General features: G+C 67.2%; 54 protein-coding genes (2 of these 54 only partly in view). 14 read left to right on the forward strand and 40 right to left on the reverse strand.

Annotated elements, in window-relative coordinates; all coding sequences use genetic code 11:
- From AC0Z6F_RS14670 to AC0Z6F_RS14770, 21 genes are all read right to left on the reverse strand, one after another.
- Positions 1-120 carry the beginning of a DUF3261 domain-containing protein gene (locus AC0Z6F_RS14670; RefSeq protein WP_012512464.1) on the reverse strand. It extends 438 nt beyond the left edge of the window, so the window shows 120 of its 558 coding nt (coding positions 1-120); its start codon is at positions 118-120; its stop codon lies off the left edge, out of view.
- Positions 108-1358: an NAD(P)/FAD-dependent oxidoreductase gene (locus tag AC0Z6F_RS14675; RefSeq protein ID WP_012512465.1), complete on the reverse strand. Its 1251-nt coding sequence runs from the start codon at positions 1356-1358 to the stop codon at positions 108-110. The genes AC0Z6F_RS14670 and AC0Z6F_RS14675 overlap by 13 nt, the downstream gene beginning before the upstream one ends.
- Positions 1359-1411: 53 nt before the next feature.
- Positions 1412-3787 (reverse strand): MMPL family transporter, encoded by a 2376-nt coding sequence (locus AC0Z6F_RS14680; protein ID WP_050767043.1) that lies wholly within the window; start codon positions 3785-3787, stop codon positions 1412-1414.
- Entirely contained in the window at positions 3759-4388 is a 630-nt protein-coding gene (locus tag AC0Z6F_RS14685; RefSeq protein WP_197582010.1) for an outer membrane lipoprotein carrier protein LolA, read from the reverse strand. Before AC0Z6F_RS14685 ends, AC0Z6F_RS14680 begins: the two co-directional genes overlap by 29 nt.
- On the reverse strand, positions 4385-4816 hold the full coding sequence (locus AC0Z6F_RS14690) for an acyl-CoA thioesterase (RefSeq protein ID WP_100469926.1): 432 nt from the start codon (positions 4814-4816) through the stop codon (positions 4385-4387). Before AC0Z6F_RS14690 ends, AC0Z6F_RS14685 begins: the two co-directional genes overlap by 4 nt.
- A complete protein-coding gene (locus AC0Z6F_RS14695; RefSeq protein WP_012512469.1) occupies positions 4803-6353 on the reverse strand; it encodes an HAL/PAL/TAL family ammonia-lyase in 1551 nt (516 codons plus the stop codon). The genes AC0Z6F_RS14690 and AC0Z6F_RS14695 overlap by 14 nt, the downstream gene beginning before the upstream one ends.
- Entirely contained in the window at positions 6343-7284 is a 942-nt protein-coding gene (locus AC0Z6F_RS14700) for a lysophospholipid acyltransferase family protein (RefSeq protein ID WP_012512470.1), read from the reverse strand. Before AC0Z6F_RS14700 ends, AC0Z6F_RS14695 begins: the two co-directional genes overlap by 11 nt.
- 1 nt (position 7285) lies before the next feature.
- Positions 7286-8056 carry a glycosyltransferase family 2 protein gene (locus tag AC0Z6F_RS14705; RefSeq protein WP_012512471.1) on the reverse strand — a complete coding sequence of 257 codons (771 nt, stop codon included), beginning with the start codon at positions 8054-8056 and terminating at the stop codon, positions 7286-7288.
- On the reverse strand, positions 8046-9731 hold the full coding sequence (locus AC0Z6F_RS14710) for an ApeI family dehydratase (protein WP_012512472.1): 1686 nt from the start codon (positions 9729-9731) through the stop codon (positions 8046-8048). Before AC0Z6F_RS14710 ends, AC0Z6F_RS14705 begins: the two co-directional genes overlap by 11 nt.
- A complete protein-coding gene (locus tag AC0Z6F_RS14715; RefSeq protein WP_012512473.1) occupies positions 9724-10275 on the reverse strand; it encodes a COG4648 family protein in 552 nt (183 codons plus the stop codon). Before AC0Z6F_RS14715 ends, AC0Z6F_RS14710 begins: the two co-directional genes overlap by 8 nt.
- Before the next feature lie 22 nt (positions 10276-10297).
- A complete protein-coding gene (locus tag AC0Z6F_RS14720) occupies positions 10298-10555 on the reverse strand; it encodes an acyl carrier protein (RefSeq protein ID WP_006402206.1) in 258 nt (85 codons plus the stop codon).
- Between the two features lie 17 nt (positions 10556-10572).
- Positions 10573-10830, reverse strand: a complete 258-nt coding sequence (locus AC0Z6F_RS14725) for a phosphopantetheine-binding protein (protein WP_005411610.1) — start codon at positions 10828-10830, stop codon at positions 10573-10575.
- Positions 10817-11614, reverse strand: a complete 798-nt coding sequence (locus AC0Z6F_RS14730) for a lysophospholipid acyltransferase family protein (RefSeq protein ID WP_006402207.1) — start codon at positions 11612-11614, stop codon at positions 10817-10819. The genes AC0Z6F_RS14725 and AC0Z6F_RS14730 overlap by 14 nt, the downstream gene beginning before the upstream one ends.
- Positions 11607-12350 (reverse strand): beta-ketoacyl synthase chain length factor, encoded by a 744-nt coding sequence (locus tag AC0Z6F_RS14735; protein WP_012512474.1) that lies wholly within the window; start codon positions 12348-12350, stop codon positions 11607-11609. Before AC0Z6F_RS14735 ends, AC0Z6F_RS14730 begins: the two co-directional genes overlap by 8 nt.
- A gap of 217 nt (positions 12351-12567) precedes the next feature.
- Entirely contained in the window at positions 12568-13581 is a 1014-nt protein-coding gene (gene cydB / locus AC0Z6F_RS14740; RefSeq protein ID WP_012512475.1) for a cytochrome d ubiquinol oxidase subunit II, read from the reverse strand.
- A 1-nt stretch (position 13582) separates the two neighbouring features.
- A complete protein-coding gene (locus AC0Z6F_RS14745; protein WP_012512476.1) occupies positions 13583-14980 on the reverse strand; it encodes a cytochrome ubiquinol oxidase subunit I in 1398 nt (465 codons plus the stop codon).
- Between the two features lie 128 nt (positions 14981-15108).
- The gene (locus AC0Z6F_RS14750) at positions 15109-16308 is read right to left on the reverse strand and encodes an ABC transporter permease (protein WP_012512477.1); all 1200 of its coding nucleotides are present in this window, start codon (positions 16306-16308) and stop codon (positions 15109-15111) included.
- A 1-nt stretch (position 16309) separates the two neighbouring features.
- On the reverse strand, positions 16310-17608 hold the full coding sequence (locus AC0Z6F_RS14755; RefSeq protein ID WP_012512478.1) for an ABC transporter permease: 1299 nt from the start codon (positions 17606-17608) through the stop codon (positions 16310-16312).
- A 318-nt stretch (positions 17609-17926) separates the two neighbouring features.
- Positions 17927-18142, reverse strand: coding sequence for a hypothetical protein (locus AC0Z6F_RS14760; RefSeq protein WP_012512479.1), 216 nt, complete (start codon positions 18140-18142; stop codon positions 17927-17929).
- Positions 18139-18792, reverse strand: coding sequence for an RNA polymerase sigma factor (locus AC0Z6F_RS14765; protein ID WP_485617520.1), 654 nt, complete (start codon positions 18790-18792; stop codon positions 18139-18141). Before AC0Z6F_RS14765 ends, AC0Z6F_RS14760 begins: the two co-directional genes overlap by 4 nt.
- A gap of 37 nt (positions 18793-18829) precedes the next feature.
- Complete coding sequence (locus AC0Z6F_RS14770) at positions 18830-19159, reverse strand: hypothetical protein (RefSeq protein WP_012512481.1); 330 nt, start codon at positions 19157-19159, stop codon at positions 18830-18832.
- A gap of 167 nt (positions 19160-19326) precedes the next feature.
- On the opposite strand from AC0Z6F_RS14770, the gene AC0Z6F_RS14775 reads away from it, so the two are divergent.
- From AC0Z6F_RS14775 to AC0Z6F_RS14805, 7 genes are all read left to right on the forward strand, one after another.
- A complete protein-coding gene (locus tag AC0Z6F_RS14775; protein WP_485617522.1) occupies positions 19327-21699 on the forward strand; it encodes a S9 family peptidase in 2373 nt (790 codons plus the stop codon).
- Positions 21696-22115: an NUDIX hydrolase gene (locus AC0Z6F_RS14780; protein ID WP_485617524.1), complete on the forward strand. Its 420-nt coding sequence runs from the start codon at positions 21696-21698 to the stop codon at positions 22113-22115. Before AC0Z6F_RS14775 ends, AC0Z6F_RS14780 begins: the two co-directional genes overlap by 4 nt.
- A 30-nt stretch (positions 22116-22145) precedes the next feature.
- Positions 22146-22706, forward strand: a complete 561-nt coding sequence (locus AC0Z6F_RS14785; RefSeq protein ID WP_100435463.1) for a hypothetical protein — start codon at positions 22146-22148, stop codon at positions 22704-22706.
- Positions 22707-22741: 35 nt separating this feature from the next.
- The gene (locus AC0Z6F_RS14790) at positions 22742-23863 is read left to right on the forward strand and encodes a hypothetical protein (RefSeq protein ID WP_197582033.1); all 1122 of its coding nucleotides are present in this window, start codon (positions 22742-22744) and stop codon (positions 23861-23863) included.
- Between the two features lie 37 nt (positions 23864-23900).
- Entirely contained in the window at positions 23901-25517 is a 1617-nt protein-coding gene (locus AC0Z6F_RS14795) for a hypothetical protein (RefSeq protein ID WP_485617527.1), read from the forward strand.
- A 54-nt stretch (positions 25518-25571) separates the two neighbouring features.
- Complete coding sequence (hemF, locus tag AC0Z6F_RS14800; protein ID WP_485617529.1) at positions 25572-26468, forward strand: oxygen-dependent coproporphyrinogen oxidase; 897 nt, start codon at positions 25572-25574, stop codon at positions 26466-26468.
- 93 nt (positions 26469-26561) lie between these two features.
- Positions 26562-28082 carry a hypothetical protein gene (locus AC0Z6F_RS14805; RefSeq protein WP_485617531.1) on the forward strand — a complete coding sequence of 507 codons (1521 nt, stop codon included), beginning with the start codon at positions 26562-26564 and terminating at the stop codon, positions 28080-28082.
- Between the two features lie 60 nt (positions 28083-28142).
- Here the strand turns inward: AC0Z6F_RS14805 and AC0Z6F_RS14810 are convergent, their stop codons facing one another.
- Entirely contained in the window at positions 28143-28622 is a 480-nt protein-coding gene (locus tag AC0Z6F_RS14810; RefSeq protein WP_012512489.1) for a DUF421 domain-containing protein, read from the reverse strand.
- 330 nt (positions 28623-28952) lie between these two features.
- A complete protein-coding gene (gene polA, locus AC0Z6F_RS14815; RefSeq protein WP_012512490.1) occupies positions 28953-31727 on the reverse strand; it encodes a DNA polymerase I in 2775 nt (924 codons plus the stop codon).
- Between the two features lie 98 nt (positions 31728-31825).
- Here polA and AC0Z6F_RS14820 point away from each other — a divergent pair, with 98 nt between their 5' ends.
- On the forward strand, positions 31826-32110 hold the full coding sequence (locus AC0Z6F_RS14820) for a DUF2782 domain-containing protein (RefSeq protein WP_100435468.1): 285 nt from the start codon (positions 31826-31828) through the stop codon (positions 32108-32110).
- Between the two features lie 134 nt (positions 32111-32244).
- On the opposite strand, the gene AC0Z6F_RS14825 is transcribed toward AC0Z6F_RS14820, so the two are convergent.
- A complete protein-coding gene (locus tag AC0Z6F_RS14825; protein WP_005411629.1) occupies positions 32245-32691 on the reverse strand; it encodes a universal stress protein in 447 nt (148 codons plus the stop codon).
- A gap of 183 nt (positions 32692-32874) precedes the next feature.
- Here AC0Z6F_RS14825 and AC0Z6F_RS14830 point away from each other — a divergent pair, with 183 nt between their 5' ends.
- A complete protein-coding gene (locus AC0Z6F_RS14830; RefSeq protein ID WP_485617534.1) occupies positions 32875-33021 on the forward strand; it encodes a hypothetical protein in 147 nt (48 codons plus the stop codon).
- A gap of 84 nt (positions 33022-33105) precedes the next feature.
- Here AC0Z6F_RS14830 and AC0Z6F_RS14835 read toward each other — a convergent pair whose 3' ends face one another.
- From AC0Z6F_RS14835 to AC0Z6F_RS14875, 9 genes are all read right to left on the reverse strand, one after another.
- Positions 33106-33660, reverse strand: coding sequence for a hypothetical protein (locus AC0Z6F_RS14835; RefSeq protein ID WP_485617536.1), 555 nt, complete (start codon positions 33658-33660; stop codon positions 33106-33108).
- Positions 33661-33838: 178 nt separating this feature from the next.
- The gene (locus AC0Z6F_RS14840; protein WP_485617538.1) at positions 33839-34165 is read right to left on the reverse strand and encodes a low molecular weight protein tyrosine phosphatase family protein; all 327 of its coding nucleotides are present in this window, start codon (positions 34163-34165) and stop codon (positions 33839-33841) included.
- Between the two features lie 98 nt (positions 34166-34263).
- Positions 34264-36456 carry a DNA helicase II gene (gene uvrD, locus AC0Z6F_RS14845; RefSeq protein WP_485617540.1) on the reverse strand — a complete coding sequence of 731 codons (2193 nt, stop codon included), beginning with the start codon at positions 36454-36456 and terminating at the stop codon, positions 34264-34266.
- Positions 36457-36465: 9 nt separating this feature from the next.
- A complete protein-coding gene (locus AC0Z6F_RS14850) occupies positions 36466-37887 on the reverse strand; it encodes an FAD/NAD(P)-binding protein (RefSeq protein ID WP_485617542.1) in 1422 nt (473 codons plus the stop codon).
- Between the two features lie 45 nt (positions 37888-37932).
- The gene (gene cls, locus AC0Z6F_RS14855; RefSeq protein ID WP_485617569.1) at positions 37933-39351 is read right to left on the reverse strand and encodes a cardiolipin synthase; all 1419 of its coding nucleotides are present in this window, start codon (positions 39349-39351) and stop codon (positions 37933-37935) included.
- 306 nt (positions 39352-39657) lie between these two features.
- The gene (gene rpmG / locus AC0Z6F_RS14860) at positions 39658-39825 is read right to left on the reverse strand and encodes a 50S ribosomal protein L33 (protein ID WP_170272460.1); all 168 of its coding nucleotides are present in this window, start codon (positions 39823-39825) and stop codon (positions 39658-39660) included.
- Between the two features lie 10 nt (positions 39826-39835).
- Positions 39836-40072 carry a 50S ribosomal protein L28 gene (rpmB, locus tag AC0Z6F_RS14865; protein WP_005411638.1) on the reverse strand — a complete coding sequence of 79 codons (237 nt, stop codon included), beginning with the start codon at positions 40070-40072 and terminating at the stop codon, positions 39836-39838.
- Positions 40073-40393: 321 nt separating this feature from the next.
- Positions 40394-40903, reverse strand: coding sequence for a DNA polymerase III subunit epsilon (dnaQ, locus tag AC0Z6F_RS14870; protein ID WP_485617544.1), 510 nt, complete (start codon positions 40901-40903; stop codon positions 40394-40396).
- Positions 40904-41068: 165 nt separating this feature from the next.
- Positions 41069-41962: a LysR substrate-binding domain-containing protein gene (locus AC0Z6F_RS14875; protein ID WP_485617546.1), complete on the reverse strand. Its 894-nt coding sequence runs from the start codon at positions 41960-41962 to the stop codon at positions 41069-41071.
- Positions 41963-42071: 109 nt separating this feature from the next.
- On the opposite strand from AC0Z6F_RS14875, the gene AC0Z6F_RS14880 reads away from it, so the two are divergent.
- The 5 genes from AC0Z6F_RS14880 to AC0Z6F_RS14900 all read left to right on the forward strand — a co-directional run bounded on the left by AC0Z6F_RS14880 (position 42072) and on the right by AC0Z6F_RS14900 (position 48842).
- Complete coding sequence (locus tag AC0Z6F_RS14880) at positions 42072-42470, forward strand: RidA family protein (protein ID WP_100469950.1); 399 nt, start codon at positions 42072-42074, stop codon at positions 42468-42470.
- A gap of 304 nt (positions 42471-42774) precedes the next feature.
- A complete protein-coding gene (locus tag AC0Z6F_RS14885) occupies positions 42775-43110 on the forward strand; it encodes a hypothetical protein (RefSeq protein WP_006402574.1) in 336 nt (111 codons plus the stop codon).
- A gap of 56 nt (positions 43111-43166) precedes the next feature.
- The gene (locus tag AC0Z6F_RS14890; protein WP_485617549.1) at positions 43167-44420 is read left to right on the forward strand and encodes a TolC family protein; all 1254 of its coding nucleotides are present in this window, start codon (positions 43167-43169) and stop codon (positions 44418-44420) included.
- Positions 44417-45622, forward strand: coding sequence for an efflux RND transporter periplasmic adaptor subunit (locus AC0Z6F_RS14895; RefSeq protein ID WP_012512498.1), 1206 nt, complete (start codon positions 44417-44419; stop codon positions 45620-45622). Before AC0Z6F_RS14890 ends, AC0Z6F_RS14895 begins: the two co-directional genes overlap by 4 nt.
- Positions 45623-45632: 10 nt before the next feature.
- On the forward strand, positions 45633-48842 hold the full coding sequence (locus AC0Z6F_RS14900) for an efflux RND transporter permease subunit (RefSeq protein WP_012512499.1): 3210 nt from the start codon (positions 45633-45635) through the stop codon (positions 48840-48842).
- A 133-nt stretch (positions 48843-48975) separates the two neighbouring features.
- Here the strand turns inward: AC0Z6F_RS14900 and AC0Z6F_RS14905 are convergent, their stop codons facing one another.
- From AC0Z6F_RS14905 to AC0Z6F_RS14935, 7 genes are all read right to left on the reverse strand, one after another.
- Positions 48976-50748, reverse strand: coding sequence for a DUF885 domain-containing protein (locus tag AC0Z6F_RS14905; RefSeq protein ID WP_012512500.1), 1773 nt, complete (start codon positions 50746-50748; stop codon positions 48976-48978).
- A gap of 364 nt (positions 50749-51112) precedes the next feature.
- Entirely contained in the window at positions 51113-51460 is a 348-nt protein-coding gene (locus AC0Z6F_RS14910; RefSeq protein ID WP_032973852.1) for a lipid-A-disaccharide synthase N-terminal domain-containing protein, read from the reverse strand.
- Entirely contained in the window at positions 51460-52182 is a 723-nt protein-coding gene (locus tag AC0Z6F_RS14915) for a glycosyltransferase family 2 protein (protein WP_006402840.1), read from the reverse strand. Before AC0Z6F_RS14915 ends, AC0Z6F_RS14910 begins: the two co-directional genes overlap by 1 nt.
- Positions 52183-52272: 90 nt before the next feature.
- Positions 52273-53238, reverse strand: coding sequence for an NAD-dependent epimerase/dehydratase family protein (locus tag AC0Z6F_RS14920; RefSeq protein ID WP_012512501.1), 966 nt, complete (start codon positions 53236-53238; stop codon positions 52273-52275).
- 45 nt (positions 53239-53283) lie between these two features.
- Entirely contained in the window at positions 53284-54009 is a 726-nt protein-coding gene (locus tag AC0Z6F_RS14925; protein WP_012512502.1) for a suppressor of fused domain protein, read from the reverse strand.
- A 124-nt stretch (positions 54010-54133) separates the two neighbouring features.
- A complete protein-coding gene (locus AC0Z6F_RS14930; RefSeq protein ID WP_012512503.1) occupies positions 54134-55057 on the reverse strand; it encodes a ParB/RepB/Spo0J family partition protein in 924 nt (307 codons plus the stop codon).
- Positions 55057-55736, reverse strand: partial view of a ParA family protein gene (locus AC0Z6F_RS14935; RefSeq protein WP_012512504.1) — the 3' portion only. It continues 118 nt past the right edge of the window; only the last 680 of its 798 coding nucleotides appear in the window; its start codon lies off the right edge, out of view; its stop codon occupies positions 55057-55059. Before AC0Z6F_RS14935 ends, AC0Z6F_RS14930 begins: the two co-directional genes overlap by 1 nt.

Genomic DNA, 55736 nt, shown 5'->3' on the forward strand with positions numbered 1-55736 from the left:
GCTGGCCGGCGACAGGCGCAGCGGCGGCAGTTCCACCAATGGCTTGGGCATGCGGCCGGCACAGGCGGCCAGCACCAGGCACAGCAGCACGGCCGCGGTACGGGCGATCAGGCGCTGCACAGCTGCTCCAGCACGCGCATGCGGCGGCCGCTTTCGTCGGCCACATACGGGTTGTTGGTGTCCCAGGCGTAGCCGGCCAGGATGGAACTGATCATGTCGCGTACTTCGGGCTGCTGCTGCGGGTGGTAGATGATCTTCTGGAAGCCGCCCTCGTACCAGCTTTCAACGAAGCGGCGGAAGGTCTTCACGCCAGCACGCAGCGGGATCGAGAATTCAGCTTCCCAGTCGACGGTTTCGCCGGCATAGCGGCGCGCCAGGCATTCGCTGGCCAGCTGCGCGGACTTGAAGGCGATGGTGACGCCGGAGGAGAACACCGGGTCGAGGAACTCGCCGGCATTGCCCAGCAGGGCGTAGCCCGGGCCCCACAACGAGCTGACATTGGCCGAGTAACCGGTGATGCGGCGCACCGGCAGCACCGCCCATTCGGCGTTGGCCAGCAGCCGGGTCAGGTTGGGGTCCTCGCCGACGATGGCCCGCAGCTTCTGCAGGTCGTCGCCTTCGTAGCGTTCGAAGAACGACGGCTCGGCGACCACGCCCAGCGAGCAGCAGCCGTTGGAGAACGGGATCGTCCAGTACCAGACGTCGATGTGCTCGGGATGGGTGGTGATCAGGATCTTGTTGCGATCGAAGTCCGCTTCGGCCGGAATGTTGTCCCGCACGTGGCAGAAGATCGCGCCGCGCACCGGGAAGTTGGACGGCGATTCCAGCTGCAGCAGGCGCGGCAGCAGGCGTGCGAAACCGGATGCATCGAGGATGAAATCGGCTTCGATGCGGTACTCGCTGCCGTCCGGACGGCGCACGGTCACCGCCGGCTGCTCGCCCGCTTCAACCGACAGCACTTCATCACCGAAGCGCAGCGTGGTGCCCATGCGTTCGGCACCGCGCGCCAGCACGTTGTCGAAGTCGGCGCGCTGCACCTGGTAGGTCGTGCCCCAACCCGGCGAGAACTTCTTCCTGAAGTCGAACGCGGTGCGCGCCTCGCCATGCACGAAGGCCGCGCCGTTCTTGTGCTGGAAGCCCGCTTCGACCACGTCCTGCAACAGGCCGGCAGCCTCGATGTACTCCATGCTCTGCGGCAGCAGGCTTTCACCGATGGAGAAACGCGGGAACTGCTGGCGCTCCAGCATCAGCACCTGGCGGCCCTGCTGGCGCAGCATCGCCGCGGCCACCGAGCCGGCCGGGCCCGCACCGATGATCAGGATTTCAGTACGTTCGACAGCATCCACAGCAGTATTCATCGGTGCGTCCTTGTTGCTCGATCAGGTGGAAAGAAGGAAGTCAGAAGACAGGTTCAAGCTGGCGGCAGGTCATGTGGCGGCGGCCGGAACAGCGGCGAGATCAACCAGACCAGGCCGATGCCGAACAGCAGCGTCAGGCCGAACGCGCGCAGCGCCGGGGTCTGCGACAGGCCCAGCAGGCCGAACGACAGCCAGGTGCTGGCCGCGCCCACGCACACTGCCAGCCAGGCGCTGGCATCGCCACGGTGCTCGATCAGGAAGATGCCGTAGTCGATGCCCATGCCCAGCAGCAGCATCAGTGCCAGCACGTTGAACAGCTGCAGCGGCTGGCCGAACAGACCCAGCAGGCCCAGGGTCAAGGCACCGGCAATCAGGGTCGGCGCGAACACGCGCCAGGCCTGGCCGCGGTAGCGCAGCCACAGCGCGCCGAACACCAGCGCGATGCCGACCAGCAGCAGCCCACCCATCAGCTTGCGGTAGTGGCCCAGCAGCGTGGAGAAGTCGGCAGTACGGTCCACCCAGCGCACACCCGGCAGGCCTTCGGCCGCGCCCTGCAGGGTGGCCAGCGCATCGGCGCGCGACAGGTCATCGACCATCACCACGCTGATCATCTGCCCACCGACCTCGCCCACCCACAGGTGGCGGAACGGCTGCGACGCCGGCGAGGCCAGGAAGGCTTCGGCGCTGAGTGGTGCGGCCGCGAACTGCGGTCGCTGCAGCGGCTCGCCCACGGCCTCGGACACGGCCGACAGCACGCTGGGTTCCACCCTCGCGGTCAGCGCGGCATCGGCCTGCTGGCGCGACGGCGACGGCAGCCAATCGCTGATCGCGCGATAGCCACCAATGCGCTTGTCGTTGGCCAATACACGCAGGCGTTCGGTCAGCGCTTCTTCGCGCTGCAGCAGCTGCGCGGCATCGGCACCCTGCACCAGGTAGAACTGCGCCGGGCTGGGCATGCCCAGCAACTGGCTCAGGCGGATCTGCTGCGCCATCAATGCCGGCGGCGACGACTGCAGGCTGCGCAGGTCGTCGTTGCTCTGCAGGCGCGCGATGCCGATGGCAGACAGTGCCAGCGTGATCACCACGAACATCGTCACCGCGCGGCGGCCATGCAGGCGCGGGAAACGCTCCAGCGTGTTGCCCAGCCACTGCGAGAAGCGGGTCTGGCGGATCTCGCCACCATCCAGCCACGGGAACCAGAAGATCACCGTGAGGAAGGCGGCAGCCAGGCCGACCACCGAGAACAGCGCCATCTGGCGCAGGCCCGGGAACGGGGCCAGGCCCAATGCCAGGTAGGCCAGCGCACTGGTCAGCAGGGCCAGCCACAGGCCAGGCAGCAGATGCCGCAGCAGTTTCCAGCGACGATCGGCCGGCTCGGCCTGGCGCGAGGCGAACCAGTGAATGCCGTAGTCCTCGGCCACGCCCACCAGCGACGCACCAAATACCAGAGTCAGCACGTGCACCTTGCCAAACACCAGCACGGTCACCGCCAGCGCCACACCACAGCCGATCAGCAGCGAGGCGGCCACCAGCAGGATCGGCCGCAGCGAGCGGAATGCCAGCCACACCAGCAGCAGCACCGCCGCCAGCGACCCCCAACCGATGGTGTTGATCTCCTGGTTGGCCTGCACCGCGGCCGCTTCGGCGTGCAGTGGCACGCCGGCATGCAGGATCTCCAGATCCGGAGCGGCCGCTTTTGCTGCCTGCCCGGCACGTTCCAGCAGGCCATCGAGATGGCGTTCGCCGTCGAGCTGGAACGCCGAACCCGGCGTGTCGAACTGCAGCGCGGCCCAATGCTTGTCCTCGGCTTCGAGCAGGCCGTCATCGCCCAGCCGCAGTCCCGAACCCTGCGCCTGCTGCTGCCACCACTGCGGCCACAGCGACAACGGGTCCTGCCGCCAGTCGGTCAGGCGCGGCGCGCCCATCGGGCCGTACAGCGCGGCCAACGCCTGTTCGGCCAACGCGCCCGGCTCGCTGCCCTGCAGCTGCTCGCGCTGTGCAGGTGTCAGCAGGCGGTCACGGTACGGCGCGTAGAACGCGCGCGCCTCATCGAACCAGCCTTCGATCGAGCCGCTGGGTACCAGCAGGGCGTGATCGGCGTCCTTGGCCATGGCTGCGGCAAAAGCCGCCTGCGCACGCTTGGCGACAGCACCGTCCTTGCTGCCCAGCAGCACGACCACCTGCCGCGAGCTGCCGTCGGCGATGCGCCGGGTGACATCGCTCAACAGGCGGTCGTGTGCATCCTGCGGCAGCAGGGCGAGGATGTCGGTGTCGATCCGCGATTGCTGGCTCCACAGGTGCCACTGCTGCGCGCCCAGTACCACCAGCACCAGCAGCCAGGCGATGCCCAGCCAGTGCCACCAGCGTCGCAACCGGTCCGGTGCGTTCGATGCCGCGGCCTCACTCAAAGCGGCGGGCCTCGTCGGCATTGAGCGTGGCCGGCGTCTCGCTCAACGCGCTGAACTGGATCTGCGTGCGGTCCTTGTTGGCCTCCACGATCTCGACCTGGCGCACATAGCGGTCGCCCTGCAGGGTCAGCGATTCGAAAGCCTTGGCCAGCATCGCCGACTTCGGCGTCAGCCGCAGCCGCCAGCCCTGCCCTTCACGACTGGCCGCCACGTTGAACTGGCTGGACAGCGCCTGCACGTCGCCACTCATCAGCGCGAACATGATCGCGTTCACCGAACGCATCGCCGGTTGCTGCCGTGCATCGAGTTCGACGCGGGCGCTGCCATCGCGCTGGCGGCTGAGGATGCGGTCGGCGGTGACCACCACCTCGGAGGGGAACGGCTTGAGCGTGGACCAGATCACGCCGTGCTGGCGCGCGACCACGAACCGGCCCTGAGAACGCAGCGGGTTCTTGAAGCCGCTGACCTGCTTTTCCTGGCTGAACTGGCCACGCAGCACGTCCGGCCGCGCCACCGCCTGGGTGATCGCATCGATGGCGGGGTCGGCCGCCTGCACCAGCGGTGCGGCCAGCAGCAGCAACGCGCACAGCAGTGCGCGCGCAAAACGGTTCGCTCGGTTCATGGCGCGGGCACTCCCAGGCGTTCCCACAGTACCGGCGGGCACTGGTACAACATTTCCTTGCTGGCCGCGTCCACCGCGACCTGGATGGTCATCGCACGGGTCAGCACCTGGCCGCTCTGCGCATCGATAATTTCGTACTCGATCTTCAGCCGGTTCTCCCATTCCACGATGCGCGCGATCACGCGCAGGGCCTGGTTGAACAGCAGTGGGCGCACATACTTCACCCGCGCATCGACCACCGGCCACAGGTAGCCCGATTCAAGCATCTGCGGGTAGTCGTAGTCGTAGCGCCCGAGCAGCGCGCAGCGCGCGATCTCGAAGTACTTGAAGTAGTTGCCATGCCAGACCACGTTCATCGGATCGCAGTCATGGAAGGCCGGGGTCAGCGAAATCTCGCCGACCCGTTCGATTGCTTCATTCACCGGCATACAGCTCCCAACGTTGCGCGCGGATCTCCACCAGCAGCTCCCGCAGTTCGCGATCCAGCGCGCGGTCTTCTTCAACCAGGGCGATGCGCTGCCCCAGGTCGGCGTACATGTCGGCCAGACTGCCATGCAGCTGCGCGTTCAGGCCAACCCGTTCGCGCAGCGCCAAGCCCTGGCGGGCAGCGACCAGCATCGCGGCCACAACCTGTTCAGTCAGCTCGATCACGCGCAGGCAATCGCGCGCGGCAATGGTGCCCATGCTGACCTTGTCCTGGTTGTGGCATTCGGTGGAACGCGAGAACACGCTGGCCGGCATGGTCTGCTTCAACGCTTCGGCGGTCCAGGCCGAAACGCTGATCTGCAGCGCCTTCAGGCCATGGTTGATGGCTGCGCGCGGGCCGGTGGCCGCCGACAGGTTGGCCGGCAGGCCATGGTTGTAGCGGGCGTCGACCACCAGCGCCAGCTGCCGGTCGAGCAGATCGGCGACGTTGGCCACGGTGTTCTTCAGGGTGTCCATCGCCAGCGCGATGTGGCCGCCGTAGAAGTGGCCGCCGTGCAGGATGCGCTCGCCATCGGCGTCGATCAGCGGGTTGTCGTTGGCGCTGTTCAGCTCGGTTTCGATCAGCTGGCGCAGGAACGGCAGGCTGTCTTCCAGCACGCCGATCACATGCGGCGCGCAGCGCAGCGAGTAGCGGTCCTGCAGGCGCTGTTCATTGCGCGGCGGACGCTCGCTGTGCAGGTCGCTGCGCAGGCGCGCGGCGATGCGGCCCTGGCCCGGGTGCGGCTTGGCGGCGAACAGGGTTTCGTCGAAGTGATGCGCGTTGCCGTCGCTGGCCAGCACGTTGAACGCAGTCAGCCGCGTGGCCATGCGCGCAAGGTAATCGGCGCGCTGCCAGGCCAGGCATGCCAGGCCGGTCATCACCGCGGTGCCGTTCATGATCGCCAGGCCTTCCTTCGGTCGCAGCTTCAGCGGGGTCATGCCGATCTTCGCCAGCACATCCGCCGCCGGCTGCACGCGGCCGTCGTGCAGCACCTCGCGCTCGCCGCACAGCACAGCGGCCACGTACGACAGCGGGGTCAGGTCGCCACTGGCACCGACCGAGCCTTCGGCCGGAATCATCGGCAGTACATCGTGCTGCAGCAGCGTGGCCAGGCCTTCCAGCAGCGGCACACTGACACCGGACATGCCGCGCACCAGCGACGCCAGGCGCGCGGCCAGTACCGCACGGGTCTCGACCGGGTCCAGGTAACGGCCCAGGCCACAGCCGTGGTAGGTGTACAGGTGGTGCGGCAGCTCAGCCACCAGCGCCGGCGGGATGTTCACCGTGCACGAGTCACCGTAGCCGGTGGTCACGCCATAGATCACACCGTCCTCGCGCAGCAGGCGGTCGAGGAAGTCGGCACCGCGCTGGATGTGCGCGCGGAACACCGGCGCGTCGCTCAGGGCGGCGTCGCACTGGCGCTGGGCCAGGGCAACCACGTCTTCAATGGTCAACGGTGCATCGCCAAAGCGGCACACGGGTACGGCGTCAGTCGTCATGCGGAGCCTGATCCCAGAAGGGGAAGAAATTGAACCAGTCCAACGGGGACTGGATGACCTGGAGTTCCAGCCAGCGCGCGAAGCGCTGTGCCTGTTCGGCCAGCGCGGCGTCGCGCGAGCCACGCGGCAGCACGATGCGGTCGGCGAACTGTTCAAATGCCACGCGATAGCCCTCGCCCTGGTGCAGGCAGGCCATCGTGTAGACCGGGCAGCCCAGCGCGGCAGCGAGCACGTAGGCGCCGATCGGGAACGGCGCGCGGTGGCCAAGGAAATCGGCGGTGACGCTGCGGCCGCCCTGCACCGGCGTGCGGTCGCCGACGATAGCGACGAAGCCACCGGCCGCCACGCGCTCGGCCAGCATCATTGCCGTGGCCGGGCCCATTTCGGTTACCTGCACCAGCTCCACCGCCGCCAGCGGGTCCAGCCGCTGCAGCAGGCGGTTGAAGCGCTGTGCATGCGCGGTGTGCACCAGCACGGTGATGCGGAAACCCGGCACCTGTTCGGCCAGCACCTGGCACAGTTCCAGGCAGCCGATGTGCGCGGTGAGGATCAGCCCGCCTTCGCGGCGCGCGATCTTCTCCAGCACCAGGTCGCGATGCAGATGGATGCGTTCGGCCGGATAGCGCCCGCCCAGGCCGAGGATCTTGTCCAGCATCGTGTCGGCGAAGGCGAAGAAGTGGCGCAGGCTGTCGCGCCGGGTCGGCGCACGGCCCAGCACGCCGCTGTGCGCCTGCAGCCGCTGCAGGTACTGCATCGAGGCCTGGCGACCGACACGGTTGCCCAGCCAATGGCAGGCCACCACCGGCCACACGCACAGGCGGAATGGCCAGCGCCCGAACCAGCGGTGCACCCAGCACAGGAACAGCACGCCGGCCACCGAGGTGGATTCGCCGATGTCGGCCCAGTGCGGGGCACCCTGCGCGGCCGCCATCTCAGTGCTGTCCCCGCAGGCGGCGCCACAGCAGGCGCGGTGCGCGCCAGAGCATGCCGAAGAACAGGCGGGTGTGCATGCGGCTGATGCGCACGTTGTCGCGCCACACATCGAAGTGCGACACGCCATCGGATGGATAGGTCACGCGCGTGGCCAGGTGCTCGACCGGCAGTTGCCGCCAGTACAGGCGCACCATCACTTCGGTATCGAAATCCATGCGCCGGCCGATGGTCTCTTCGCCGACCAGGCGCAGCACTGGCGGCAGTGGATACACGCGGAAGCCGCACATGGTGTCGCGCAGGTGCAGCGACAGCGTGTTGATCCAGACCCAGATGTGGGTGGCGTAGCGGCCGTACAAACGCGCCTTGGGAACGCTGGCGTCGTAGGCCGGAATGCCACAGATCACCGCCTCGGGATGGGCGCGCGCCGCTTCGATGAAGCGTGGCAGGTCAGCGGTATCGTGCTGGCCGTCGGCATCGATCTGCAGCACGTGGCTGTAGCCACGCGCGCCGGCTTCGGCGAAACCGGCCAGCATCGCCCCGCCCTTGCCCTGGTTGATGTCCAGGCGCAGCAGGTCGACGCCCTGGCGCTGTGCCAGCGAACGCAGTGCTGCCGCGCACGCCTCATGCGAGCCATCGTCGACCAGCAGGCACGGCAGGCCGGCGGCCTGCACGCCGTCGACCACCGCCGCGATGGCATGCTCGTGGTCGTAGACGGGAATCACCACCAGTGGCGCGAACGCGGCACCGGCAACGGCCGGATCAGTCCGCATCGGCGAAGACCACCTTGCCGCTGGCATGCACACCGTGGCTGGAGGTGTAACGGAAGGCCAGCACGCTGCGTGTGGCATCCCAGTCCAGCTGCAGGGTCAGCTCTTCACCCGGGCGGGCCACGTGCTGGAACTTCACCGCATCCATGCGCAGGAATGCTGCCGGCATCGCGAACACCTGGCGGCCAAAACGCACCGCCCAGTCCAGCTGCGCCACGCCGGGGAGGATCGCCGCCTGCGGGAAGTGGCCCTGGAATGGTCGCAGCGCCGGGTCCAGAGTCATCCGCAGCGTGGCGCTGGCAGCATCACGGTGATCCCAGACCGGCACCGGCATCAGCGGCTGGAACAGCGCTGCCAGTGCCGCCTGGGTGACCTTGCCCTGTGCGTTGATCGGCAACGCCGGCACCAGCCGCCAGCGGCGCGGTCGGGTGACCGCGTCATGAGCCTGTGCCAGGCGTGCGCCAAGGCGCTGGCCCAGCGCGCGGCGCGCGGCCTCACCGCCCTCCAGCAGCGTCGGATCGGCCGGTACCACCACCGCGGCCAGCTGCTCGCGCTGCCCGGGCAGCACCAGCACGCGCACGTCATCCACTTCGGCGTCTTCGCGCAGCGCACGTTCCAGCGCATCCAGTGAAACGCGGCGTTCTTCGATCTTGACGATGCGGTCGGCGCGGCCCAGCAGGCGGAAGCGGCCATCGGCCAACGCTTCAACGCGGTCCTGGGTACGCCACCAATCCGGGGTTTCCAGATGTGCGGAGGCCACCGCCAGGCAGCCCTCCTCAATGCGCCACTGCACGCCGGGCAGCGGCTGCCACGGCGGCAGGTCGGTGTCCCAGCGGCGCCAGGCGATGCCGCCGGTCTCGCTGCTGCCATAGACCTCGGTCGGGGCCACGCCCAGCCACTGACGCACCTGGCGTGCGGCTTCTTCCGGCAGCGGGCCGCCAGAGGAGAACACGGCACGCAGGCGGCCATGCAGGCTGGCCCAGTCAAGCTGCTCGGGCAGGCGCTTGAGGTGGGCAGGGGTCGCGACCAGCACCGTGTCGGTACCGGCCAGCGCGCCCACCAGGTCCTCATGGAAGAACCGGCGTGGATGGATCAGGCGGCCGGCGGCCAGCGGCCACAGCACGCGGAACAGCAGGCCATAGATGTGCTGGTGGGACACCGTGCCATGCACCTGCACGCCTTCCAGCTGCGTGCCGAACGCAGCCTGCAGTGCGTCCACCTCGCGCGTCAGCTGGTCCATGCGCTTGTTGATCGCACTGGGCTGTCCGGTGCTGCCGGAGGTGAACACGCACAGCTCGCAGGCGCGCTCGTCCAGCGCCTGAAGACCCTCGTCCGATGTGGCGCCCAGCGCCGCCAGCGGGCGGTAATCGGCGGACACGTCGCCTGCGAAACCACTCACCTGCGGCTGCAGCGCCTGCAGCGTGGCCGGCAGGTTGTCGGCGGCCAGGAACACCCGCTTGCCGGCATGCCAGGCACCGAACAACGCAGCGGCAAAGGCCACCGCATCATCGAAATACAAGGCCCAGTCACGGCCTTCGGCCGCCGCAAACGCGGCGCGCCAGGCCAGTACGCGCTGGCGGAAGCAGGCGTGGTCGATCACCTCGCCATCGCAGACGCCAACGCTTCGATGCGGCCGCGCCTCCAGCAGCAGCCGGTCCAGAGCAATCCACTCAGCCATGCGCGTGCGCCGCCTTCACCCGCCGCCGCACCAGCCACTCACCTGCGAACAACACGCCCATCATCACGTACGCCAACAATCCGTTGTAGAGCATCCAGACCCGGTCCGACGCGTACAGCGCGGTCAGCAGGGCCAGGCTGCCGTTGAGAACGAAGAAGCCGCACCACACCTGGGTGACGCGGCGGGTATAGGCCACCGCGAACGGGGGCAGGTCCGGTTCCTGCAGCCGAGCCAGGCGTTCCACCAGCGGCGGGCCGAAACGCAGGCTGGTGCCGAATACCGCCAGCATCACTGCGTTGACCAGCGCCGGGTACAGCTTCAGCGGCAGGGCCTGGTTGAGCACGGTGGCCAGCACCGCCAGCAGGCCGGTGCCGGCTGCCGCGGCCCACCACAGCGGCTGGCGCGTACTCAGCGCGCGCAGCAGGGCCAGGGTGAACAGCAGCAGCGACAGCCAGCGTGGCTCGAAGCGGCCCATCGCCAGGTACACCAGCACCGGGTAGGCCAGCGAGATCGCAGCCACCACGACCGTGCGTGCGCGTGCCATGGTGGAGCCGCCGGCGCTGCGGTCAGGCTGCTGCCTGGTCCGGCAGCAGCCTGTGCACCACATCGACGATGTCCTGCACGGTACGCACGGCCTTGAACGCTTCCGGCTGCAGGTTGCGGCCGAGCAGCGGCTTGAGCTGCACGATCAGGTCGACCGCGTCGATGCTGTCGATGTCCAGGTCGTCGTACAGGCGGGCCTCCGGGGTGATCCGGGCGGTTTCGATCTCGAAGCTGTCGGTCAGGATGCTGACGATGCGTTCGAACAGTTCATTCTTGGTCATGGCAGGTCCTGGCACCGTTACGACTGGCGGGCGGCGACGAACTCGCCGAGCGCGCGCACGCTGGAGAAATGGCGACGGGTTTCTTCCGAATCGGCCGAGAGGCTCACACCGTACTTCTTCTGCAGCGCCAGGCCCAGCTCCAGCGCGTCGATCGAATCCAGGCCGAGACCCTCGACGAACAGTGGGGCGGTCGGATCGATGTCCTCCGGCGTGATGTCCTCCAGCGAAAGGGAGGAAATGATCAATTCCTTGATCTCGTGCTCAAGTGCTTGCACGGTTCGGATCTCCAGACAGGTCGAAATAACGAGAAAGGTGCTCGGTGACGCGACGGGCTGCCAAGGCATCCCCCCTTGGCGAGTCGTCTTCGGCCAGAAATGGCGCGATCGGGATATCTTCGCCGATCTGCAGCCGAACGTGAAAGCGACGTGAGGGGACACGATACCACTTCTGCCCCTTGGTCAGCGTTGGCGGGCTGCAGGTGATCCGCACCGGGGTGACGTCCAGGCGGCCCCGCACGGCGATGTTGGCGGCCCCGCGCTGCAGCCGTGGTGGCTGCCCTGGCACGCTGCGGGTGCCCTCCGGGAAGATGACCAGGGTGCCGCCGGCATGCACCGCGGCCACGCAGTCATCGACCAGGCCGGCGCCGTCGTCATTGGAGATGTAGCCGGCGGCCCGTACCGGACCGCGCATGAACGGGTTGCAGGCCACGGCCCGCTTGACCACGCAGTCGGCGTTGGGCAGCAGCGAGATCAGGCAGACCACGTCGATCAGGGTCGGGTGGTTGGCCAGCACCAGCAGGCCGTCGCGCTGCAGGCGTTCACCGCCCTCGATCTCGTAGGTCATCACCCCCAGCCCGCGCATCAGCCGCAGATGGCTGGCGAAGGCGGCCTGGACCACGCGGCGGGCCCGGCGGCGGCGGACCACCGGGTCGCGCATCAGCAGCAGCACCGGCATCACCAGCACGCCCAGCAGCAGGCCGCCGAGGCCAAATGCGACAAAGCTCAGGCCGGTGCCAAACACCCGCCAGGCATGGTCGAGGCGGCGCAGCAGCTCAGCCACGGCGGCTCCAGCGCCAGCGCTGGCCGTGGGCCACGTGTTCCAGCGCCGGCGCGCCGGACAACAGGAACCGGTGCAGGTCCAGCGCATGCGGCAGCAGGCCGGGCGCAGTGCTGGCCTGGGCGTCGGCCTGCTGCCACTGCAGCGACAGCGTCGGTCGGCCCTCTGCCGGGGCGGTCAGGCGCCAGCACCAGGCAAAGAACGGGTCGGGTTCGTCGGCGAACGTCGCGTAAATTTCCGGAAGTGGCGACTCATAGACCACCACCCGCACCTCGCGGGCACCGTCGGCCAGCAGGCCGACGGCCTCCAGGCAGGCCGTCTCCACGGTGGCCTGGCCCGCCGCCAGCGCCAGGTAGTTGCCGCGGTGGCCGCGGGCGATCGAGTACAGCGCCGCGATCGCGTTGTGCACAGACAGACCGAATCCGGTCGGCGACAACGGCTCGTCGGCGGCCAACGCACCCAACAGGTCCATCGAGCGGGCGACATCGCCGTGGCGGCTGGCGAACACCAGCGGCACGTCACTGTCGGCGCCCTGCCCGTCCTCGCACCAGCACGCGGCCTGGATCGCCATCCGGCCCAGCCGCTCGATGCGGCGGCGCTGCATCGCCGGCACTTCGGCCAGCGCCGGCGTGTCCGCGCCATGCGGCAGGTACGGCGCATCGGCCCAGCCCAGCCACTGGCTACGCTCACTCAGGCCGGGCGCCCAGGCAGCCCAGTCGACGATGGAGAATTCGATCATTTAGCGATGGTGCTTCAACGGGAGAACGATAGGCACGAGCCATTACAGCGACGCGCGGCGGCCCCCCGTTCCTGCAGCCGTGCGTCCGTCCAGGACGTCGCCGGCTGCCCCCCTGGCCGCCGGAAAGGAGCGCACGCTAGCACGTCCCGCGCAGGGTGTGCAGGTTTCACATTCCCCAACACGGGGCCCGGCAACGGCAGGCCCCGTGTTCAATCGATCAGTGGTAACCGGTGTCGGCGTGCACCTTGCCGCGGAATACCCGGTAGGACCACGCCGTATAGCCGAGGATGACCGGCAGCAATATGACCAGCCCGACCAGCGTGAAGCCCAGCGACGACGCCGGCGCGGCGGCCTGCCACAGGGTCATCGACGGTGGCAGCAGATAAGGCCACATGCCCAGTACCAGGCCGAGGAAGCCGAGCACGAACAGGGCCAGGCTGAGCAGGAACGGCGGCAGGTCACGGCGCGGGTGAGTGGCACTGCGCCACAGCGCGGCGGCCACCACCAGGGTCAGCAGCGGCACCGGTGACAGCCACCAGAAGTTGCCGTCGCTGAACCAGCGATCCATCAACCGCGAATCGAGGAACGGCAGCCAGCTGCTCACAAGGCCCATCGCCGCGATCACCGCCACCACCAGTGGCCGGGTCATCTGCCGCGCCAGCGCCTGCACGCGCCCCTCGGTCTTCAGGATCAGCCAGGTGCTGCCCAGCAGCGCATAGCCGGCCACCAGCGCGGCACCGGTCAGCATCGCGAACGGGCTGAACCAGGCAAACGGCCCGCCCTGATAGACACCGTCCACCAGCGGGATGCCCTGCACCAGGGTGCCGAGGATCACGCCCTGGGCAAACGTGGCCAACAACGAACCGAGGCCGAACGCCACGCTCCACAGCCGGCGCGATCGATGCGCCTTGAAGCGGAACTCGAAGGCCACACCGCGGAACACCAGCGCCACCACCAGCAGCAGCACCGGCAGGTACAGCGCCGACAGCAGCACCGCATACGCCTTTGGGAACGCCGCCAGCAGGCCGGCGCCACCGAGCACCAGCCAGGTCTCGTTGCCGTCCCAGATCGGCGCGGCGGTGTTCATCATCAGGTCCAGCTGTTCCTCGTCCTCGGCGAACGGGGCAAGGATGCCGATGCCGAGCACGAAGCCGTCCAGCACCACGTACATCAGCACGCCGAAGCCGATCACCGCGAACCACGCCACCGGCAGCCAGGTCATCAGGTCCATGTCAGCGCTCCTCCAGCGGTTCATCGGCCGCCGACAACGGACGCGCCGGGGTGTGGCTGCCGTGGTCCAGCGACGGCCCCTCGGCATACGGCTGCGGCCCATGGCGCAGGATCTTCACCAGGTACCAGATGCCCCAGCCGAACACGAAGGCATAGCCAACCACATAGACACCCAGCGACAACGCAGTCATCCACGCACTCTGCGGGCCGACCGCATCAGCGGTGCGCAGCACGCCATACACCACCCACGGCTGGCGCCCCATCTCGGTGACGAACCAGCCCGACAGAAGAGCGATGAAGCCGCTCGGCAGCATCCAGTTCCAGCCGCGCAGCAGCCACGGCGAATCCAGCAGCTTCTTCCGCCAGAGCTGGAACGCTGACACCCAGGCCAGCAGCAGCATCAACGTGCCCAGCCCGACCATGATGCGGAAGGCAAAGAACACTGGCGTCACCGGCGGCCGCTCGCTGGCCGGCACCGAGGTGAGCGGATCGAAGGTGCCGTCCAGGCTGTGGGTGAGGATCACGCTGCCCAGCTTCGGAATCGCCACTTCGAAGTCGTTGCGCTCTTCCTTCTCGTTCGGCAGCGCGAACACCACCAGCGGCACGCCCTCGCCTTCCTGGGTTTCATGCCAGTGCGCTTCCATCGCCGCGATCTTCATCGGCTGATGCTTGAGCGTGTTCAGTCCATGCATGTCGCCGACGAAGATCTGTACCGGCACGGTCAGTGCGGCGAACGCCACCGCCGCGATCAGCATGCGCCGTCCGGCCTCGACATGTGTGCCCTTGCGCAGGTACCACGCGCCGACGCCACCGATCACGAAACAGGTGGTGATGAACGAGCCCAGCGCCATGTGGGCCAGGCGATAGGGGAACGAGGGGTTGAACACCACCTGCCACCAGTCCACCGGATGCACGATGCCGTTGACCATCTCGTAGCCGGCCGGTGTATGCAGCCAGCTGTTGGACGACAGGATCCAGAACGTGGAGAACAGCGTGCCCAGCGCCACCATGCAGGTGGAGAAGAAATGCAGGCGCGGCGAGACCCGGCCCCAGCCGAACATCATCACGCCGAGGAAGCTGGCTTCCAGGAAGAACGCGGTCAGCACCTCATAGGTCAGCAACGGACCGATGACCGTACCGGCCACCTCGCTCAATCGTGGCCAGTTGGTGCCGAACTGGAAGGCCATGACGATGCCGCTGACTACGCCCATGCCGAACGACACGGCGAAGATCTTCTGCCAGAAGAAATACAGCTCGCGCCACACGGGCAACTTCGTGCGCAGCCACCGCCATTCGATGAAGGCCAGCCAGCTGGCCGTACCGATGGTGAAGGCGGGGAACAGCACGTGGAAACTGATGACGAATCCGAACTGGATCCGGGACAACAACAACGCGTCCAAGGGACGCCTCCTGCCAGCTGCCGGTGGGATACCGCACCACTTTAGGTGGATATTGTTAAAACGGGATGCGACCGGGTGACGCGCTGCTTCACTTTGTCGCAGGGAAGCTGGATGACAGAATGAACGGGCTACAGGGGCTTCAGCAAGGTCAAGGGCGGCTCCTTGGCGATTCGCAGGGCCCGGGGTACCAATGCAGTCAAGCAGGCCGCCATCACCAGTACGACAGCGCTCGATATCGAGAACCACAGTGAACCTGTGATGCCATCCTGTGGCGGCCCTATCCACTGCAACGACAACGCGCCGAGCAGGGCGCCCAGTGTGGTGAACAGTGAAACTTCGAACATGATTTCGGCAAAGATCACTGAGCCGCGAGCACCGAGTGTCCGTCGAACCCCAATGGAGTGCCGGCGCCGATCAAGCCAGGCGCCTACGACTCCGGAAACCCCGGCCATCAGCACACCGAGAACGATGGCCGTCATGACCGCGAGCACGGTCGTAGCGAAGCGATCAGCTTTGACGTAGGCGTCGCGATATCCCGCCAGCGTCTCGACACCGGTCGAATTCACGATCCGATAGGGCCGCTGCAGCGCATCGACAGTGCGATCAAGCGATGAACGATCAACCTCCGACTTCCACTTCGCCAGATAATAGCGACTGGCGCCCGTGGGAAGGCCCGGAAGCAGCGCCCACTGCGAGTCCCGCTCATTGCCTCCTGGTGCCGGTCCAGCAACAGACGCAAATACGCCCACGATGACCCGGCTGCTGCCGGGGCCGAAATACAGGTGGCGGCCAACAGCACTCTCCGTTCCGAACAGACGGGCAGCCAGCGCTTCACTGATCAGCACTATCGGAGCACCTTCAGCCATGTCGTCCTCTGTGGCATCCCGTCCCAGGACGATTCCCGCGCCCAGCATCGCCAGCAAGCCAGAGCTGGCAGTTGCCACGGGAATGCGATCACATCCAGCAACGTCTGTCGTACCCGCGTTCATCGAGTACGCCATGGCCGACTCGCTGGTGCACACGCCGTATCGATGGGCTCTTCCCCCGAACGGAACAGCGTCGCTCACAACCGTGTCCTGAACACCGGGCAGCCGGATCGCGGACAGGTCTGCCCGCAGCACTGCAGCATCAGCGCCTTCTTCGACATCCGAGACCCTGACCACACCAATCGATACTGCGTCCCGGATGCTGCGGGTGTTCAATCTGGCGAAGCTGTCCAGCACAGATTGCAGTGCGAACGCACATGCCAGGCTTGCAAGCGCAGCCTGCACTGCAAGCAGTGCGGCGCTTCCCAGATGTCGTCGAGTCTCCCTCATTGATTCGAACATTTCAGGCAGCCCCCTTCGCGAAGGCACTCGACAGTGAGCTGACCCTGCAGATTCCAAACGATGGGACCAATGAACAGAGCAGCGTCGTGACGACTCCCAGACCAACCGCCATCAGCACTGCTCCGGCATGCATCGCTGTTATCGCGCTGGGCAGAACGTCTCCCGCAGCAACCACCCGGATTCCCAGCGTATAGGTGACGACAGCGAGCGCACTGCTTGCGACGCCCGCCGCGATGGATTCCCACATGAGCTGGATGAACACGTCTCGGCGTCGCGCTCCCAGTGCACGTCGAATCGCGAGCTCCCGCCGACGGCGCCCCAGACTGAAGCTCAGCAGCGCCGCCGCGTTGACGATGCACACGCCGAGAAGGATCAGCGACAACCGAAGCTGCATCCTGGCCTGCTCCGGAACCAATCCCAGCCTGTCCAGCCAATCCATCAACGGCCAGAGTGCCACCTGCTGGGCGCCTGGCTCGATCCGAAGCCCCTTCTCCTGCGCATAGGCGTTCAGATTCGCGCGGTAAGCGGCGACATCATCTGCGGTGGGCAGCCACGCCCACAATTGAAGCCAGGAAACATTGGCCCCTGCAGGATCCGTGTCCTGGTCACCACCCCAGATCGCCGTCCCGTCCACAACAGTCAGTTTGTCTGCGATTGCGGTTTCAACCGGCAGGTAGATCTCGTCAGGTTCCACAAACGGCCTGCGTGTGAGATCTCCCTGAAACATTGGCACCGGATGCCAATCCTCCGCGACACCCACCACGGTGTAGGCGCGTCTACCCAGTTCCAACCGATGACCAACGCAGTCCTGTGCACACTCGCGCGCTGCGAGCGCACGCGACAGAACCACGATTCGGCTCGCAGCATGCCCCTCCTCGGCGGTCCATGCGCGCCCTTGAACAACGGCAATGCCAAGGACACTGAAGACTTCGGACGTGGCGAACCTGGCACGCAGTCTTGCGCTGGGCTCTCCCGGCCGGGAGAGCGTCACCGCGCCCCCTGCCATTGCTGCCTGCTTCCACGTCCGGCCTTGGTTCAGAAGCACCTTCGCGTCTGGCCAGGTCAGTGCCTGGCCAGGATCCGGAGAGCCACTGCGCAGTGCATCTGGACGCGCGTCAAGGTAGGGGCGGAACAATGCCGAGCTCCGGCCTGGAGCGGGATCCGACGATGCCTGGAGAACAATGGAAAGCATCACGGTGGTGATCCCTACCCCCGCACCCAGCATGAGAGCGATTGCCAGATGAGTGCCGATTCGCTGCTTGAATCGGGCGAGCGAAAGCTGGATGTAGTAGAGCATCATCCAACTGCATCCGGCATTGGCTTACTCGCGCACCTGTCCATGTGATTCTCACTCCATACCCCTGGAAACTGATGGTTGAGAATCTCTGATTGTGAAACTGCGCCTCAAGTGGAGACATGGAATTTGCAACTTTCCTCAGGAAACACACGCAGCTCGTAGGTCCTGGATAGAGCCACCGACACTGATGACGAGACCGAGGTGACGGAATCTGACGCGGAAGACCAACTGTCGATTTGCAGACAACGCCCGATGCCTGGCCATCTGATCGGGTGTTGGAGGAAAAAGCGTCCAGAATCAGGTGCAGGCGTCAGTGCTTTCCTAGACCCAGAAATACCAGACAGCCGCCGCCACCAACGCCCCCAGCAACACCACCTGCACCACCACATAGCCCACGCCACTGTCACGCGACTCTGCGGCAATGCGCTTCTGCAGCGCCTCGCTCACATCCGGCGTTTCTTCCTGTTGCGTCTGCTCACGCAACGCCTGCGCCAGCGCGCGTTCTTCCGCATCGCGAGGGTCAGTCGATGGGCTCACAGCAATTCTCCGGCGGCGGCATGCCGCGTCAGTTCCTGCTTCAGGACCTGGCGCGCGCGGTGCAGGTGGCTCTTGATGGTACCGCGTGCCAGCCCGGTCACCTGCTCGATCTCGGCCAGGTCGAAGTCCTCCAGATAGTGCAGGCCGACAATCAATCGTTGCGGTGCACTCAACCGCTCCAGCGCGATGCCAAGATGGCGGCCGGCCTGCAGCGCCTCGCTGAATTCGGCCGGCCCCGGGCCTTCATCGCCGATCCCCAGTTCCTCCGGCACCTCCACCGCCACCATCCATTGCGCCTCCAGCCGCCGCCGGCGCAGGTGCTGCAGCGCGGAGGTGTAGGCCACCCGGGAAACCCAGGTGCGCAGCGAGGATTCAAAGCGAAACCGGTGCAGCTGGCGGAACACGGCCAGGAAGGTCTCCTGCAGCAGGTCGGCCACCTGGTCGCGGTCGCCGACCATGCGCCCGATCACATGCGCGCAGGTGCGCTGGTGGGTCTCGACCAGCTGCGAAAACGCCGCCTGCGAGCCATCGATGATGGCCCGTACCAGGGCCTGGTCCGCATCCAGCGGTTCAACAGCCGGTGCGGCCGCTGCTGTGTCCTGCCGGTCACGACCCCTCAATGCCGACAGTGCGTCGCCAAGCAGGCTCATGTGCGGGGCGCCCCCTGTGCCCGTGGCATGTCCTGGCTCAGCCCTTGCGCGCGACGGGACGGGTGAAGTGCCAGGCCAGCAGCTGGCCGAGGCCGGCACTGCCCACCATTGCGGCAGCGGCACCGAAGGTCAGGTCACGGGCACCGATGGCTTCCAGCAGGGCCATGGCCAGCGCCAGGCAGACCAGGCTGATGCCCCAGCGCAATGCGCCTTGGCGGCGGCGCTCTTCCTCCAGCATGGCCAGCGAGCGGATCACTTCCTCCGGCACATGGGGAGCGACCAGTTTGCTGCGGGCGCGGGCATCGGCAATGGCGTGGATCGCGTAGGCGATGCAGATGAAGAGGGTGATCGGGATCAGTTCCTGCATGGTCGGGCTCCTGTTCGGTGGATGATGCGGGTTCAGGAGAATGGATGCGCAAGCCCGGCAACCGGTTGCACCACTTTGCCAATCCCGCTGCCATGACCTGTGGCCCCCTCCCCCGGCCCGGGCGGCTGCTACCCTTGCCCGGTTTCCTCTACTGGTGCTGTCCGCCCATGTCCCGAGTGCTGCCCCTGTCCCTCCTGCTGTCGGCCGTGCTGGCCGCACCGGCTGCGCATGCCGCGCCGACGCCGATCACCATCGAACAGGCCATGGCCGACCCGGACTGGATCGGTCCGCCGGTCGAGAAGGCCTGGTGGTCGTGGAACAGCCAGCAGGTGGAATACCAGCTCAAGCGCAGCGGCAGCCCGGTGCGCGATACCTTCCGCCAGCCGGTGGCGGGTGGCGTGGCCGCACAGGTGGCCGATGACCAGCGCGGCACCCTGGACGTGGCCGAGCCGGTCTACGACCGCAGCCGCAGCCGCAGCGCCTTCGTCCGCAATGGCGACGTGTTCGTGCGCGACCTGCGCAGCGGCGCGCTGACGCAGCTGACCCGCAGCAACGAGCGCGCGGGCAACGTGAACTTCGCCGCCGACAATGGCGTGATCTGGCGCGTCGGCCAGAACTGGTTCCACTGGACCGCCGCCAGCGGCGTGCAGCAGGTGGCCAGCCTGAAGGCCGAAAAGGACCCACGTACGCCGCCGAAGGCCGACGTGCTGCGCGACCAGCAGCTGCGCACGCTGGAAACCCTTCGCCGCGACCGTGACCAGCGCGAAGCACTGAAGGACCAGGACCAGCGCTGGCGCCAGGCTGACCCGACCCGCGCGCCGGGCCCGGTGTACCTGGGCGCCGACGTGGAGATCGCCGACAGCGTGCTGTCGCCTGACCTGACCCACCTGGTCGTGGTGACCAAGCCGAAGGACTTCGATGACGGCCGTGGCGGCAAGATGCCGCTGTACGTGACCGAGTCGGGCTACGAGGAAACCGAAGACACCCGCACCCGCGTCGGCCGTAACGGCTTCGAGCCGCACACGCTGTGGTACGTGGACGTGCGCACCGGCAAGGCCGAGAAAGTCTCGCTGGCCGGCCTGCCGGGCATCAGCACCGATCCGCTGGCCGAGCTGCGCCGCAAGGCCGGCAAGGACGCGCTGAAGGGCGAGCGCAGCCTGCAGGTGATGAGCGACTTCATGGGCGGTGGCATCCGCTGGAGCCCCGATGGCCAGCAGGCCGCGGTGATGCTGCGTGCCAACGACAACAAGGACCGCTGGATCATCAGCGTCAACGCCGCCGACGGCCGCGTGCAGAACCGCCATCGCCTGACCGACAACGCCTGGATCAACTGGGGCTTCAATGATTTCGGCTGGATGGCCGATGGCCGCACGCTGTGGCTGCTGTCGGAGGAATCGGGCTTCTCGCACCTGTACACCCAGTCCGGTACGGGCAAGCCGCAGGCGCTGACCAGCGGCAAGTGGGAAACCTCGGCGCCGGTGCTGTCGGCCGACGGCAAGGGTTTCTACTTCCTGTGCAACCAGCAGGCGCCGCATGACTACGAAGTCTGCGCGGTCGACACCGGCAGCCGCCAGGTGCGCGAGCTGACCAGCCTCAACGGCGTGGAAGACTTCTCGCTGTCGCCGGACGGCCAGCAGCTGCTGGTGCGCTACTCCGGCGCCTATCTGCCGGCGCAGCTGGCCGTGGTACCGAGCACCGGCGCAGGCCAGGCCCGCGTGCTGACCGACACCCGCACTGCCGAGTTCAAGGCGCGCCAGTGGATCCAGCCGAAGCTGGTGGCGGTGCCGTCCAAGCATGGCGCCGGCGTGGTCTGGGCCAAGTACTACGAGCCCGAAAACAAGGAACCGGGGAAGAAGTACCCGATCGTGATGTTCGTGCACGGCGCCGGCTACCTGCAGAACGTGCACCAGCGCTACCCGGCCTACTTCCGCGAGCAGATGTTCCACAACCTGCTGGTGCAGAAGGGCTACATCGTGCTGGACATGGATTACCGCGGCAGCGAGGGCTACGGCCGCGACTGGCGTACGGCGATCTACCGCAACATGGGCCACCCGGAACTGGAAGACTACAAGGACGGCCTGGACTGGCTGGTCGACACCCAGCAGGGTGACCGCGACCATGCCGGCATCTACGGTGGTTCCTACGGCGGCTTCATGACCTTCATGGCCCTGTTCCGCTCGCCGGGCACGTTCAAGGCCGGCGCCGCGCTGCGCCCGGTGGTGGACTGGCACCAGTACAACCACGGCTATACCAGCAACATCCTCAATACCCCGGACATCGATCCGGAGGCGTACCGCGTGTCCTCGCCGATCGAATACGCGCAGAACCTGCAGGACAACCTGCTGATCGCCCACGGCATGATGGATGACAACGTGTTCTTCCAGGACTCGGTGAACCTGACCCAGCGCCTGATCGAACTGCACAAGGACAACTGGTCGATCGCACCGTACCCGCTGGAGCGCCACGGCTATGTGCGCGCCGATTCCTGGCTGGACCAGTACAAGCGCATCCTCAAGCTGTTCGAGCAGAACCTGAAGTGAGCAACGCCGCGGCCACGATCCACATCGTGGCCGCGGTCATCCTGGATGACCGCGGCCGGGCGCTGGTGGTACGCAAGCACGGCGCCAGCCGCTTCATCCAACCGGGCGGCAAGCCCGAACCCGGCGAAGCGCCGCTGCAGGCGCTGGCCCGCGAACTGGACGAAGAACTCGGTGTGCAGCCGTGCGCCGAAACCGCCATTGCGCTGGGCACCTTCGAGGATTGGGCGGTGAACGAACCCGGCCATCGCGTGCAGGCACAGGCCTGGTGGGTGCGGGTGGACGGCACGCCACAGGCATGTGCCGAGATCGCCGAACTGGCCTGGGTGCCACTGCAGCCGCCGCATGGCCAGCCCTTGGCACCGTTGAGCGAACACCATATCCTGCCGGCCGTCGCCACCCGGGTGACGGCCCGCTGATCGCGCGGGTGACGACTGCAAGGACACCGGATGTCAGTGCCGATCCCGCCGCTTCCCTCGCCTGCCGCTCCAGCCTATTACGCCTGGGTGCGCCCGATCGGACAGGCTTCGTTCTGGCTGTCACTGCTGCTGACGGTCTACTTCGTGCTGCAGGGCCTGCTGCTCTGGCCGCTGCACAATCTCCCGCTCTGGCAACTGCTGGCCAATGAAGCGCAGCACCAACAGGTGCACAGCCTGACCTGGCTGCTGGCGCACCCGGTGGGCGCGTCGATGATCGCCGCACTGCTGTGCCTGGCCTCGACCCTGGCCAGCTGGGGACTGCTGCGCGAGCGTCGCTGGGGCCTGTGGAGCTTCGTGGCGATACTGCTGCTGAGCGCATTGACCAACTTCGCGATCGCCGGGTGGCTGGACGTGTTCATGCGCGACCTCATCCCGTTTCTGACCGATGAACCGGGGCTGGTGCAGGAACTGCAGGTGAAGCGCTGGCTGATCACGTTGACCGTGGTCGGCACCTCAATCCTGTTCCTCGGCCTGCAGGGCTGGCTGGCCTGGCGCCTGCTGCGAGCAGACATCCGCTCGCGCTTCCACTGAGCCCCTCCCCTCCTCTGCTCGACAAGGACCGTCGCATGCGCTTGCTGACCCTTCTCCCCGCGCTGCTGCTGTTCGCCGCGCTGCCTGCCGCCGCCGATGCGCTGCGCTGTGGCGAGTACCGCAGCACCGACGGCGGCATGGCGCTGGTGTTCACATCACCCAGCACCGGCTACCGCCACGACGACGGCAGCGAGCCGGAGCCGCTGTGGGTCGATCGCAGTGCGGCGCAGACCCGCCTGGTCATGCTCGACGATGGCGTGGCGCTGCCGGTCCGGATCAGTGCCGATGGGCAGCGCATCGAAGACGAGGTTGTGGTGGTCTACACGTTGCGCCAGTCCCGGGACTGCGCCAGCGAACCCGCCGCGATTGCCGGCAGCTGCCGCGCCGCCGGCAGCCACTGCATTGCGCAGCTGCCCGCGGCTTCGCCCGGCCAGATCCAGCGCGCGTGCGACGAAGGCGTTGGCGCGGGCTGCTCGGCGCTGCTGCGACAACTGCGGGATGGCAGCCCAGCAAAGGCCACCGACGACGTCGGTGCCACGGGCTTTGAACGCCCGCCTGCCTGCCGCGAACACACGCCCGGGCATGACCCGCAGGCCTGCGAGGCGCTGACGAATGATGCATTGGCTGCCGCCATGCAGCGGGTGAATCAACGCCTGCAGCAGGAAGACGAAGACACGCTGGGTTCGCCGCTTCAGGCCGCTGCTCGCGATCAGCTGCAGCAGCGGTGCCTGCAGCACCGCAATGGCCGCTTCTGCGTGGAAGTGGCCGCGCAGCAATTGAACGCGCTGGAACCTGCGTTGGCAGTGCAGGCCCTGCAGGTGGTCTGCGATGCGGGACGCGTTACTGCCTGCGAACGTACCGCACCGCTGCGTGAACTCGGCACCGGCCTGCGCCTGGTGCCGTTGCAGCGGGTGCCGTGCGGCCGCTATCAGGCCGACGGTGGGGTGATCGACATGCTCGACTTCGGTGATGGCGCGCGTGCCCGCCTGCACGAAGGCGCCGTCCAGCTGCAGCAGAACGGCGAAACCCTTGTGCTGCGCCAGCTCGGCAATGGCGACCTGCTCGGCATGGACAACCAGACGGCCTACCAGCGTTACCAGCTCGTGCCCGGCACGGCACAATGCACGCCCCCGCGCGAGGGCCAGGGTTCGCCGTAGCGCCAGGAGCTTCCCGTTCGATCGTCAAGGAGACGACATGCATTCACCCGCACCGCGCCGCCGCTGGCTGGCCTGGGCGTTGCTGCTGGCCGCGCCGATGGCTGCCGCACAATCGCCGCAATGCGGCCTGTTCAAGGCCGATGAAGGCAGCAGCACGCTGCGCATCAGCTCACCCAACCGCGGCGAGCAGAAGCACTTCGGCAGTGCGCCGTCTCCGGTCGCGTTCCAGCAGATCGACGGAAAGCTGCAGCTGGTGAACCTGGAGTACGGCCTGCCCAGCGCGCTGCAGGTGCGCGATCGTGGCCGCACGGTCGAGGTGGATGGCACGGTCTACCTCCTGCAGGCGCCAGCACAGTGCGCCGCAGCCGCCACGCCGGCTGATGGCAGCTGCCTGGCCGATGCGGCCGCGTGCCTGGACAACCGTCGCGAAGCGACCCCGACCGCGCTGGAAGCAGGGTGCCGGGAAGGCGTGCCCGGCATGTGCCTGCAACTGGCTGATCGTTGGCACGAGGAGGCTAAACCCACGGTCGAGGCCGATCCCGCCCTGGCAAAGGCAGCGCTCGACGCCGCCTTGTCCGGCATCAGACTCCCCGCTGCCTGTGACAACGGTGGCTTCGAACAGGGAACCCCGGCGTGTGCCGCCGCACTCGAGGCCAACCCTGCAGTGCAGGAGCAGCTGGTCAAGGCCGCGATGACGGCCGCCATGACCGAAGCCATGGTGACGATGACCGCGCCGACCGTGCCGGTGATCATTCCGGCTGAGCGGCGGCAACAGTTGTTGCAGCTATGCCGCGAGGTACCGCACGGCGGCTTCTGCACCCGCGTGGCTGAGCTGTCCTGGGACGCGGGAGATCCCCAGCAGGCGGTGCAGGCCCTGGCCGCGGCCTGCACCCCCGGCAATGACACCGCCACCTGCGAGCGCCTGCCGGCGTTGCAGGCGGTGGGCGCATCGTTGCAGCCGCAACCGGCAACGGTCCTGCCCTGCGGCAATTACCGGTCCGACGGCGGCCTGATGGACACGCTGGACTTCGGCGATGCCGGCCTGGTTGGCGTTGGCTGGAGCAGCCATCTTCGCGCACGTGTCGAAAAGGGCGACATCCGCATCCACCACGACCGGGACGGCGACTTCGTGCTGCGCCCGCTGCCCGGCGGCCAGTTGCTGGGCCTGGATAACTGGACCCGCTTCCAGGTGTTCGTCCCCACCGGCGAGGGTCCGACCCGGTGCAGTGCACCGAAGCAGTTCAAGGTGCTGCCACTGCCACAGGATTGCCCGCTGGCGCTGGCCAACGAGGGCGGTGCCGAAGCCTGCTGCGCGCAGGGCAAGCTGCAGGGCTGCAACATTCTCGGCAACCGCCTTGCGCTGTCCGGGAACTGGCTGCAGGCTGCCGAGCACTACACCACGGTCTGCCGCGCCGGCGTGCGCGAAGGGTGCGAGAACCTGGTGACCGCGCAGGGCAACGGCGCGGAACTGGACGCACGGGCAACCCTGGAGCAGCTGTGCAAGGCCGACCGTAGTGGCCTGCATGTGGCCTGCGACGTGCTCGGCACCCAGAACTGGGAGCTGATCACGCTGGGTGGTGCTCTGCAGAAGGCGGTTGACGAGGCAGCCGAGGACGACACTCCGGCGCCGCGCAATTCCAACCGCAAGCGCTGAGCCGGCCAGGGCCTGTCCGCAGCTTCGGGCAGGCCCTGCGGTAAAGTACGCGCCATGAACGAATTCGAGCGCGTGCGCGCCTACCTCACCGACCTGCAGGACCGCATCTGTGCGGCGATCGAGGCCGCCGATGGCCAGGCCCGCTTCCAGGAAGACCTGTGGCAGCGTGCCGAGGGCGGTGGCGGGCGCACCCGCGTGCTGCGCGACGGTGCGGTGTTCGAACAGGCCGGCATCGGCTTCTCCGACGTGGCCGGCAGCCGCCTGCCGCCGTCGGCCTCGGCCAATCGTCCGGAACTGGCTGGCGCCTCCTGGCGCGCCACCGGCGTGTCGCTGGTGTTCCACCCGCTGAACCCCTACGTGCCGACCACCCATGCCAACGTGCGCTTCTTCCAGGCACAGCGCGACGGCGAAGTGGTGGCCAGCTGGTTCGGCGGTGGCTTCGATCTGACTCCGTTCTATCCGTTCGACGAGGATGTGCAGCACTGGCACCGGGTCGCGCGCGATCTGAGTGCGCCATTCGGTGACGAACGCTATGCCGCGCACAAACGCTGGTGCGACGAGTACTTCTTCCTGCGCCACCGTAATGAAACGCGCGGCGTCGGCGGCCTGTTCTTCGACGACCTGCACGGCGATTTCGAACGCGATTTCGACTATCTGCGCGCGGTCGGCGATGGCTTCCTTGATGCGTACCTGCCGATCGTGCAGCAGCGCAAGGACACCGCCTACGGCGAGCGCGAGCGAGAGTTCCAGCTGTACCGACGCGGCCGCTATGTGGAATTCAACCTGGTCTACGACCGCGGCACCCTGTTTGGCCTGCAGAGTGGTGGCCGCAGCGAAAGCATCCTGATGAGCCTGCCGCCGCGGGTGCGCTGGGAGTACGGCTTCACCCCGGAAGCGGGCAGCGCCGAGGCACGCCTGGCCGATTACCTGGTGCCGCGCGACTGGCTCTGATCTTCGCGTGCCACGCCTGAGGCGTGGTGCTTTCTCCTGCCTGGTCCGTCCTGTACCGGACGGGTTGTGTTTTTCTTCTTCAAGGATGACGTCATGCCTACTGCTGTTCCCCTCCGTCCCCGCACTGCGGGCTGGCGCTCCCTGCTGTTGCTCGCGCTGGCCTCGGCCAGTCTGCCGGCTGCCGCGCAGTCGATGGCCTGCGGCACCTACAAGGACAGCGGCGGCAATATCACGCTGACCATCGAGAGCGAAGGCCACGCCTTCCTGTCCGGCCCCTACCAGGCCACCGAGGAGCTGCGCATCGCCCGCCAGGAAGACGTGCTCGGCACCGGCAACCTGTCCACGGGACGCCTGGAAAACTGGTTCTTCTCGGACAACGACCGCACGATCAACACGCCCTATCGCGAGTTCACCCGTGAGCACGCCGCCGCCTGCAAGACGATGCCCGAGCCTATCGAAGATGGTTGCGTGATGAACACCTCAGAGTGCCTGGAGGCGCTGCCGGAGGCCGCACCGGTGAAGCTGCACGCCTGGTGTGCCGAGGGCGTGGGCGCGGCCTGCTCCCAGCTGTTGGAGACCTACCAGCAGCAGGCCAAGGACGCTGCCCCGGCGCCTGCACGGGCCGAGCCGCCGAAGCCGGAGATCTGCAAGGAGGATTCCGCGTCCTTCAACGCCGAGGGCTGCAGGGCGATCGCCGAGGTGGTCGGGCTGGAGATGATCGGCAAGTCCCTGCTCGGGCTGCAGCATTCGGTCGATCCCGTGTTGCCGTCCGCGCAGCTCGATGAGCTGGCCACACTGTGCCGGCAGCAGCACGGCGAGACCTTCTGCGCCGACGTTGCCGAGGTGCTGTGGAGTGGCGGGCGCCTATTGCAGGCCCACGAAGCGCTGCAGCTGTCGTGCGCGCAGCGCGCGGACGGCGTGGCCTGCGGCCGCGCCAAGGCGCTTGCCAGCCTGGCCGCTGCGCCGGTCGCTTCACTGGCTCCGGTGCCGGCCACTGCGCTGCCGTGTGGGAGCTATGAAGCCGAGTACGGTGTGCTCTCGCCGCTGCGCTTCATTGATGGTGGCCTGATCGAAGTGGAGGGCCTCGACCAGCGCCTGCGCGCGAGCGTGCAGGACGGCCGGATTCTGGTCCGTCGCGATGTCGGCAGCGACTTCGTGCTGCAGCCGCTGCACAACGGCAACCTGGTCGGCATCGATGGCGGCAGCCTCTTCGCCTATTACGAGCGCAAGCCTGCGGCGGGTACTGCCAGCTGCAAGCCGCCGGTGGCGTTCGTGGAAATTCCACTGCCACTGGATTGCCCGACCCTGGGCCGCATGGATGGTGCCAAGGCCTGCTGCGCCGATGGCAAGCTGCTCGGCTGCAAGGTTGCCGGCGAAGCGCTGTTCGAGGCCGAGAAATGGGCCGCGTCGCTGCCCTATTTCGAGACGCTGTGCGGCGCCGGTGTCCGCGAAGGGTGCCTGGCATTGGCAGCGGTGTATTCGCACACCGCCGACCCGAAGATCCCGCAGGCCATGGCGGCACTCTGCGCGAAGGATGGCAAGGGCACGCATGTGGCCTGTGATGTGGACGCCACCCGCAACTGGCCGGCGCTGAAGGCCGAAGCCGCGCCCTGAGGCTCATGCACCTGTAGAGCTGGGCGCAAGGCAGCCGAGCATGGGCTCGGCTCTACAGGGTCAGGTGCTCTTCCTGGGGATGATGGTGATGTGCCCGTTGATCTCCAGCAGGGCCAGCTCGACATCCTCCACGCCCAGGCAGCCCTGCTGACGCATCGCGGCCTCGAAATCGGCGCGGGTGACCTGCTCGCGTCGCAGAACGGCGTCGAACAGGCGCCCATCGCGCGCGAGCACCACCGGTTCCCCCTCGACCAGGCGCTCGATGCGACGGCTGCGGGTACTCACCCAGCCTACGCCGTAGTTGAGCAGGATCAGGGTCGCGGCCAGCAACAAGCCACCGCCCAGCGAGGTATCGGTGCCGAGCAGTGCGTTCTGCACGGCATTGCCCAGCAGCACCACCAGCAGTACGTCGAACGGGGTGATCTGCCCCAGCGGGCGCTTGCCGCTGAGCCGGACCATGCCCAGCACCACGACGTAGACCACCACCGCGCGCAGGATGAACTCCCACCACGGCATCGCCAGTGAGAACAGATCGGGCATTGCGGGTTCCCCTGCGGAGCGGTGGCCCAGCGTGGCGCAGGCCACGTCATCTGGCAACGGCACAAATAAAAAGCCCCGCTGACCAGGGGGAGGTCAACGGGGCCGGGGAACGGGCACTTGGGGAGGAGTCCCCGTTCCGAGATCTGCTCCAGGGGATGGGAGAGATCCACAACAGGCGTTGCGCCTGTCGAGAGTTATAGAAGCACTCCGAACACTAACGGTTCGTGAAGGGGCCCAATTTAATGAACCTCCATCAGGGCAACATTCATGATCGAGTCAGAAACCTCTGACGAATGAACGAATTCACGTCGTTTTCGGCCTGAAACACCCTCAGTGTGCTTCGTCCCAGTTGTTGCCGATGCCGGTATCGACCACCAGCGGCACCCGCAGTTTGGCCGCTTGCGACATGCGCTCGACCACCTGCAAACGCAACTCCTCGACGAAACTGCTTTCGGTTTCGAACACCAGTTCATCGTGCACCTGCAGGATCATCCGTGCCGGCGCGCCGCTGTCACGCAGCCACTGGTCCACGTCCACCATCGCACGCTTGATGATGTCGGCGGCGGTGCCCTGCATCGGCGCGTTGATCGCGGCGCGCTCGGCACCGGCGCGCAGGCCCTGGTTACGTGCATGAATGTCGTTCAGGTACAGGCGGCGGCCGAACAGGGTTTCCACATAGCCCTGGTCGCGGGCCTGCTGGCGCATCCGCTCCATGAAATCACGCACGCCCGGGTAGCGGCTGAAGTACAGCGCCACGTAGTCCTGCGCCTGGCCACGGTCGATGCCCAGGTTGCGGGCCAGGCCGAAGGCGCTCATGCCGTACATCAGGCCGAAGTTGATCGCCTTGGCCGCGCGGCGCTCGTTCGGAGTCACCTCTTCCAGCGTGCGCCCGAACACCTCGGCGGCGGTGGCGCGGTGGACGTCGGCGCCCTGCTCGAAGGCGCCCACCAGGCCCGGATCTTCCGACAGATGGGCCATGATCCGCAGCTCGATCTGCGAATAGTCGGCCGCCAGCAGCTGGAAGCCCTCCGGGGCGATGAATGCGCGTCGGATACGGCGGCCATCCTCGGTGCGGATCGGGATGTTCTGCAGGTTGGGGTCCGACGAGGACAGGCGGCCGGTGGCGGCGCCGGACTGGTGGTAGCTGGTATGCACGCGGCCGGTGTCCGGGTTGACCATCTCCGGCAGCTTGTCGGTATAGGTGCTGCGCAGCTTGGCCAGGCCGCGGTACTCCAGGATCACCCGCGGCAGCTCGTGCTGATCGGCAATCGCCTCCAGTGCCTCTTCGTTGGTGCTGGGCTGGCCCTTCGGGGTCTTCACCACCGCCGGCAGCTTCAGCTCATCGAACAGCACCGCCTGCAGCTGCTTGGGCGAATCCAGGTTGAAGCTGCGGCCGGCCAGCTCGGTGGCCTTCTGCTGCGCGGCCAGCATGCGCGAGGACAGGTCCTGGCTCTGCCGGCGCAGCTCGACGGTATCGATCCGCACGCCATTGGCTTCGATGCTGGTGAGCACCGGCACCAGCGGCATCTCGATGTCGCGGTACACGCTGTCCAGCGCCGGCTCGGCCAGCAGCTGCGGTTGCAGCGCGCGGTGCAGGCGCAGGGTGATGTCGGCGTCCTCGGCCGCGTAGCGGCTGGCTTCGTCGATGCCCACCTGCGAGAACGGAATCTGCTTGGCGCCCTTGCCGGCCACGTCCTCGAACTTGATGGTGTTGTAGCCCAGGTAACGCAGGGCCAGCGAATCCATGTCGTGGCGGGTGGCGGTGGAATTGAGCACGAAGCTCTCGAGCATGGTGTCGTCGTGGTAGCCCTGCACCTCCACGCCGTGGCGGCGCAGTACGTGCAGGTCGTACTTGCCGTGCTGGCCCAGCTTCTTCTTCGCCGGGTCCTGCAACACCGGGCGCAGTGCGTCCAGCACCTGCTGCATCGGCAGCTGCGGCGGCGCGCCCGGGTAATCGTGGCCGACCGGAATATAGGCGGCCTTGCCCGGCTCTACCGCCAGGCTGATGCCCACCAGGCGCGCACGCATCGCGTCCAGCGCATCGGTTTCGGTATCGAAACTGATCAGGTCCGCCTGCTGCAGGCGCTCGACCCAGGCCTGCAGCTGCTCGGCGGTCAGCACGGTCTCGTATTCACCCGGCGCGGCCAGGGCCGGATCCAGCGTGCCGGCAGCCGGTGCCTCGGCGCTGCCACGGGCGAAGCCGGCGGCGGTGCCACGCAGGCTCGGCGTTGCTTCGCTGGCGGCCGTCGGCGCCGGCAGCGGTGCACCCAGCTCCTTCAGCGCCTGGGTGAAGCCATAGCGCGCATACAGCTCGGTCAGCTCCGGCACGTCCTGCTCGCGCAGGGCCAGCGTGGTCGGGCTGGCCTCCAGCTCCACGTCGGTGCGGATGGTCACCAGCTCGCGGTTCAGCGGCAGGCGCTCCAGCGCGGCGCGCAGGTTTTCGCCGATCTTGCCCTTCATGGTCGGCGCGGCCGCCATCACCCCATCCAGGTGCTGGTACTCGGCCAGCCACTTGGCGGCGGTCTTCGGCCCACATTTCTCCACGCCCGGCACGTTGTCGACGGTGTCGCCCATCAGCGCCAGCAGGTCGATGATCTGGTCGGCGCGCACGCCGAACTTCTCCATCACCGCCGCATCGGAATCCATGCGGCTGCCGGTCATGGTGTTGACCAGTTCGATGCCCGGGCGCACCAGCTGGGCAAAGTCCTTGTCGCCGGTGGAGATGGTCACCTTCAGGTCCTGCGCCACGCCCTGCAGGGCCAGCGTGCCGATCACATCATCGGCCTCCACGCCAGGGATGCGCAGGATGCTGATGCCCAGCGCTTCGACGATGCGGCACATCGGTTCAACCTGGCTGCGCAGCTCGTCCGGCATCGGCGGGCGGTTGGCCTTGTACTGCTCGTACAGGTCATCGCGGAAGGTCTTGCCGGGCGCATCGACCACGAACGCCACGTAGGCCGGGCGCTCCTTCAGGGTCGAGCGCAGCATGTTGACCACGCCGAACAGCGCGCCGGTGGGTTCGCCCTGTGCATTGGACAGGGGCGGCAGCGCGTGGAACGCGCGGTACAGGTAACTGGACCCGTCGATCAGGACTAATCTGCTCATGGGTCGATTCTACGCGCCCGTGCCTGCACTGCGACGACACGGCACAGCCCCGGCGATGGGGCATAATCAAGGCTCTTTCCAGGCAAAGGCCCCCGCCGATGAAGACCCTGATGCTGGCTTCCGTGCTCCTGCTCGCTGGCTGCGCCAGCCTGAGCGGCGCCGGCGCTCCCCCGGTGGACGTCAAGGGCGCGGATGTGTCCAAGCGCACCATGGACAACGGCGACACGATCGAGGAATACCGTGTGTCCGGCCAGCTGCGCATGGTCAAGGTGACCCCGTCGCGCGGCGCACCGTTCTACATGTACGACAAGAACGGCGATGGCCGTTTCGACAACGACAAGGACGGCGTGTCGCCGGTGTACTGGAAGCTGTACAGCTGGTGATGTGATCGGGGGTCAGAGCCCTTTCCTGCGGAAAGGGATCCGACCCCAACAAGGCAATCGCCACGGCCCACAAAAGATGACGCCGGCACGCATCCTGCGGCCGGCGTCGGGTCCCCTCCCCGGGAACGCTTGAATCAGCGGATGACCAGCACCGGCAGGGTGCTGCGTGCCAGCACTTCGGCAGTCTGGCTGCCCAGCAGCACGCGGGTCACGCCACGACGGCCATGCGAGGTCATCACGATCAGGTCGCTGTTGCGCTCCCCTGCTGTCTCGATGATGCCGTCGGCGGCGTAGCGGTCCAGCACATGCACAGGGTTGGCGGTGATGCCCTGCTCGGCAGCCTTGGCCAGCGCCGGCTGCAGTACCTTCTGCGCGCCTTCCTCACGGTCGGCCTTGTATTCGGGGCTGTTCATGTAGCCCACGCTCCAGCCCATGGCGTCGTACATCCCGACGGCCCAAGGCTCGGATACAGTCACGATATCGACCTCGGCATTGAGGTCCTTGGCCAGCTCCAGGCCCTTGGCCAGGCCCTTGTCGGCCAGCTCTGACCCGTCGGTGGCAATCAGGATGCGCTTGTACATGGTGGGGCTCCGTGGCGGTCTGCCAGATGGGAACAACACCATTGCACACCGGATGTGCAGGGCGCGCCTTGAGCAGGATCAATCCGGCGCGGCGCAGCGGCGTGTGCGCACCGCCGGCTTGCACACCCCCTGACCGCAGCGCATGCTTGACCAGCGGCACCGCGCCGCCCTGGGAGAACGCCCATGCAGGACAGCAAGCCGACACCACGAAGCCCCCTCAGGATCATCCTTTGGAGCCTCATCGCCGCCTTCGTGCTGTTCTACGGCGGCTATCATCTGGGCAAGGACATGGCGCAGCGTGACAACGCCCGGCAGTCAGCCGGCCGATAACGCTCTTCTGTAGAGCCGAGCCATGCTCGGCTGCTTTTCCCGCCAGAAGCAGCCGCGCATGGCTCGGCTCTACATTTTCTGCCCTCAGGCGATCTGCACCACGCGTGCGTTCTGGCACAGCGGGTAGCTGCCGACGAATTCAGCAATCGCATCACGCATCGCCTCGAACGATTCGCCGTACATGTACAGCGCGGTCTCGGTCGGGCCCTGCCACCAGCTGCAGATCTCGCCCAGGCCATCGATGCGCTCGGACAACTGCTCGAACACGTGGTTGGAATCGCACTGCTCGTAGACCTCGTCCGGCAGGGTCAGGCCATCCAGGTAGATGCCCAGGCCCTCGGTCACGCCGAAGCCTCGATCAGCCTCGTCCGCACCCTGCAGTTGCGAACCCTTCGGCGCGCCCAGCTGCTCCAGCAGGTCGATCAGCTTCGGCACGCCGGCCGCATCGACCAGCGCCACTTCGATGTCGCCGTACTCGACCTCGCCGTCGTCGGACATCGCGGTGCCACCGCCGGTGATCCCGCCGACCTCGGCCGCCTGCAGCAACGCATCGAGCGGATCCTCGAACAGCTCGTGGCGATGCTCCGGCTGCAGCTTGGCGTTCAACTTCACGGTGACGTGCAGCGTGGGTTCGGTCATCGGGGCGTTCCTGGAAGATGTCAGGCCCCATTGTAGAGTCGAAGGTAGCGGCAGGAGCCGCTGCCAACGTCGCCTGCGACGGCCCGAAGGGTGCCGGTCAGGACGACCGGCATAGCCGTGCTCGGCTGTTCTTCCAGCCAGAAGCAGCCGAGCATGGGCTCGGCTCTACAACAGCCAGTCAACGCAGGAACGGCGTCACCTTGCGCTTCAGCAGCTCCACCAGCACCGGGTCCATGTACTCGTAGTCGTCCGGGATATCCAGGCAGATCACCCGCTTGCCCTTCAGCCATGCCTTGTAGCGGCTGGACAGACGGTTGCGGTGCGCCTTTTCCATCACGAAGACCAGATCGGCCCACTGCAGCAGCTCCGGGCTGAGCACTTCTTCGGCGTCAGCCAGCAGCCCGGCCGAGGCCGTCTCGATGCCCGGCCAATCGGCGAATACCTGCTCGGCCGTGGGGCTGCGCAGGCGGTTCTGGCTGCAGAGGAAGAGCACGTTGCGGGTCATGAGTACTCGCCCTTGTAGAGCCGAGCCATGCTCGGCAGCGTTTTTCCGCACCAGGGTCAGAGCCCTCCCTGTGGGAGGGATCCGACCCCTGACGTTGATCAGATCACCGTCAGGTTGGCATACGCCATCACCAGCCACTTGCTGCCGGCATCGGCGAACTCGACCTGCACGCGGGCGTGGGCGCCGTTGCCTTCGTAGTCGGTCACCATGCCTTCGCCGAACTTGGGATGGGTGACCAGCGCGCCGAGCTTCAGCGGCGGCGCCTCGATCGAGGCATGGCCCATTACCCGGCTCGCGCCCATCGAGGCCGGCCGCGAGACCTGCACCTTCGGGCGCACTTCGTGCAGCAGCTCGCGCGGAATCTCGCGCAGGAAGCGCGACGGCAGGCTGTAGTTGTCCTGGCCATGGATGCGGCGCGATTCGGCGTAGCTCAGCACCAGTTTCTGGCGTGCGCGGGTGATGCCCACGTAGGCCAGGCGGCGCTCTTCTTCCAGCCGGCCGCTTTCCTCAAGCGAACGTGCGCTGGGGAACAAGCCTTCTTCCAGGCCGGCCAGGAACACCAGCGGGAATTCCAGGCCCTTGGCCGAGTGCAGGGTCATCAGCTGCACGCCTTCCTCGCCCGCCTGCGCCTGGCCCTCGCCAGCCTCCAGCGCGGCATAGGCCAGGAATGCGACCAGCTCGTCCATGTCCTCGCCCACTTCCTCGATGTCGTCGGCGCGGCGCACGAAGCGAGAGGCCACCGAGACCAGTTCGTCGAGGTTGTCGGTGCGCGATTCCGAATCGAGCGCGTTGCGGCTTTCCTTGCTCCAGTGCTCGCGCAGCTGCGAGCGCGCCAGCACGTGGTCCACGCGCTCGGCCAGGGTCATGTGCAGAGTCTGCGCCTGCAGCTCGTTGACCAGCACCAGGAAGCCGGCCAGTGCATTGCGCGCACGTGCGGCCAGCGCGCTGCCCTGGGTGACCAGCATGGTCGCTTCCCACAGCGAAACACCCTGCGCGCGCGCCTCGCGGCGCACTTCGTCCAGCGTGCGGTCGCCGATGCCACGCGTCGGCGTATTGACCGCGCGTTCGAAGGCGGCGTCATCGTTGCGGTTGGACAGCAGGCGCAGGTAGGCCAGCGCGTCCTTGATTTCGGCACGTTCGAAGAAGCGCATGCCGCCATACACGCGGTACGGCACCTGCTCGCTCAGCAGTGCTTCTTCCAGCGCGCGCGACTGCGCGTTGCTGCGGTAGAGCACGGCCACTTCGGTGTAGCTGCCACCATCGCGCACCCACTGGCGGGCACGCTCGACGATGTAGCGCGCTTCGTCCATCTCGTTGTACGCCGCGTACAGGTCGATCGGCTCGCCGTCGCCGCTGTCGGTCCACAGTTCCTTGCCGATGCGATCCGGGTTGTGCGCGATCACCGCGTTGGCGGCACCGAGGATGTTGGCGGTGGAGCGGTAGTTCTGTTCGAGGCGGATGGTCTGCGCGCCCGGGAAGTCGCGCAGGAAGCCCTGCACGTTCTCGACCTTGGCACCGCGCCAGCCGTAGATGGCCTGGTCATCGTCACCGACCACGAACACGTGGCCGGAATCGCCGGCCAGCACGCGCACGAAGGCGTACTGGATGGCATTGGTGTCCTGGAACTCGTCTACCAGGATCTCGCGGAAGCGCGCGCGGTAGTGCGACAGCAACGCCGGGTTGTCGCGCAGCAGCTCATGCGCGCGCAGCAGCAGCTCGGCGAAGTCGACCAGGCCGGCGCGGTCGCAGCGTGCCTGGTACTCGATGTAGGCCTGGCGCATGGTTTCCAGCCACGCGTCGTGCGGTTCGGGCTGGATGTGCTGTGGGCGGCGGCCCTCGTCCTTCTGCGCGTTGATCCACCACGCGATCTGCTTGGCCGGGTACTTGCCGTCATCCAGTTCCAGCGCCTGCACCACGCGCTTGACCAGCCGCAGCTGGTCGTCCGAATCCATGACCTGGAAGCCTTCGGGCAGCTTCGCGTCCTGCCAGTGCAGGCGCAGCAGGCGGTTGGCCAGGCCATGGAAGGTGCCGATCCACATGCCACGGCTGCCATTGGGCAGCTGTGCGTCGATGCGGTGGCGCATTTCGCCGGCCGCCTTGTTGGTGAAGGTCACCGCGAAAATGCCGTGGGTCGGCACGCCATCGACTTCATGCAGCCAGGCGATGCGGTGGGTGAGTACGCGGGTCTTGCCGGAACCGGCACCGGCCAGCACCAGGTGGTGGCCGGGGGGAGCGGAGACGGCTTCGCGCTGGGCCGGGTTCAGGCCATCAAGCAGGTGGGAGACATCCATGCCCCCATTTTACGGCATCACCGTCGCGGCTCCTGCGACCACCTGGGTTGCCAGTGCCTGCGCCTGCTGACGCAGTTCAGGCACCGCCAGGCTTTCCCACAGGCTGCCGATGCGCAGGCTGCCGAGCACGCCCAGCCGTGCCTGCGGCTGGCCACCGGCGGCACACAGGCGATCGCCCGGCACCGTGCTGTCTAGGCCCAGCCCGTGCGGGCCGGGGCGCGCCAGCCCATCGGCCTGCAGCTGCTGCAGCAACGGATTGCGCAGCGCGCTGGCGCGGGTCTCCACGCCGGTGGCGTTGATCACCCCGCTGATCGTCCACTGCTGTTCATTGCCCGAGGCATCGCGGCCGGACAGCTGCAGCGCATTGCCGTCGCGCCAGACGCGTTGCAGGCGGGACCGGTGGATACGCAGCTGGCCGCTGTCCTGCAGGGACTGCAGCTGCGCATCCACTTCTTCGGCGATGCGGTGGCGATGCACGTCCCAATAGCGCACCACATGGCGCAGGAAGCGGCGCTGGTCCGCCTCATCGAGGCTGCACCACAGCGCCTGCCCGTGCGGACGGATGCGGTCCATCACGCCCTGCCACGGCAGGCCGTCGGCCTGTGACTGGCGTGCGAACCCGCGCAACGCGCGCAGGCGCTGGCGCAGGTTCATCGGCAGCAGCGTGGCCGGGTCGAACGTGGGCAGGCCACCATGCGCGTGCGGCAACGGCAGCAGGCCATGGCGCGAGATCACATGCAGCGGTCCGCTGTGGCCGGCGGCGACCAGCGCCAGCACGGTGTCGGCCATGCTCAGGCCGGAGCCGACAATGGCTACAGCCTGTTCGCCGGCCAGGGTGCGTACGCCGTCGTAGTCCCAGGCCTCGATCACATCGTCGGCAGGCAGCGCATCGGCACCGGCCACCGGCAGCGGGCGCATGCTGTTGCCGGTGGCGAGCACCGCCTGCGCGGCGTGCAGCGTGTGGCCATCGCCGAGCGTCAGCTGGTAGCCGTGGTCATCCGGCTGCAGGCCCAGTACCGGCTGCGCGATCACCTGCAGCTGCGCCGGGCTGGCTGCGGCAGCGTCCTGCAGGCGCTGCTGCAGGTAGGCCGCGAAGTAGTGGCGGCACACGTAACGCTCGCCCAGCACCTCGCGCGCCTCGCCCGGGTAGGCGTTGGCGGCCATCAGGTAGTCGAGGAAATCGCCGGGCTGGTCGGCAAACGCACTCATCTTCGCCGCCGGCACGTTCAGCAGATGCTCCGGCCACGGCGTGGCATAGGCGATGCCCTGCGCCAGCTGCGAGGCGGGTTCGAAAATGGCCAGCGCCAGCGGCGCCTTGGCCTGGCGCAGTACCTGGATCGCCACCAGCACCCCGGCCGCACCACCACCGATGATTGCCAGGTCCAGTTCGCCATTACGCGGTGAATCAGTCATGTGCCGATTGTAGGCCATCGGCGATGACAGGCCGGATTGCCGAAATGGGCGGCCGGCATTGCCTTACATCAACGCATCGGCCAAGCGTGCGATGCCCTCGCGGCTACGCCGCCACGTGGGGCGGCTGCGCCACTGCTGCAGGTCCAGCTGTCGCGACTCACGCAGATAGCCATCCTCGATCTCGCACAACTGCTTCACCAGCGCGTGGTCGTAGCAGATCAGGCCGATCTCGGCATTCAGCGCGAACGAGCGGATATCCATGTTGATCGAGCCCAGCACGGCGATGTCCTCGTCCACGCTCATGTGCTTGGCGTGCAGGAACTGTGGTTCGTACAGGGCGATGCGTACACCACAACGCAGCAGTTCGTCGTAGTACGCCTCCTGCGCCCACGAGGTCAGCCGCTGGTTGTTGCTGGCCGACAGGATCAGCTGCACCTGCACACCGGACAATGCGGCGATGCGCAGCGCGCTCAACGTGGCTTCGTCGGGCACGAAGTACGGGGTGACCATCACCAGCCACCGCCGCGCCAGGTGGATCAGCGCGGCCACCGCATCACGTGCGTTGCTATAGGGATATGCCGGCCCGCTGGGCAGCAGCTGGGTGGCGATGTCGTCGCTGCACTCGGGCACATCGGCGATCACGTCCAGGCGCTGGCCGGTTTCCATGTACCAGTCACTGGCGAACACCGCTTCAAGATGCGCCACCGCCGGGCCGCGCACGCGCGCCACCAGCTCGCGGTTCGGGTGACCGGGCACGAACCCGGGGCCGGCCAGGTTCTGCGAACCGACGTAGGCCACTTCGTTGTCGATCACCGCGATCTTGCGGTGGTTGCGCAGGTCCATGCGCCCGCTGCGGCGCCAGCGCAGGCCGCCGGGCAGCATCGCGCGCACCTCGATGTCACGCGCTTCAAGGCGCTTGCGATAGGCGCGCAGGCCACGCTTGGCGCCCACCGCATCGAGCAGCACACGGCACTGCACGCCACGCGCGGCGGCACGCTGCAGCGCCTCGACCACCGCCTCGCCCACCGCGTCGTCAAACATCAGGTAGTACAGCAGGTGCACGCGGTCTTCGGCCTGGTCGATGTCGGCGATCAGCGTGTGCAGCGATTCGTCGTAGTCGGTCAGCAGGTCGACCGCGTTGCCGTGCACCGGCATGAAATCACCCTGGCGCTGCACCAGCGGCACGATCTCGGCGCAGGCAGTGTCCGGCTGCGGGGTCCAGCGCAGGCGATGCTGCAGCGCCTGTTCCTCGCGGATGACCTGCGAGGCCTCGGCCTGGCGGCGGATACGCTCGCGTGACAGCCACGGGTGGCCGAACAGCAGGTACAGCGGCAGGCCCAGCAGCGGCACGAAGCCGACCAGCAGCAGCCAGCTGCGCGCCGCACCCGGCGTGGTTCGGGTGGGGATCCAGCACAGCGCGACCAGCCGGATCAGCCAGTCGATCAGCAGCAGGTAGGAACCCAGCAACCACTCGAACAGCATCGCGTCGCCCGTCGGGAGGTGATGGGCCATTCTGCCCAGCGGGGTGTGTAGAGTCGAGCCGCGCTCGACTGCTTTGAAGCAGTGTGCCAACCAAGGTTGGCACCTACCGGGTGGGGGGGACAGCGTGTCGACCAAGGTCGACACCTACCGGGGGTGGGATAAGTGTGCCAACCAAGGTTGGCACCTACCGGGGGAGTGTGCCGACCAACGGTCGGCACCCACAGGCACCCACCGGCCCCACCGCCGGGCATGAAAAAACCCGCCACAAGGGCGGGTTTCTTCGCGGGGATCAGCAATCCTGACGGATTACTTGATCTTGCCTTCCTTGTACGGGACGTGCTTACGCACGACCGGATCGTACTTGGAGAATTCCATCTTCCCCGGGGTGTTCTTCTTGTTCTTGTCGGTCGTGTAGAAGTGACCGGTACCAGCGGTCGAAATCATACGGACCTTATCGCGCTTGCCTGCCATGATCGTCTACTCCTCAGACCTTTTCGCCGCGCGCACGCAGCTCAGCCAGAACGGAATCGATACCGTTCTTGTCGATGGTGCGCAATGCATGCGCGGAAACACGAAGCTTCACCCAGCGGTTTTCGCTGGCAACCCAGAAGCGGCGCTCGTGCAGATTCGGCAGGAAACGACGACGGGTCTTGTTGTTGGCGTGCGAGACGTTGTTACCCGTCTGCACTCGCTTGCCGGAAACCTGGCATACGCGGGACATGGCGCACCTCGATAGTAAGTTGTGTCAGCCCGTAGCCCGGGAGACGGCGGCCTCGATGGTTGCCCACCACACGTCAAGAGAATCAAAGGGTTACGCTGGCGTTGGGCGGCCGGGGACGTGCTCCCGGGGACGCCGCCCGGTAGAAAACCGGACACAGCGAGCCGCGCATTATGCACGGGTTCAAGCACTTGCGCAAGTTACCCACAGGCTGGGGCTGAACGCGACGGCCACTCCCCCTGTAGAACCGAGCGCATGCTCGGCTCGGTCCTTCCGGGGCGCAGCAGCCGAGCATGGGCTCGGCTCTACAGCTACCAGGCCAGCTCAGCGCAGGTAAGGAATCACCTGGGCCAGCAGATGGGCATCCTTCAACGCGCCGTGCAGGCCACGGTTACCCGGGATGCGCAGGCGCTGCAGCACATCGTCCAGCTTGTTGCCCTGGCCCGGCCAGCGCCCTCGCGCCAGCTTCAGGCTGCAGGTAATGCGGCAATGCTGGGCCAGCGTGCCGGGGATGCCCGCCAGGCGCAGCTCGTTGTCCAGGAAGCCCACATCGAAGGTGGCGTTGTGCGCGACCATCTCGCTGCCGCGCAGGAAGTCGAGCAGTTCGGCAGCCTTGCTGGAGAACAGCGGCTTGCCCACCAGCATCGCATCGCTGATGCCGTGCACGCGCTGCGCGCCCCAGTCCACCTTGCGCTGCGGCTGCAGATAGGTGTGGAACTGGCGACCGGTCAGCTGGCCATCGATCAGTTCGACGGCACCGATTTCGATGACCCGGTGCCCCAGGCGGTGGGAGATGCCGGTGGTTTCGGTATCCAGTGCGACGATGCGGCTCATGCGTGTTGCTGTTTCCTGTTGCGTGCTGTGGTGATTTTCGCATGCCTGCAGCAGGAAGCCCCCTGTAGAGCCGAGCCCGCGCTCGGCTCACGCGCGAAGCGCGGGCCTTGAACGTTGCAGCCAGAAGCAGCCGAGCGTGGGCTCGGCTCTACAGATAAGCGGATTTCACCCCAATACCGCCACCACCCAATCGATGAACACCCGCAGACGCTGGCTCATGTGCCGGTTGGGCGGGAACATCACATGCATCGGCATCGGTGGCAGCTGCCAGTCCTGCAGCAGCGGCAGCAGTTCGCCACGCGCCACGTGCGGATCGGCCATGTAGCTGGGCAGCGCCACCACGCCGAGCCCCGCCAACGCAGCCGCCAGATAGGCGTTGCCGTCGTCGAAGCCGACCGTATAGCGGCCCTGCACCTCGACGCGCTCATCGCCACGCTGTGCAGTGAACACGCGGGCGCGGCCACTGCGCGGGCTGAGGAAACCGACCATGTGGTGATCGGGCCCTTCCAGCGCGCGCGGGTCTGTCGGCAGGCCGAAGCGCTGCACATAGCCCGGGCTGGCGTGGAAACCGATCGGCAGCGCGCCAAGCGGCCGCGCCACCAGCGCCGGGTCGGCTGGAGTGCCACCACGAATCACGCAATCGACGTTGTCGGCGATGACGTCGACCTCGCGGTCACTCACGCCGATGTCCAGCTGGATCTCCGGATAGCGCGCCTGGAAATCCGGCAGCGCCGGTACCAGCCGCAGCCGCGCGTAGGGTCCAGGCACGTCCACGCGCAGGCGGCCACGCGGCTGAGTGGCGGCATCGCCCAGCCCGCCCTCCACCTCTTCCAGCTCGGCCAGCAGGCGGGCGATGCGCGGGTAGTAGGCCGCGCCGTCGGCGGTGACGCTGACCCGGCGCGTGGTGCGGTTGAGCAGGCGCAGCCGCAGATGCGCCTCCAGCTGCTGCACCAGCTGGGTGGCCGTGGTGCGGCTGATCTGCAGGGTCTGCGCGGCGCGAGTGAAGCTGCCGGTCTCCACCACTCGGGCAAACGCCCGCATCGCCTCGAAACGGTCCATGGCAGGCCATGATTGTTTGGAATTGGCAATCAATCTAGGCCGATCATCGCGGTTTATCCAGACAGCGCTGGCGGGGGAGGATGGCGTTCTCTCCCACGGGTTCCTCCCCATGTCACAGCGTGATGTCGTTTTCCCTGTCGGCCGCCAGGCCCTGTACGAGCGCAACCGCTACTCGCCGGCGATCCGATCCAATGGCTTCCTGTTCGTCTCCGGCCAAGTGGGTAGCCGCGAGGACGGCTCGCCGGAGCCGGACTTCGAAGCTCAGGTGCGCCGTGCCTTCGAAAATCTCAATGCGGTATTGGCTGCCGCTGGCTGCAGCTTCGATGACGTGGTCGACGTGACCGTGTTCCTGGTCGACCCCGAGAAGAACTTCGAGAAGGCCTGGGCGATCGTGCCCGAGTACTGGGGCGAAGCACCGCACCCGACCCTGACCGGCATCGGCGTGACCTGGCTGTACGGGTTCCAGTTCGAGATCAAGGTGATCGCGAAGCTGCCCGCAGACCGGTAGTGCCGGCCGCTGGCCGGCAATGTGTCGGGGGCCGAAAAGCGTGTCGACCAAGGTCGACACCTACCAAGGCAGTCGGCGTGACCTGGCTGTATGGGTTCCAGTTCGAGATCAAGGTGATCGCGAAGCTGCCTGCAGACCGGTAGTGCCGGCCGCTGGCCGGCAGCAATGTGCCGGGGCCAGAGCCCGTTCCAGAGGAACGGGATCCGACCCCACGCCCGGCGCACCTGAACGGGAGGTTCCGACGAATTCCCGAGGTCACCATTGATATTGTATCCGGCGAAAACCGCTTGCTAGCCTCCCCTCCATGCGCCGGATCACCCGCCAACTGCGTACGTACCTGATGATGCTGCTGATGGCGGCATTCGTGGTCGTGCCGGTGGCCGACGCACTGGTGTGTGCGGTGGAACCGCATGCCAGCAGCGCCCATGTCGAATCCCTCGCGGACGACGCAGGCGGTGACAGCGACAGCAAGCACACCGGTGCCTGCACGCATAACCACTGCCACCACTCCACGCTGAGCCTGCCGGCGAACGATTTCGCCGCCTTCGGTACGCCGCTGCCGGCGCGCTGGATGAATGCCGGCGACGTGGCGACCTATGCGGTCGCCCAGGATGAATTGACGCGTCCCCCCCGGGCGTGAGTTGAGCGCGTCCCGCAATCGCGGGCTCCCGTTTCACTCACAACCGGAATCCCCCTATGTCGATCCTGACACCTCGGTCGCCGCGCGCGGCCGGGCTGGTCGTCGCTGTACTGCTGGGCCTTGTCCCGGCAATGCAGGCGTCGGCGCAAGCCGCCCCTTCCTACGACACCCTGCTTGAACGCCTCGACCAGTTGCCCGGCACCCGTGTCGGCGCGGCGCTGGCCGAAGCCGCCGATGCCCGTGCCGACCAGGCCCGTGCGTTGCCCAATCCTTCCCTCTCCTACTCCGCCGAGAACGCGTGGGGCACCGGCTCCTATGGCGGCATGGGCAAGGCCGATACCGTGCTCACCCTGTCCCAGCCCCTGGAGGTATGGGGCCAGCGCGGCGCGCGCGTCCGTGCCGCCCGCGCCGAGGCACAGGCGGCCAACCTGCGTGGCGCCCAAAGCCGCAGCGATGTGGCCAGCCAGTTGGCGGTGGTCTATGCACAGGCGGAAAGTGCATTGCGCCGCTACAGCCTGGCCGAAGAGGCACTGACCCTCACCCGCGACGACGCCAACGCCGTCAACGCGATGGTCAAGCAGGGCCGCGAGCCGCAGCTGCGTGCGGTGCAGGCGCAGAGCGAAGTGGCCAACGCCAGCGCCGCGCTGGATGAGGCACAGGCCTTCCGCGACGCCGCACTGGCCCGCCTGGCTGGCGCCGCGCTGCTGGATGCACCGGTGCAGTCGATCGACAACAGCCTGCTCGACCGTGCTCCGCCGCTGCCGCGTGGCGCCACCGATGCCGCGCTGGCGGTGCGCATCGCCGAGGCCGAAGCCGATGCAGCGGGCAAGCTGGTCGATGTGGAGCGCAAGCGCGCCCTGCCCGACCTCAGCGTCACTGCCGCACAGACACGCTTCCGCGAGGGCGGCGAGCGCGCCTACAACCTCGGGGTCAGCCTCAGCATCCCGCTGTTCGACCGTAACCGCGGTGGCATCCGCGCCGCCAATGCCGACCAGCGCGCGGCCGAAGCCCGTCTGGACCAGCAACGCCGTGACAGCGAGGCCGCGCGCCTCTCCGCCGTGGCTGGACTGAAGGCCGCCGGCAGCCGCACCCGTGCCTCCGACGAAAGCGTGGTCGCTGCCGAGGAGGCGTATCGGCTGGCCCGGGTCGGCTTCGACGCAGGACGCATCTCGCAGCTGGAACTGCGCAGCACGCGCAGCGCCCTCATCGCCGCCCGCGGCACCGCCGTGGACGCACGCCTGTCGCGCGTCGGCGCCGAAATCGATCTTGCGCGCCTTGAAGGGCGCGCCCCCTTTGTGGAGGCCCCATGACTCTCTCCCGTACTTTTCCGCTGATCGGCGGCGTCCTGCTGGCCGTGTTCCTGGCCGGCTGCGCCGGCAACGCGCAGACGCCGGAAACGGTGGATGCGACCACCGCCAAGGCAGGCAACGATGATGGCCACGGCCATGCTGCCGACAGCAAGGAAGCCAAGGCGGAAACCGCCAAGGCTCCCGCCGACGCCGATGAAGGCGTGGTGCAGCTGACCCAGGAACAGATCAAGGCGTCCGGTATCGAGGTGGTCGCCATCGGCCGTGGTGGCGGTGGCTCCACGCGCCTGTCCGGCCGGGTCGAACCGTCGGTGGGCGCACGTGCCTCGGTGGCATCCACGGTGACCGGCCGGGTCGAACGCGTGCTGGTCGCGCCGGGCACGGCGGTGAAGCAGAACCAGGCACTGGCCATCGTGGTCAGTGGCGAGGCAGCGGTGTTCCGCGCCAATGCGCTGGCCGCATCGGCTGAAGCCGAGGCCGCACGCCTGGCCTACGGTCGCGACAAGGCGCTGGTCGACCAGGGCGTGGTCGCCCGCCAGGAGCTGGAAACCTCGCGCGCGCGTTCGCTGGCGGCACAGGCCCAGGCGGCCGCCGCGCAGGCCCAGGCCGCCGCCAACGGTGCGCCCGATGCCAGTGGCCGCGTACGCATCACCAGCCCGGTGGCCGGCATCGTCGGCAACGTGCAGGTCACACCGGGCGGCGTGGTCGCTGCCGGTAGTGCCGTGGCTGACGTCGCCGATCCGAGCATGAACGAACTGGTGTTCACCGCGCCGCCGGCGCTGGCCGCGCAGGTCACGCCCGGCATGAAGCTGGAAGTGAGCGTGCCGGGTGGCAGCTTCACCGCCACCGTCACCGGTTCGGCCGCCGATGTCCGCCAGCAGGGCGGCGTGGCGGTGATCCGTGCCACGCCGGTGGACGCCTCCTTGCCGCCGGCCGGTTCGCCGGTATCGGCGGTGGTGGTCACCGAAGGCCAGGACGGTTCGCTCAGCGTGCCGGCCGATGCGGTGCAGAACGTCGACGGCAGCAGTGCAGTGTTCGTCGCCGTCGAAGGCGGTTTCAAGGCGCAGCCGGTGCTGGCCGGACGCCGTGCCGGCGACCGCATCGAGATCCTCGGTGGGCTGACCGGCAGCGAGCGCATCGTTGGCAGCAATGCCTTCCTGCTCAAGGCCGAACTGGCCAAGGGCGAAGCCGAGCACGGCCACTGAGGAGGCGATCATGTTCAAGCTGATCATTGAAACAGCGGTACGCCACCGCTGGCTGGTGGTGTTCATGGCGGCGCTGATCGCCGCCATGGGCCTGTTCCAGCTGGGCAAGCTGCCGATCGACGCAGTGCCGGACATCACCAACCGCCAGGTGCAGATCAACACGGTGGCACCGGCGCTGACGCCGGAGCAGATCGAACGGCAGGTGACCTACCCGCTGGAAACCGCGCTGGCCGGCATTCCCGGCCTGACCACCACCCGTTCGTTGTCGCGCAATGGCTTCTCGCAGGTCACCGCGATCTTCACCGATGCCACCGACATCTACTTCGCCCGCCAGCAGGTAGCCGAACGCATGCGCGAAGCATCGGAAGACCTGCCCGATGGCGCGTCGCCGATGCTGTCGCCGGTCACCACCGGCCTCGGCGAGGTGCTGATGTGGACCGTGGACTTCACCGCGTTCGATCCGGCCAAGCTGGCCAAGCCCGGTGAAGCGGGTTGGCAGGCCGGCGAGGTCTACCGCACGCCGGAAGGCAACCTGCTGCGTACGCCGGAAGAACGTGCGACCTACCTGCGCACCGTGCAGGACTGGATCATCGCGCCGCAGATGCGTTCCAGCCCGGGGCTGGCCGGCGTCGATACGGTCGGCGGCTACGTCAAGGAATACGGCGTGCATCCGGACAGTGCGAGGCTGGCCGCGCACGGACTCGGCCTGGCCGACCTGGTCACTGCCCTGCAGCGTTCCAACGTGCAGGCCGGTGCCGGTTTCGTACAGCGTGCCGGCGAAGGCCTGGTGGTACGTGCCGACGGCCTGGCGCTGACCACCGACGATCTGGCACAGGCCCCGGTAGCCACCCGCAATGGCGTGGTGGTGCGCGTGGCCGATGTGGCCGACGTCGACCTGAGCCGCGCACCGCGCTTGGGTGCGGCCAGCCGCAACGGCCATGAAGCCGTGCTGGGTACCGCGCTGATGATCGCCGGCGGCAACAGCCGCACCGTGGCCCAGGCCGCGGCCGCGCGCCTGGAACAGGTCAACAAGTCGCTGCCGGCCGACATCGTGGCGGCACCGGTGCTGGACCGCAGCGTGCTGGTCAATTCGACCATCAAGACCGTGGCCAAGAACCTCACCGAGGGTGCGCTGCTGGTGGTGGTGGTGCTGTTCCTGCTGCTGGGCAACCTGCGTGCAGCAACGATCACCGCGCTGGTGATTCCGCTGTCGTTCCTGTTCGCAGTGATCGGCATGAACCGCTTCGGCATCAGCGGCAACCTGATGAGCCTGGGTGCACTGGACTTCGGCATCCTGGTGGACGGTGCGGTGATCGTGGTCGAATCGACGCTGCTGATGCTGGGCCAGCGCCGCGCCGAACTGGGTCGTGCGTTGACCGCGATGGAACGCCTGCGCGTGGCCGCCGATTCGGCGATGAAGATGGCACGCCCGGCGGCCTTCGGCCAGTTGATCATCCTGCTGGTGTTCGCGCCGATCCTCACCCTGGAAGGCGTGGAGGGCAAGACGTTCCACCCGATGGCGGCCACGTTCATGCTGGCCCTGATCGGTGCCTTCATCTTCTCCTTCACCTTCGTGCCGGCGATGGCCGCGCTGCTGGTGCGCGAGCCGAAGGTGAAGGATGGCGATGCGCATGCCGATGATGGCGAGCACGAAACCAAGCTGATCCGCGTGCTGCGCGCGCGCATCGAACCGGTGATCCGCAAGGCCGTGGACCATCCGCGCACGGTGGTGGTAGGCACGGTGATGATGGTGGTGGTGGGCATTGGTTCGTTCTCGCTGCTGGGCCGCGAGTTCATGCCGACGCTGGACGAAGGCAACGTGGCGATGCAGGCCCTGCGCGTGCCGTCGACGTCTCTGGAGCAGTCGCTGGCGATGCAGCTGGCACTGGAAAAGGCGATTGCCAAGCAGCCGGAAGTGGAAACCGTGTTCTCGCGCACCGGTACCGCCGAGGCGGCGATCGATCCGATGCCGACCAACATCTCCGACAGCGTGATCGTGCTCAAGCCACGCAAGGACTGGCCGGATCCGAAACTGGGCAAGGATGCACTGGTGGCACGCTTCGAAAAGCTGGCCGGGCAGCAGCTGGGCAACAGCTTCGAGTTCAGCCAGCCGATCGAACTGCGCTTCAACGAGCTGATTTCCGGTGTGCGTACCGATCTGGCGGTGATGATCTTCGGCGATGACTTCAGCCAGCTGCAGAAGGTGGCCGACCAGGTGGCGCTGAAGCTGCGCGCGGTGGAGGGCGCGGCCGATGTGCGGGTCGAACAGATCTCCGGCCTGCCCACGCTCAACGTGGCGATCGATCACGTGGCTGCGGCGCAGTACGGCCTGACCGCGGCGGATGTGAGTGACGCGCTGGCCACCGGCATCGGTGGTACCGCCGCCGGCAAGATCTTCGAAGGCGACCGTCGCTTCAACGTGGTGGTGCGCCTGGACGATGCCTCGCGCAATGATCCGGACCAGCTGGCCTCGCTGCCGATCGCCACGCCCGCGGGGCTGGTGATTCCGCTGTCGTCGGTCGCGCGCATCACGGTCAGCGAAGGACCGAACCAGATCAGCCGCAACAACGGCAGCCGCCGTGTGGTGGTGCAGGCCAACGTGCGTGGCCGCGATCTGGGCGGCTTCGTCGGCGAGGCACAGGCGGCGGTGGCTGATGTTGCATTGCCGCCAGGCGCCTACCTGACCTGGGGTGGCCAGTTCGAGAATCTGCAGCGCGCGGAGAAGCGGCTGGCGACGGTGGTGCCGGTGGTGTTCCTGCTGATCGGCAGCCTGCTGTTCATGGCCCTGCGCAGCGGCAAGGAAGCCGTGCTGGTGTTCAGCTGCGTACCGTTGGCGCTGGTCGGCGGCATTCTTGCGCTGCTGCTGCGTGGCATGCCGTTCTCGGTGTCGGCGGCGGTTGGTTTCATCGCCGTCTCCGGCGTGGCCACCTTGAACGGCCTGGTGCTGATGCAGGCGATCCGCGAGCGCCTGGATGCCGGTGACCTGCCGCTGCAGGCGGCGATCAACGGTGCGTCGAGCCGCATCCGCGCGGTGCTGACCACGGCGCTGGTGGCGATCGTCGGCTTCATTCCGATGGCGATCGCCAGCGGTTCCGGTGCGGAAGTGCAGAAGCCGCTGGCCACGGTGGTAATCGGTGGCCTGATCACCGCCACCGTGCTGACCCTGCTGGTGCTGCCGACCTTTGCAGCACGCGTGGCCAAGCCAAGGGCGGTGGGCTGAAAGACCACGGGGTCGGATCGTGCGATCCGACCCCGTTTTCCGATCCCTGGTAGTGCCGGCCGCTGGCCGGCAATGTCGAACGTTTGCGGTGCATGCGGGTTGCCGGCCAGCGGCCGGCACTACCCTTGCACGGTCAGGCCTTCTTGCGTTCGGCGATGTAGGCCTGGATCTGCTGTTCCAGCACCGGCAGGGGCACCGAGCCCTGCTTGAGCAGGGTGTCGTGGAAGCCCTTGATGTCGAACTTGTCGCCCAGCTCCTTCTCTGCCTGCGCACGCAGGCGCACGATGGCGATCTCCCCCAGCTTGTAGCTCAGCGCCTGGCCCGGCCAGGAAATGTAGCGGTCCACTTCGGTGGTCACTTCATGCTCGCTCAGCGCGGTGTGGTCACGCAGGTAGGCCAAGGCCTGCTCGCGGCTCCAGCCCTTGCTGTGCACGCCGGTGTCGATCACCAGGCGCGTGGCGCGCCACATCTCGTAGGTCAGGCGGCCGAAATCCTCATACGGGGTTTCGTAGATGCCCATTTCCACGCCCAGCTTCTCGCAGTACAGCGCCCAGCCTTCGCCATAAGCGGAAATATAGGCGTTGCGGCGGAACTCGGGCAGGTTCTTCTGCTCGGCGGCAATGGCACCCTGCAGTGCGTGACCCGGATCGGACTCATGCAGGGTCAGCGCCGGCAGGTTGTAAAGCGGGCGCGACGGCAGGTTGTAGGTGTTGAGCCAGTAGGTGCCCATGCCACCGCGGCCGGCGGTCCAGAACGGCGCGATGTCCGGCGGCACCGGCACGATGGTGAAGCGCGCGCGCGGCAACGTCATGTACTTGCCCAGCTGGCCATCGGCCCGCTTGGAGATCCATGCGGCGCGCGACAGCAGCTCTTCCGGCGTCTTGGCATAGAACTGCGGATCGGTGCGCAGGAAGGTCAGGAACTCGGCGAAGCTGCCCTTGAACTTCACCTGCTTGATGATGTCGTTCATTTCCTTCTGGATGCGTGCAACTTCATCCAGACCGATGCGATGGATCTCGTCCGGCGACAGGTCCAGCGTGGTGTATTCGTGGATCTGCTGCTTGTAGTACGCCTTGCCGCCCGGCATCGCTTCGGCGGCCAGCGTGGTGCGCGCCTGAGGCACGTATTCGTTGACGAAGAAGGTGCGCAGCTGCTGGAACGCCGGCACGACCTTGCCACTGATCGCTTCGCGCGCCTGCGCCTGCAGCCTGGCCTGCTCTGCGGCCGGAATGCTGTTGGGCAGCTTCTTGAACGGTGCGTATAGCGGCGACTCGGTGGGATCCATCAGCTCGGCGACGGTGGCGATGGACACTTCGCGGCCATCGAGCACCGCGCGCGGCACGCTGAAGCCGCGCTTCAGGCCAGCGCGCATGTTTTCGGTCTGCTGGCCGAAGTAACGCGGTACATCGTTCAGGCGTGCGATGTAGTTCTGGTAGTCCTGCACGGTCTTCATCTCGCGCCGGGCCATGAAGGACAGGTTGGACCAGAACGAGGAGTCGGCGTTGAACGGCATCTCGTAGCCACGCAGGCGCACTTCTTCGGCCAGGTTGAACACCTGATCGCGGTAGATCGCGTAGTTGACCTGGTTGTCGGGCGACAGAGTCTTCGGGTCGATTTTCTTCAGCGCAGCGAGGGTTTCATCCCACACCTTCAGGCGCGCCTGCTGCGCGGCCGGGCCGACGTCGGGCATGCGGGTGGCGTTGGCCGGGGCGTCTTCGTCCTCGCTGGCCTCACCACCGCCTTGCTGGCGCCACTTCCATTCCTTTTCGTACAGCGCGCGGAAGGCGGCATCGGCGGGCGATTCGGTGGCCACGCTGGCCGGTGCGGCGGCGGCGGGCGGTGCGGCCAGGGCCACGGCGGGGGTGGACAGGGCGAGCAGCAGGGCGACAGCAAGACGGGTTTTCACGAGCACAGGTTCCCGGGAAGGCAGACCCCGATCATGGCACCGCCCATCGCCCGTGGCATGGGACGAAGGTCCTGCCTGCGCAGCAGGCAGGACCGGGGACGGCCGCAGGCCGGGACCCCAGCGCCGAAGGCGCGTGGTAGAGCCGACTGTTAGTCGGCTGCTCTTCCGCCAGACACAGCAAACCCCGCGCTGCGCGCAATAGTCGACTGACAGTCGACTCTACCCACAGCAGGCAGGACCGGGGACCGGCCGCAGGCCGGGACCCCAGCGCCGAAGGCGCGTGGTAGCGCGGGGCCATGCCCCGCGAGCGCGCAGCGCGGCCAACGGATACAGCCGCCGGGCATGGCCCGGCGCTACCGGGCGCTCAGTGGCTGGCCTTGTCCCGTTTCCAGCCGCGGTGCTTGATGTCCAGCTGCAGGCTGTACAGCGCGGTGAACGCCGGGAACAGGTTCTGCAGCACGCCCACCGAGTCCTGCTTGGCCGAGAACAGGAAGTAGCTCAGCGTCATCAGGCTGCCGACCACGCTCATGTACCAGAACAGGCGCGGGATGACCGGCTTGCCAGCGCGCTTGGAGGCCACGAACTGGACCAGCCAGCGCCCACCGAACATCAGCGCACCGGTGTAGCCGATCAGTTTCCAGCCGGTCACATGCAGGCCGGTCCAGTACAGCCAGGTCAGCGGCTGGTCGAGCCAGTGCAGGGCCAGGCCCATCATCGCTCTTCCACCGCGGTGCGCTTGCTGCGGGTGATCAGCCACGCCACGCCGCGCAGGTCACGGATGCCGACCAGCGCACGGCCCAGGTTGTTGTACTTGGAAACGCCGGCGGTACGGTGGCGATGGTTGACCGGCACGCTGGTGGTCTTCCAGCCGGCACGCTGCATCAGCGCTGGCAGGTAGCGGTGCATGTGGTCGAAATACGGCAGGTCGAGGAACGCGCTGCGCTCGAACAGCTTGATACCACAGCCGGTGTCGGGGGTGTCATCGCGCAGCATGCGTGCGCGGATGGCATTGGCCCACTTGCTGGCCCAGCGCTTGCTGCCGCTGTCCTGGCGGTTGACGCGCCAGCCGGCGAACAGCTTCACCTGCGCCGCTGCGGCATCACGTGCAGCCAGCAGCTTGGGAATGTCGGCAGGATCGTTCTGCCCGTCACCATCGAGAGTCGCGATCCACGGCGCCAGGGCGTGCTTGACGCCGGTGCGCACCGCCGTGCTCTGCCCACTCTGGTTCACGTGGTGCAGCACCCGCAGTTCCGGGGTGGTGGCCTTCAGGCCCTGCAGCACTGCCAGGGTGTCATCGCGCGAGTGGTCATCGATGTAGACGATCTCGAACGGCAAGCGGCCACGCAGAGCAGCGGTGATTTCGGCCACCAGTGGCGCGACGTTGTCGCGCTCGTTGAACACGGGGACGACGACGGAAAGCTCGGGTTGGCTCATGGGGGGACTCGGCCAAGAGGGAACAAAGACCGCGCATTCTCCGAAGCCAAGGTTATCCGAAGATGAATCCGGCTGTGTGAGGATCCCTCCTCAGGCGCGGTCGCCAAAATACTCGCGGCACCACTGCACGACGGGCGGCAGCCCCGCTTCGATCGGGGTCACCGCGTCGAAGCCGAATGCGTCATGTGCACGCCGGGTATCCGCCATCGTGCGCACCATGTCGCCCGGCTGCATCGGCTTGTAGACCTTCTGCGCAGGGCGGCCGGCAGCCTGCTCGATCACGCTGATGAAGCGCTCCAGCTCGACCGGCGTATGGTTGCCGAGGTTGAACACCCGGTGCGGCACCGGACCATCGGCCGGATGCGCGAGCGCGCCGAGGATACCGGCCACGATGTCGGAGACATGTGTGAAGTCGCGCTGCATGCGGCCTTCGTTGAACACATCGATCGGCCGCCCGGCCAGCACCGCGCGCGAGAACAGCAGCGGCGCCATGTCCGGCCGGCCCCACGGGCCATACACGGTGAAGAAGCGCAGGCCGGTGGCATGCAGGCCGTACAGCTGTGCGTAGGTGTAGGCCATCAGCTCGTTGGCCGCCTTGGTCGCCGCGTACAGCGAGCGCGGCTGGTCCACGCGCTGGTCTTCGGAAAACGGCGGCGTGGCCGAATCACCGTAGACCGAGCTGCTGGAGGCATACACCAGATGCTGCACGCCACGGTGGCGGCACAGCTCGAGCATGTTGACGAAGCCGATCAGATTGCTGTCGACGTAGGCCTGCGGGTTTTCCAGCGAATAGCGCACGCCCGCCTGTGCAGCCAGATGGATCACCGCCGTCGGCTTCACCTCGTCGAACAGCGCGGCCAGGCCCTGCTGGTCGGTCAGGTCGAGGGTGCGCAGGTCCAGCGTCGGGCACAGCGCGGCCACGCGGTCGCGCTTGATCTGCGGGTCGTAGTAGTCGTTGAAGTTGTCCAGGCCGACCACGGACTGGTCGGCCTCCAGCAGCGCGCGGGCGGTGTAGGCACCGATGAAGCCGGCAGCGCCGGTGAGCAGGATGGTCATGGCAGGGCCTGGAAGCAGAAGTACAGGCCCCTGATGTTACCGGCCTCAGAACAAACCGAAACGCTTCTTCGCCACGTTGACGCGGCCAGGCTCGATCACATCCTTGATGTCCTTGGCGTCGAAACGGTCCAGCAGGGTCTCGGCGTCCTTCTTCAGCTTCAGGTCCATCTCCTGCGGATACAGCGGCACGATGGCCATGAACTGGATGATCTTGCCATCGTCCAGCTCCAGCGAGCCGAAGTCGTCCGGAGTGGTGACCGGCGGCAGCACGATGGCCCCGTCGAACCCCACGCCATCGGCATACGGCTCGGACGGATGACCGTTGGGAATGGTGTGACCGAAGCCCAGCCAGGTGTCGTACTCGTGCGGCAGCCGCGCCAGCGTCTTCAGCAGACGCACCGGCCAGTAGTTGCGCTCATCCTCGAAGGCGCCATCGCTGATCGGCCAGTCGGCCGGCAGGGTCACCATCAACTCCATGTACGCCGAGCCGGGTGCACCTTCGGGCAGGGTCATCGGCAGATCGCTCATGCCCGAGGTCACCAGGCGCAGATAAGGATGGGCTTCGGTGGCCGGCACCACGTGCACATCGATATGCACGATGTCGGAGATGATTTCGTGGAAGACCCCGGAGACGGGCCCCAGATGGCGCTCGATATGCGCGCTGATCGCCTCGATGTGTTCTTCGCCGTGCGCCGGCGTGAAGTCCTTCTCGCGGCTGTGCACGAGGATCGGGCTGCCGCCCGGGCTGACGTTGTCTACTTCAATGGTCATGTCCTGCTCCCTGGATGGGCCACGGGCCGGAGAGCAGTGCATCCCCCGGCGCGCGCGGCGGTGCGTTCCCTGTCAATTACAGGACGCGGCGGGAACAGGCCGCACCCCTGTCACTGCGCCGGGCTCAGCCCTGGCGCGTGCGCAGCTTTTCCAGCACACCGTCCAGGGTATCCAGGTCGGTGTAATGGATGATCAGCTTGCCCTTGCCACCGCGGCCGTGGCTGATCGCCACCTTGGCACCCAGCGATTCGGACAGCTCGGTTTCCAACGAAGCGATATCGGCCTGCTGCACCTTCGGCGTGGCCACCGGACGGTTGCTCGGCACCTTGCCGGCGGCGAAGGCCTGCGCACGGCGCTCGACCTCACGCACCGACCAGCCTTCATCGGCCGCTTCCTGCGCCAGCTTGCCGGCCAGCTCGGGGGCCAGGGTCAGCAGCGCGCGGGCGTGGCCCATTTCCAGGCGGCGGGTTTCCAGCAGCAGGCGGATCGCCACCGGCAGCTCCAGCAGGCGCAGCAGGTTGGACACCGCCGCGCGCGAGCGGCCGACGGCCTCGGCGGCCTCGGCATGGGTCAGGGTGAATTCGCTGATCAGGCGCTGCAGCGCCTCGGCTTCTTCCAGCGGGTTGAGGTCTTCGCGCTGGATGTTCTCGATCAGCGCCATCGCGATGACGGTGCGGTCTTCCAGCTCGCGCACCACCACCGGCACTTCGTCCAGGCCGGCCAGCTGAGACGCACGCCAGCGGCGTTCACCGGCGACGATTTCGTAGTTGCCCGCCGGCAGCTGGCGCACCAGGATCGGCTGGATCACGCCCTGCGACTTGATCGAGTCGGCCAGCTCGGACAGCTTGCCCTCGTCCATCTCGCGGCGCGGCTGGTACTTGCCCGGCTGCAGCTGGCCCACGGCCAGCTTGCGCAGCACTTCACCCGGCAACGGTTCGATCACCGCGGTACTGGCCTGCACCTGGCTGACCGCACCCTTGGGACCCAGCAGGGCATCCAGGCCACGGCCGAGGCCTCGCTTCTTGGCTGCCGGCTTGCTGCTGGTCATCAGACGGTCTCCACGGCCTTGCCGGCCTTGTTGCGTTCGTTGTTGCGGCGGATGATCTCGCCGGCCAGGCCCAGGTAGGCCACGCCACCGCGCGAGGCGCGGTCGTAGCCGACGATGCTCTGGCCATGGCTGGGTGCCTCGGCCAGGCGCACGTTGCGCGGCACGATGGTGCGGAACACGCGGTCGCCGAAGTGCTCGGTGAGCTCGGCCGAGACCGCGTTGGCCAGGTTGTTGCGCACGTCGAACATGGTGCGCAGCACGCCTTCGATCTCCAGCGCCGGGTTGAGGTTGGCACGCAGCGCTTCGATGGTTTCCACCAGCGCGCTCAGGCCTTCCAGCGCGTAGTACTCGCACTGCATCGGCACGATCACCGAGTCGGCGGCGGCCAGCGCGTTGAGCGTCAGCAGCGACAGCGCCGGCGGGCAGTCGATCAGGATGTAGTCGTACTCGTCGCGGATCGGCGCCAGCGCACGCTTCAGGCGCTGCTCGCGCTCGCTCTGCGCCATCAGCTGGATCTCGGCCGCAGTCAGGTCGATGTTGCCCGGCAGCAGGTCGTAGCCTTCGGCCGTCTGCACGCGCACATCGGCGGCGCTGGACTCGCCCAGCAGCAGATCGTAGGTGGAGGAGACCAGCTCGCGCTTGTCCACGCCACTGCCCATGGTCGCGTTGCCCTGCGAAT

Source organism: Stenotrophomonas sp. 1L-E-5-B-C3 (genome assembly GCF_057292075.1).

What these genes read in the sequence shown, in the direction of transcription:
- AC0Z6F_RS14675 (WP_012512465.1), bottom strand. Translation starts at nt 1,358, where the DNA reads ATGAATACTGCTGTGGATGCTGTCGAACGTACTGAAATCCTGATCATC.
- AC0Z6F_RS14680 (WP_050767043.1), bottom strand. Translation starts at nt 3,787, where the DNA reads ATGCCGACGAGGCCCGCCGCTTTGAGTGAGGCCGCGGCATCGAACGCA.
- AC0Z6F_RS14685 (WP_197582010.1), bottom strand. Translation starts at nt 4,388, where the DNA reads ATGAACCGAGCGAACCGTTTTGCGCGCGCACTGCTGTGCGCGTTGCTG.
- AC0Z6F_RS14690 (WP_100469926.1), bottom strand. Translation starts at nt 4,816, where the DNA reads ATGCCGGTGAATGAAGCAATCGAACGGGTCGGCGAGATTTCGCTGACC.
- AC0Z6F_RS14695 (WP_012512469.1), bottom strand. Translation starts at nt 6,353, where the DNA reads ATGACGACTGACGCCGTACCCGTGTGCCGCTTTGGCGATGCACCGTTG.
- AC0Z6F_RS14700 (WP_012512470.1), bottom strand. Translation starts at nt 7,284, where the DNA reads ATGGCGGCCGCGCAGGGTGCCCCGCACTGGGCCGACATCGGCGAATCC.
- AC0Z6F_RS14705 (WP_012512471.1), bottom strand. Translation starts at nt 8,056, where the DNA reads ATGCGGACTGATCCGGCCGTTGCCGGTGCCGCGTTCGCGCCACTGGTG.
- AC0Z6F_RS14710 (WP_012512472.1), bottom strand. Translation starts at nt 9,731, where the DNA reads ATGGCTGAGTGGATTGCTCTGGACCGGCTGCTGCTGGAGGCGCGGCCG.
- AC0Z6F_RS14715 (WP_012512473.1), bottom strand. Translation starts at nt 10,275, where the DNA reads ATGGCACGCGCACGCACGGTCGTGGTGGCTGCGATCTCGCTGGCCTAC.
- AC0Z6F_RS14720 (WP_006402206.1), bottom strand. Translation starts at nt 10,555, where the DNA reads ATGACCAAGAATGAACTGTTCGAACGCATCGTCAGCATCCTGACCGAC.
- AC0Z6F_RS14735 (WP_012512474.1), bottom strand. Translation starts at nt 12,350, where the DNA reads ATGATCGAATTCTCCATCGTCGACTGGGCTGCCTGGGCGCCCGGCCTG.
- cydB (WP_012512475.1), bottom strand. Translation starts at nt 13,581, where the DNA reads ATGGACCTGATGACCTGGCTGCCGGTGGCGTGGTTCGCGGTGATCGGC.
- AC0Z6F_RS14750 (WP_012512477.1), bottom strand. Translation starts at nt 16,308, where the DNA reads ATGTTCGAATCAATGAGGGAGACTCGACGACATCTGGGAAGCGCCGCA.
- AC0Z6F_RS14755 (WP_012512478.1), bottom strand. Translation starts at nt 17,608, where the DNA reads ATGATGCTCTACTACATCCAGCTTTCGCTCGCCCGATTCAAGCAGCGA.
- AC0Z6F_RS14765 (WP_485617520.1), bottom strand. Translation starts at nt 18,792, where the DNA reads ATGAGCCTGCTTGGCGACGCACTGTCGGCATTGAGGGGTCGTGACCGG.
- AC0Z6F_RS14770 (WP_012512481.1), bottom strand. Translation starts at nt 19,159, where the DNA reads ATGCAGGAACTGATCCCGATCACCCTCTTCATCTGCATCGCCTACGCG.
- AC0Z6F_RS14775 (WP_485617522.1), top strand. Translation starts at nt 19,327, where the DNA reads ATGTCCCGAGTGCTGCCCCTGTCCCTCCTGCTGTCGGCCGTGCTGGCC.
- AC0Z6F_RS14785 (WP_100435463.1), top strand. Translation starts at nt 22,146, where the DNA reads ATGTCAGTGCCGATCCCGCCGCTTCCCTCGCCTGCCGCTCCAGCCTAT.
- AC0Z6F_RS14790 (WP_197582033.1), top strand. Translation starts at nt 22,742, where the DNA reads ATGCGCTTGCTGACCCTTCTCCCCGCGCTGCTGCTGTTCGCCGCGCTG.
- AC0Z6F_RS14795 (WP_485617527.1), top strand. Translation starts at nt 23,901, where the DNA reads ATGCATTCACCCGCACCGCGCCGCCGCTGGCTGGCCTGGGCGTTGCTG.
- hemF (WP_485617529.1), top strand. Translation starts at nt 25,572, where the DNA reads ATGAACGAATTCGAGCGCGTGCGCGCCTACCTCACCGACCTGCAGGAC.
- AC0Z6F_RS14805 (WP_485617531.1), top strand. Translation starts at nt 26,562, where the DNA reads ATGCCTACTGCTGTTCCCCTCCGTCCCCGCACTGCGGGCTGGCGCTCC.
- AC0Z6F_RS14810 (WP_012512489.1), bottom strand. Translation starts at nt 28,622, where the DNA reads ATGCCCGATCTGTTCTCACTGGCGATGCCGTGGTGGGAGTTCATCCTG.
- polA (WP_012512490.1), bottom strand. Translation starts at nt 31,727, where the DNA reads ATGAGCAGATTAGTCCTGATCGACGGGTCCAGTTACCTGTACCGCGCG.
- AC0Z6F_RS14820 (WP_100435468.1), top strand. Translation starts at nt 31,826, where the DNA reads ATGAAGACCCTGATGCTGGCTTCCGTGCTCCTGCTCGCTGGCTGCGCC.
- AC0Z6F_RS14825 (WP_005411629.1), bottom strand. Translation starts at nt 32,691, where the DNA reads ATGTACAAGCGCATCCTGATTGCCACCGACGGGTCAGAGCTGGCCGAC.
- AC0Z6F_RS14830 (WP_485617534.1), top strand. Translation starts at nt 32,875, where the DNA reads ATGCAGGACAGCAAGCCGACACCACGAAGCCCCCTCAGGATCATCCTT.
- AC0Z6F_RS14835 (WP_485617536.1), bottom strand. Translation starts at nt 33,660, where the DNA reads ATGACCGAACCCACGCTGCACGTCACCGTGAAGTTGAACGCCAAGCTG.
- AC0Z6F_RS14840 (WP_485617538.1), bottom strand. Translation starts at nt 34,165, where the DNA reads ATGACCCGCAACGTGCTCTTCCTCTGCAGCCAGAACCGCCTGCGCAGC.
- uvrD (WP_485617540.1), bottom strand. Translation starts at nt 36,456, where the DNA reads ATGGATGTCTCCCACCTGCTTGATGGCCTGAACCCGGCCCAGCGCGAA.
- AC0Z6F_RS14850 (WP_485617542.1), bottom strand. Translation starts at nt 37,887, where the DNA reads ATGGCCTACAATCGGCACATGACTGATTCACCGCGTAATGGCGAACTG.
- cls (WP_485617569.1), bottom strand. Translation starts at nt 39,351, where the DNA reads ATGCTGTTCGAGTGGTTGCTGGGTTCCTACCTGCTGCTGATCGACTGG.
- rpmB (WP_005411638.1), bottom strand. Translation starts at nt 40,072, where the DNA reads ATGTCCCGCGTATGCCAGGTTTCCGGCAAGCGAGTGCAGACGGGTAAC.
- dnaQ (WP_485617544.1), bottom strand. Translation starts at nt 40,903, where the DNA reads ATGAGCCGCATCGTCGCACTGGATACCGAAACCACCGGCATCTCCCAC.
- AC0Z6F_RS14875 (WP_485617546.1), bottom strand. Translation starts at nt 41,962, where the DNA reads ATGGACCGTTTCGAGGCGATGCGGGCGTTTGCCCGAGTGGTGGAGACC.
- AC0Z6F_RS14880 (WP_100469950.1), top strand. Translation starts at nt 42,072, where the DNA reads ATGTCACAGCGTGATGTCGTTTTCCCTGTCGGCCGCCAGGCCCTGTAC.
- AC0Z6F_RS14885 (WP_006402574.1), top strand. Translation starts at nt 42,775, where the DNA reads ATGCGCCGGATCACCCGCCAACTGCGTACGTACCTGATGATGCTGCTG.
- AC0Z6F_RS14890 (WP_485617549.1), top strand. Translation starts at nt 43,167, where the DNA reads ATGTCGATCCTGACACCTCGGTCGCCGCGCGCGGCCGGGCTGGTCGTC.
- AC0Z6F_RS14895 (WP_012512498.1), top strand. Translation starts at nt 44,417, where the DNA reads ATGACTCTCTCCCGTACTTTTCCGCTGATCGGCGGCGTCCTGCTGGCC.
- AC0Z6F_RS14900 (WP_012512499.1), top strand. Translation starts at nt 45,633, where the DNA reads ATGTTCAAGCTGATCATTGAAACAGCGGTACGCCACCGCTGGCTGGTG.
- AC0Z6F_RS14910 (WP_032973852.1), bottom strand. Translation starts at nt 51,460, where the DNA reads ATGGGCCTGGCCCTGCACTGGCTCGACCAGCCGCTGACCTGGCTGTAC.
- AC0Z6F_RS14915 (WP_006402840.1), bottom strand. Translation starts at nt 52,182, where the DNA reads ATGAGCCAACCCGAGCTTTCCGTCGTCGTCCCCGTGTTCAACGAGCGC.
- AC0Z6F_RS14920 (WP_012512501.1), bottom strand. Translation starts at nt 53,238, where the DNA reads ATGACCATCCTGCTCACCGGCGCTGCCGGCTTCATCGGTGCCTACACC.
- AC0Z6F_RS14925 (WP_012512502.1), bottom strand. Translation starts at nt 54,009, where the DNA reads ATGACCATTGAAGTAGACAACGTCAGCCCGGGCGGCAGCCCGATCCTC.
- AC0Z6F_RS14930 (WP_012512503.1), bottom strand. Translation starts at nt 55,057, where the DNA reads ATGACCAGCAGCAAGCCGGCAGCCAAGAAGCGAGGCCTCGGCCGTGGC.